We start from the raw sequence: 50564 nt of genomic DNA, 5'->3' as shown, positions 1-50564 counted from the left end.
GTTAATCTCTCGCATTATTTCATTTGCAAACAATAATTACAACGGTAGCGAATACTTTTATATGGAACTCCTTTATAGATTCCGGGTGTTGAATCAACCCAGTCTTCTCTTATTATATAAAGACCTTTCATGGTCGACATAAAAAAAGCTTCTCCTTTTTTATCAACAGATAATTCTCTTTCCCAATTTTCGGGATTTAAAACTCTTAGTTTCGTTTTATTTGCTGCTGGAACACCATTCTGAAAAGCTTTTACATTAACCAACTTATCTATTGAATACACGCTAATATCCAAAAACTGCATTGGTAATTCGAATTTCTTATTAGCTACATCTCCTACATTATACGAAGCTGCCAAATAATCTATCGGAAGTATATTATCCCCTCCAGATTTGGAACGATCTACTACAGGATGTTTATCATTTATTCCTAAAATTCTATAAACACCATCTTTGTCCGGCACAAATATTCCTTCCCAACAATCGGCTTTGGGAGTAATTACAATATCGGTGCGTTTGCCTTTAGCATCAATAACAAAAACTTTGAAATCACCTATAAGTGCATGTTCTGTACCCGATTGACGATGACGCACACCATATTCATCTACATTCCCATAAATTACCTGAATAATAACGGGTTCATTTTTCTTTTCGGATCCCTTTATTTCCATCCAATAAGCACTGGCATGTCCAAATAAAGGAAAACTAAATATAGCTAATAAAACATATAATAATCTGTTATTTAAAAGACGCGTTGATTTCATTTTTCTAAACTGATATTTTCATTAAATAATTTATACAAATATACCTTTTATGATACTTTAAAGCATGGAGAATCTTTACTTGTATTAAGCTTGGAGCAAAAAAATATCCATACACTTTTTACAATGTATGGATATCTAATTTATAATCTAAAAAAATTATGGAGTATTCGATTTTGGTGCAACTGTTGGTGCAACTATATGAATCTCTTTCCATACGATTCCCAATTTCTCACAATTATTTTTTCTTATTTCATTTGCCAGAGGAATATTGTCCGAAAGCTTTTGACCGTACGACGGAATCATTTCCTTAATTTTCTCTTGCCACACTGCTGTCTTAAGTTCATTTTTAAAACATTTTTCTATAACTTTTAGCATAATAGAGACTGATGTAGAAGCTCCTGGAGAAGCACCAAGTAAAGCTGCAACACTACCATCTGAAGCTGTCACAACCTCTGTTCCAAATTGTAGAATTCCTCTTTGTGTCGTATTATCTATTTTTATAACCTGAACCCTCTGCCCGGCAATCTTAAGATCCCAATCTTCCATTTTGGCTTTTGGAAAATACTCCCGTAAAGAAGCCAAACGTTGTTCGGGGGTTAATACCACTTGTTCTACCAAATATTTTGTTAGCGGCACATTATCAAGTCCAGCTTCGAGCATTGGACGGATATTATAGAAATTAAAAGATGCTGGTAAGTCTGCCCAAGTTCCGTTTTTAAGAAACTTCGATGAAAATCCTGCAAAAGGGCCAAATAGCAACTCTTTCTTTCCGTTAATAACTCGCGTATCCAAGTGTGGAACCGACATAGGAGGTGATCCTACCGAAGCCATGCCATATACTTTGGCTTGATGCTGTGCAATTATTTCCGGATTATTACACACCAGCCACTCCCCGCTTACCGGAAAACCTCCATATCCTTTTGCTTCGGGAATATGTGTTTTTTCTAATAACGGAAGTGTTGCTCCACCGGCACCAATAAAAACAAACTTAGCATTTATCGTTTTGGTCTCATCGGTTTTTAAATCTTTTACATAAACCTTCCAAGTACCATCTTTATTCCTTTTAAAATTAGTTACCTCATGGTTTACTTCCAGTCTCATTTTACCGGATTTTACCAGATTTGAAGTTAATTCATTCGTAAGTGCTCCATAATTAACATCTGTTCCAATATCAATTTTGGTTGCAGCCACTTTTTGTGAAGGATCTCTCCCATTTATTACAAGCGGAATCCACTTACCAATTTGCTTCTGATCATCCGAAAATTCCATTCCTGTAAAAAGTGGTTCTTTCTGAAGTGCCAAAAATCTTTTCTTCAAATATTTGACATTATCTTCTCCAATAACAAAACTCATATGAGGCGTTGGATTAATAAATGTTTTGGGAGGACCTATTTTATTTGCACCTACCAGATATGACCAAAACTCTTTGGAAATCTCAAAAGACTCATTTATCTCAACTGCTTTATGAGTATCAATAGTTCCATCTTTTAATTCGGGTGTATAGTTGAGTTCACACAATGCCGAATGCCCCGTTCCGGCATTATTCCAAGCTGCCGAACTTTCCTTTCCAACAGAATCAAGTCTTTCGTATGTAACAATAGATAATTTAGGTTCGAGTTCTTTGAGCATATTTGCCAAAGTCACACTCATAATTCCACCACCAACCATAACTACATCAACCGTTTCGCTTTCGCTACTTTTCTTATCAGTGCATGAACCCAATGTCAGGGCGCATAACAAACAGATTAAGCCCTTTTTCATTTGCTACTGATTTCGATTAAGATGCTTATGATTTTTGAAAAAGCAAACAAAAACAGGAATACTATAAATCCAGCTAAAAAAGTAAAAGCCGGTAAAATCCAACCACCAATTCCTCTTGGAGTTGCAATAAGATATATTGTTCCTATCAAGGTTCCTAGTCCAATAACAAAAGCCAAAAATGAGAATATTGATGCCAGCGTTTTTAGCGTTTTTTGCTGCTTTACAATGTTAGAAGAAATAGATGTAGTCATAATTATTACGTTATAAGTTATTAATAATAAGTTACTTAATTCTACATAAAGATAAAAAAAATATCGTTAATACTAAAAATCAGACATAATAATGATTTTTAGATTTCTTGCTAAATATCTAGTGTTCCGTTTCAGTTTTCAGTATTCGGTTAAAAAAAGGTTACTTAAATCTGTTTAATCTACATGTAAAACACTTCAAGCTTGTCTTTTATACTTCGCTCAGAATGAACAAGCTTCTGTTTAAATCTGAGGTATTTTTTTTCACTTCTTTAAATCTTGTTTCTCAAAGTCTTGCTTCTTTAAGTCTTGCCTTTCCAATCCTTACACTTCTACCTCTAAACTTTCGTTTTCTAATATCGTTTTTAACTCAGGTGCAAAACTCAATCCCCACTTATCAATTGCATCAATTAAAGGTAAAAGAGATTCTCCAGTTCCGGTAAGATAATATTCTACTCGCAGCGGAATTTCTGTATAAACAGTTTTACTCAAAAGTCCATGCATTTCCAGCTCTCTTAATTGGTTTTGTAATACACGTTTACTTATACCACTGATTTCTTTAACCAAATCTTTAGGGCGTTTTATACCTTTAGAAATTTCATCCAATAAACAAAATTTCCACTTAGAACCTACCACTTCCATTGCAACAGCAAGACCGCAATTATAATCTATCGGAATTTTTCGTTGATACATATCTTTAGTTTCATTTGTTAATTTACAAAAGTAAAGATAAAATGAAAGGTTTACCCCAATTTCCTATGATGATTAATTTATCACTACATGATTAATTCGTCCCTTATTGATTAATCCCTCAATGTGTTTGATCTTTGCAGTAGCAAAATTTAAAAAAAGCAACATGAAAACTTTAGTAATTATTATACATCCCGATTTAAAGAATTCGATTATAAACAAACGTTGGATTGAAGAATTAAATAAACACCCCGAAAAGTATCACATACATGGTTTACACAACTTGTATCCAGATGAAAAGATTGATGTTGAGAAAGAAAAACAACTTCTGGAAGCACATGATAAAATTATATTCCAATTCCCTTTTTACTGGTTTAATTGTCCACCATTATTCAAGAAATGGTTGGATGAAGTATTAACATACGGATGGGCATACGGATCAAAAAGTGGGTATAAACTAAGCAATAAGAAAATTGCCTTAGGAATAGCTGCAGGAATTAATAAAGAAGACTACAGTACAGCGGGCAGATACAAATACACACTGGAGCAATTAACGGCTCCATTCGAAATTACTTTTGATTACGTAAAAGCTGATTATAAACCGTTATTCGCCTTTTATGGTGCTGAATATAATGCCACGCCAGAAAGAATAGAAAAAAGCGCACAAGATTATATTTCTTTTATAGAAAATTTATAAAATCATAATTTAACCTCTTGTTAGACGCACTGCAGTGCGTCTCTCCCTTTATATTGTAATTGCACAATATATTACGCAAAAGAAATTATCACAAAAGAAATTATGATTTACTCTCTTTTAATTGCAAGGCTCTTTGCAAAAAACTTTGATTAGCAATTTTGTTTTCGGCTTCATTTATAGCTTTGAGCAAGTTATTTTTATTATCTGTAATCTCGTTGAGTACCTCTGCGATAATATCCCAGACTGGTTTCATCTTTAAAATAAGCTCATGCCCTTTTGCGGTAAGCATTATTAAACGTTTACGCTCATCTTCCTTATCTTTCTTGGAGCGAACAAGTTTTTGTTTCTCTAATTCTTTTAATAAACTAATCGTAGATGGATGTGTATAACCTATCTCATTGGCAATCTCGACTACACTCAGGACTTCTTTATGATAAAGCGTATAAATAACCGGAAACCATTTGGGCTCAAAATCAATATTATATGATTTATATACTAAAGCTCCCTCTTTACGCAATTGTTCGCTAAGGCGTTGTAGTCTTGTGGATAGTGCCAAAATACCCGATTCGTCTATTATATTCTTCATATCTGGCTTAAGGTTAAATGACAAAACACATTATCGGCTCCCATTACAGGGAATTTTTCAGGAAGAGCATCTTTATCTATTTTGACAAAATTATTCCTTTCGTAAAAACGTAAAGCTGCTTCTAATATCGATACTGTTCCCAAATATAAATCAAGTATATCATTTTCTTTGCTAAAAGCAATTAAAGTATCCAAAAGTTGTTGCGCAATAAATAACTCTTTGCCTCTATATTCCTTTTTTACAAACATCTTTCTTATCGCTCCCTCTCTATCATCGTATTTCACCAATGCTATGGTGCCTACTAATTCTCCATCTATAAAAGCGCCCCAAAAACAACCTCCCTTTTCATGATAAAAACTTTTTATTTCAAGAAGATCGGGCTGGTCTTCTAAAGTTATAGGTACATTAAATTCCTTTTGCTGGATATTTAAGATTAAATCAACTACTGCATTCGAATAGTCATTTTCAATAGGTACAATTACAGTTTTCATAGCTTAAAAATTTACAATTCAAAACTACGTAGTTAAATACGTAAAACAAAATTATTTTAAAAAAATATAACATTTATAAAATTACAAGTAGGCATTTGGAATCATAGAATAAAGAAACTAGCAAAGTAACGCCTTCCGTACTATTTGCAATTTTTGTTATGGGACCAAGCGAACCATTGATTCCTTTACTTTACTTTACTTTACTTTTCGGGAACACATCGATCCATAACCGAAACCACTGTGTTGGTTAGTGTTTTTTTTTGCAATATCAACTGTTGCCACCATGTCGCTTATGGTAATCTTAAGTCGTTATGGATATAATCTCATCAAAACAGAAAAACTAGAACGATATTCCAATGCTATAGGAGGTTTTGTAATTACAACTTGTGCTTTTGGAATGGTCTTTTTAGACTGGTAAATCATTATAATCTTCTTATAAATAACTATATTTATAACAAACAAAAAAGCTTTAAACTTCAATAAAAAGAAAAAAATGAATAAAATAATAGAACAAAAATTTCCTCTTGTTAATGAAGTTCTTAAAGGTATTGGACAAATAATGCTTCAGGAAAATATTTATACAGGCATATTTTTTACCATTGGTGTTTTCTTAGGGTCTACACCAATGGGTGTTGCTATACTTCTTGCTTCTTTAACAGGTACGCTTACCGCCAAGGCTTTAAAATATGATAAAGACGAAATTAGTATGGGGTTGTATGGATTCAGTCCTGCCTTAGTAGGTGTTTGTTTGATTTTTTTATTCAAAAACGAAGTCCTTATCTGGCTACTTGTTATTTTGGGAGCTAGTGCTGCTGCAATGCTTCAACATTTTTTTATCAAAAGAAAAATCCCGGTTTATACTTTTCCTTTTATTTTTGTTACCTGGGTATTAGTAACTCTACTTCATCAGTTTACAAATATTCCTCCTTCTGAATCTTTTATGAAGGTTCCAGATTTATCCAATATTGATAGCTTCACTTCTCAAGTCAATGGCTTTGGAGAAGTTATGTTTCAAGCAAATATTTGGGCAGGATTATTATTTTTTATTGGAGTTTATATCAATTCACCCATAGCTGCATTATATGGTTTGCTTGGTTCTGCCATTAGTTCTGCTCTGTCTTTTCATGGAAATGAACCAATTAATGAAATTCACATGGGATTATTTAGTTTTAATGCCGTATTGTGTGCCATAGCTTATGCAGGAAATAAAAAAATAGATGGAGTTTTCGTCCTAATTTCAGTTGTAATTTGCGTCTTCATAAATATCGGACTAGTAAATGCTGAAATTGGAATTCTTCAAAATGCGGGTGGTGCTTTTACTTTACCTTTTGTTTTAGCAACTTGTTTGGTTTTACCTCTTAAAAATTATATTTCCAAAAGCGAATATTTCACTAAACTGAGTGTTTGATTTTCTCTGAATAAAAGCTGACTAATATATCTCTTTTTCATACCACCCAAAAGAGCAAATTGTTCATTATCTTTACATTATAGTTTTCAATTTAAAAACATGTTATACAAAATTTCATTAGCTATAGGAATTCTTTTATCTCTTGTTTCATTATTTATTTTGAAAGAATCGCTCACGTTTATAAAAAAAAGTGAGCGAGCTGAAGGTACAGTAATTGGATTTGAAGAAATATCGGGAGATGGAGGGAGCAGTTATTCTCCGATATTTAAAATTAAAACTAAAGACAATCAAGAAATCACTTATACACATACATCATCAACAAGTCCTCCTAGTTGGGACATAGGAGAAAAAGCAACATTTTTATATAAATCCAATGATCCTGATTCAGCCAGGATTTTAACCTATTTTGGAGTTTTTAGTTGGTCAATTGTATTAATGGGAATAGCAATTCCATTGATAGTAATAGGAAGTAGTTATCATTTTCTGAAGGCTTATTTGCGTAAGCTTTAAGAAATAAATTGTAAATCTCGCTAAACGATATAAAATTATGTTTTACACCATTTGTCTAGTTATTGGGATTATCATTTTAGTCATTACAATTATCATTTTGAAAAGGGAGTTGACATTTGTTAAAAACAATGAACGAGTAATTGGAACAGTAACAAAACTCGAAGAAATAAAAGATGATGATGGAATTACTTATCTACCAATATTTAAATTTAAAACAAGCAAAAATCAAGATTATACTTATCGTCATCGGGTTACAAGTAATCCTGCAAAATGGTCTATTGGAGATGAAGTGAAATTTATATATGATCCCAATGAACCTACCACAGCAAGATTATTGAACTATTCATCAATTTTCAGTTGGACAATAATATTGCTTGCCTTTGGTATAGATTTAATTGTTGTGGGGATTGGTTATTATCTATTTCATGGCTATTTCTGATAACTTTAAAACAATAAATATTTTACTTTTTATCTAATAATTCGGCTATTTCCTTTTCAAGAATATTGCGATTAGCAAGGCTATTCGTTAGTATTACAAAACCCGAATTTAGTTCTGGTAAAAATTGCAACGAACTTCTTGATCCTCCCGATCCTCCACTATGTTCCAGAAGGAGTGTTCCTTTTTTAGTCTCATGAATAAACCAATTAAATCCCATAAAAATATTCATGGTATCATCGAACATATGCATTATCATTTGGGGCAAATTGTTTTGATAAAAAAAATACTTTTGCATAAAGACGACTAAAACGTTGTAGTTTTTTTGCTAAGAAAGGTTCACAAAAAGATTACAATTCATTTAACTTAAAACCCGAATTTTAAGGTATCTTTTTTGTAATTTCGCGCCCTCATATTTTGAATCCTTCCATGAAAAATAAACTAATAAATATCCCTCCATTACCAGCGGTACTATTAGCAATTATAAGTGTGCAATGTGGCGCGGCTATTGCAAAAACTCTTTTCCCTGCTATTGGTGCAGCGGGAACAGCATCCTTACGAATCGGTATTTCTGCATTAATATTATTATTGGTTTACAGACCAAACTTACGCATGATCACTCCCGCACAATGGAAACTTGTAATTCCATATGGTTTGTCTTTGGGAGCAATGAACTTGATCTTTTATCTTGCAATAGAACGAATTCCTGTTGGTCTGGGTGTAACATTAGAATTTATAGGACCTTTATTGGTTGCGGTTTTTGGATCCAAACGCATGGTAGATTACTTATGGGTATTACTTGCCGCAATAGGAATTGCACTTATTGCGCCATGGTCTAATAATGGAATCGACCTTATAGGAGTTTTATTTGCATTACTGGCGGGTGCTTTATGGGCAGCTTACATTGTACTGGGTGGAAAAGTTTCCAGAGTTATGAAAGATGGTGATGCCGTAGCAACAGGTATGTTATTTGCCTCTATACTTATCGTCCCTTTTGGAATTATGGAAAACGGATTAAGCAATCTCACACCTAGTCTTCTAGGAATGGGTGTCGCACTTGCCCTTTTATCTAGCGCAATTCCGTTTACATTAGAGATGAAAGCTCTTGGGCAACTTCCTCCACGCACCTTTAGTATTTTAATGAGTTTAGAACCCGCTGCAGCTTCAATTTGTGCTTTTTTCTTTTTACAAGAACACCTTACTTTTTATGAGATTTTAGCGGTTGGTTTTGTAATAATAGCATCTGTAGGATCTACGGTTACGGCTAAGAAGTAGGAGATTTTAGATTTTAGATTTTAGATTTTAGATTTTAGATTTTAGATTTTAGATTTTAGATTTTAGATTTTAGATTTTAGATAACTTTACGTCCTTCGCAAGCTCAGGAATACAATATTGCGTTTTGTAGTATTTCATACGCAAACCAAGCAACCTTTATCCCTTTGAACCTTTTCTAAAAACCTTTGAACCTTAGCACCTTCCTAAAAATTCTTAAATCCTCGCCCTAATACGACTTAAGGAAACTGGAGATACACCCATAAAAGAAGCTATTTCTTTAAGAGCAACTCGCTGAAATAAGTCTGGTTTATTCTCAAATATGTCTAGATATCTTTCTTCGGGAGTTAAAAGAATATAATCCAAATACCTCTTTTCTAACTTCATGGCTTCTAATTCGGTAATCGTTCTAGACCAATTGCATATTTCTAAATTGGTAGCATATAGCGCTCTCATTTCCAAAATATCAATTTTATACAAGATGCAATCTTCTAACAATTGATAATTCTCGTACCCCTTTTTATTATAAAGATATCCGAAACTAGAATTAATAATATCGCCTTCCTGAGCAAACCAAAATGTAATTTCCTTTTCGGCTTTTCTTATAAACGAACGGATAGTTCCTTTTTTTAAAATATAGGCATTCTTCTCCAGTTTAGTTTCGTCTATCAAAAGGTGTCCTTTATCAAATTTAACTTCCGTTAAAGTAGATTTAATCAATCGCAACGACTCATCAGAAATACCCCCTGATAAAGGAATATCAACAGAATCTATGTACATCATTATTTAGTATAAGTCATTATTAATTCGGTTTCACCGGTATGTTCTTCTATTTTCTCTCCCGAGATAAGAAACCCTTGTTGCTTATAAAAAGAAATAGAATTTAGATTTTTATTATACACACCCAATTCAAGCTTTCCATGCTTCTCTTTTACAAAAGAGATTAATTGCTTTCCGATTCCTTTTCCCTGACAACTTGGTACAATAAATATTGCCGCTATATAATTATCGATTAAAGAAATAAAGCCTAATACATCATTAGATTCTTCGTCTGTATAAACAAACGTCTTACTCGAAGGCAAATAAATAGATCGCATATCCTCAGTTTTCTCTTCCCAGTAAGATTGCTCTATAAAGTCATGTGCAATTACAGAGGCTGTTAACCATATATCGATTATTCTTGGCATATCCCCTTCTTTAAACGCTCTTATCATTTTTATAAATATTTAAAATCTGAGGCAAAAATACTTTTGATTTAATCAAAAACACTTTACTTAAGATAATAAATATTATTTAAGTTTGAGATGGAAAATATAAAGGTCCAAAGGTTGTTCAGTTTACACATAAACCAAACAACCTTTGAACCTTTGTCTCTTAGAACCTTAGTACCTTTCTTAAAAAAACCTTAGTACCTTTCTTTAAAATATTCCGATATAAAATTGATCTGCACCTGCAGTTACTTTTGCCCCCACAGTTCCATTAGGATTTGCAGAATTTACATCAAACATATAGATGTTCCCTTGAATACCAACTGGAGTTAATGCTATATAAAATTTTCCGTTTCTCACAACCGAATGTTGGTATTGAGTTAACCATAATCCTTTAGGCACATTTAAATCTACAATTGTATTGTTATTTAAATCGATTCTTGCCAATCCCCAAGAAGCAGAATAAGATGGCTCACCACTTGGTTTAACACCAATCTGGATTTTTTCATCTCCTATTTTTTCGTAAGGAATATAACCAATTCCGTTACCTGCATAAAACCAACCATTACTAGAAGCTTCTCTACCTAGCAATCCGCTTACACTATATTTATATGATTCATCGTATTTCCCATTTATAATTTTCACAATATTCAGCTCTTTACCATTACTTACCATTTGCATGATTTCACCAGTTTCATTAAAGTGTTGTGTAGGCGTACGGTATCCATTTGTAGCTCCCTTAACTTGCGAAGTACTAATTACGGTAGCATTTGTTAAACCTGGGTAATCTAATACCAATGTAAACGTTTTATCTGTTGGGTCATTAACGCCAGTTGTTGTATTAAATTTGCTTACAGATGTACCATAATACAATTTATTACCTGAGATAACAGGACAATCGATACGATCGATAAAATAACCTTCACTTGCCATAGTTCCTGGAAGAGCTACATCAATATCTTTCTTAAAATTACTGCCAAAATTCATTGCTTCTAAATCAAGAAGACCAATACTTGCAGTTATCTTGTGCTTTAAAAAATCTGTATTATTAGTTCCTCCAAATACTTTAACAGAAGTAATACTATGCACAGATCCAACTTTATCAGTCATTTTTGTAAAACGTACAGCTTTAATTCCTAATGGAATAGAAGCATCAAAAGTTGTTACTGTTTTATAATTATCTCCACCATGATACGTTAATTTATCTATAGTGCCTATTGTATAATTAAGACTATAAACAAGCGAACCATCCGATGATGTAAATACTCTTGCAGTACGAGATGATGTCATCGAAAATCCTTTTCCCGAGTATGATATCTCCCCTTGAGAAAGATCCGAAATACCTTGAAGATAAGTACCAGAAATAAGACCTGAACCACTTGCAAAAGCTAATTGAAAGTCTTTTTTTACTTCTGGTAATGTAGGAGCAACATCTCCATCATTATCATTACTACTACAAGAGCTTAGTAATGCTATTGCAAAAGCACCAGATAGTAATGTACTTTTTAAATTTCTAAATTTAATTTTCATTGCGATTATTTATTTTGAAGTTAATGAATAAGTTAATTTGGCATAAAATGCCCGACCTGGCTTTTGCAAACCGAAATTGTCAAATATTTGTTGATTAAATATGTTCTTTGCATCCACACTAATTGTGAATCTATTAGACGGAAAAGTAAAAGCAATTCCTAAATTATTGGAAAATTGTGTCGGAATATAGTCTAGATTCTTTCCACCAATATTTGCCCAATTCCTAAGAAATTTATCCACATAACTAATATTATAATAGATAGAAGTCTTTGATTTTTTCATAAATAAATTATCCTGATAATAAATAGCATTAACATTAAATTTAAACGAAGGCTCATTTCTTATTTGCATGCGATAAAAAAGATATGGAGCGCCATTGGCATCAAATCTGGTATTAAATAAAGCATCAAACTTGGATATATTAAGGGATAGGTTAAACTTCTTGCCATAATCGTAAATAATCTCAGCATCTATACCACGAGACATTACATTTTCCAGATTTTCAAATTGGGAATACGTAAAACTTCCCGCTCTTATCGATTCTCTAATCATACCTCTTGTATCTCTATAAAATATCGAAGTATTTAACCTAATCGAATGGTTATTGAATTTTAACGCACTCCAGTTTATACCAAAATTAGCATTGTAACTTATTTCAGGATTAAGCTCCCCTGCCGGTGCAAGTAAATTATCATTGATATTACCAAATAATTCATTGGCACTTGGAAGTCGCATCGCTTTTTCTGCAGATCCCAATAAATACAAATCAGAAGTTAATGCATAAGATAATGCAATACCGTACCCACTATAATCAGAGTTTTTAGTAAACACTTTCATTTCATAATTAGGCACGCCCGGAGTAATATCTTGCCTATAAGGCTCATTTGAAGTTGCCTTTTGAAAGTAATGTTTATAAAAAATATTCGTTCTCAGTTTTTGGGAAAAAGCTAAATTCTCATAAGAAAACGAAACAATATTTTTTTCTAAATCTCTAGTATTTTTTAATAATTGCATGCCCAAAGGCTCCAGTTCATCCGATATACCACGCACAAAATTATTATGCATATAATTAGCGTAAACCGTATTATTACTATTAATCGTATATCCTAAATTAGTACGAAGAAATAAAGTTTTGTCGGTATTTATGCCGAGGGTTTTGGCACTTGCAACCTCTGCCCCACTACTATATTTCACGTAAGTCCCATCTGGATACATCAATGGTTTTCCCGACCAATCATACATAATACCTACTGTATCTATTGCTTGTCTTTTTAAATAAGAATAGCTTGCATCAACTTTTAGTGAAAATCCTTTAGTAAATAAATCATTCTTACTATAGGTTAATGTTGCAATACTGGAATTTCGTCTGGTATGGCGGTCACCATATACATTATCCATTGTAATACCATGCTGAACTTCTTTATAATCTCTGGATAAGACACCACCAATCATAAACCTATCAGCCCAATTAACATCTGTAAAACCGGCTTCTATTCTGGTTCCATATGATTTATAGGCATCATGAAAACGTTTTGCCCTTTGGTTAGTCTTCGTTTGGCCAGTATAATCCTTAAACGTGATATTCTTTCCCCAAACCTCATAATTGTTATCACTATAATTATAAAACGCCGAAGCATCTACCGTAAAGCCATTCTCTTTTCGATAATTACTTGCTATATTCCATTGGTGCGTATTAAATGAACCCAAAGAATAAGATGTTATAAGAGAATTTCTAGTTTTCTTTTTTAGAATAATGTTAATTGCTCCACCCAATGCATCTTCTGAAAGGTTTGCCGGAACAACTCCTTTATAAACTTCAATACGTTCAATTAATGCGGGAGGAATACTATTTAAGGAATATGAAGATCCAAAATTTGAAGCAGGAATACCATCAATAAAAACCTTAACAGCATTACCCGAGAGACCATTAATATTATAATCAACCTTAGAGCCTAATCCTCCGTCTTGCCTAATACGAACTCCTGCCGAACGATCAAGCAACTCATTGGTTTGTATAGACTGCAAAGCCATCTTTTGAGTTTCAATCACATTTACAGCAAATCCCTTGGTTTCAACCTCTTTCTTCTCGGTCTTTACATTAATTATTACTTCTTTTAAACCTAAACTTTCCGAAGGTTCAACAATTAAAATAATCCTTTCATTACTACCTTTAAACTGTACGCTAATACTCTTTCGGGTAATTTCTATAGAACTTACTTCAATCTCATACTGCCCATATGTAAGGCCTTTAAATTCAAACTTCCCTTCATCATCGGTAATTATTTGGTGGTTTGTATTCTTAACTGCAACCGCCGCATAGGTAATCGGAGTTCCATTCTCAAGTTTTAAAACTCCCGACAGCGTTCCGCTTTGTGCTAATAAAGTCGATGGCAAAAAAAATATCCAAAGAAAAAAAACACCAAATTTTATAGATTGTGATAAGGAACATTTTCTTCTTAAAGTCTGAGCACTTTCATTTGTTACAAAACAAATTATTTCTTTTAACCCAAATATGAAATTCCATATGTTTGTTATGCAATCAGTTATTATATTTTTGATTGCTATAGAACAATCAGTGTAGTTTTTAAAACGCATTAAGAAGTATAATTGGCATTGTTAATTTGCCTGCAAAATTACCCCTAGTCTCTCTGGACAAGGGTTTCAATTAAGGATTATAACTTACACAAAAAGGATTGTTTTTATTTAGACTCAATACGGATACGATATATAAACGTATCTTTGTAACCAACATAGTAAGGATTAGAATGCAACTTAAAACCACGATAAAAGATATAGATTATAAACTCTGCGACCAGACATTTTTTGGAGAAAAAAAACAAGCTTATGATCTTATTGAAGATATTATCACATTCAATCACTCTGAGTATGGAAGCATAAAAGATAGTCAAACATTAGCCGGGTCATTTTTTATAAATTTTATTGAAGTAGACTTATTACAGCCTATAAAAATTGAGTATTTTACAGATGAGCCTGTCATACAAATGTCCTTTTTCATGAAAGGATGCTCCAATATGATGCACCATCAAATTCATTGCTTACCAGCTGGTACAAAACTGGCAAAACTTCCTTCTACACCTACAGCATTAGAGTATCTCTCGATATTAATACCGCAAGATATTTATATCAGACTTATAGATTCATTAGATTTGGATTATGAATTTATATCATCCTGTTCTAATGAAAATCCTGCAAAACAAGTAAAATATAGCGAAATGATGACCCCAGAAATTCTGGCTGCAGTAAGAGATATCGGGTCATGCGAAAGAACAGGTCATTTTCGCAGAATGTATATGGAAACAAAAGTTTCGGAATTGTTATTATTACAAGTAGAACAATTAACCCAAACACAAAAAGTTATGCATACAATTCCAAAAATTGACATAGAAAGAATGCATCATGCCAGAGAATTGGTCACACAAAACATTATAGCGCCGTGTTCCCTAATTGATCTTGCCCGGAAAGTTGGAACTAATGAATTCAAATTAAAGAAATACTTTAAAGAGATATTTGGTACAACAGTTTTTGGTTATCTGAACGAGCTAAAGATGAATGAAGCCAGACAAAAATTACTAAAAGGCGAGCAAAATATATACCAGATAGCCGAATCATTAGGCTATAAGTCCCCCAATCATTTTAGCACAGCATTCCGTAAATACTTTGGATACCCTCCAAGTCAAATCAAGAATCAAAATAATTATATCGGTTCAAGCCTTATGAAAGTGAAGGAAATAGTAATTAGTATGTTTTGTCCTTTTTTAACAGAACTGTCAGCACTAGATTTACTAATGATTTAATTTTATACAATAATAGAAGCGAAGTAAAAACCTAACAGTTCAATTAGTCACAACATAATTAAACAAGCTGAAATGCTGTTACAAAACAAAAATCCTGCTCAACTAAGCTGAACAGGATTTTTAAATTTTATAGACTATTGTTTTTTATTTTTTAATCAACTTAATTGTATTTACATTATTACCATCTATGACTTTTAGGAAATAAACCCCAGATGCTTTTTCTGAAATGTTTATAATATTGGTTCCTGTAAATGATTTTTTACTCAAAATCTTTTGACCCAAATTATTGTAAACTTCTACATCTAGGTCTTTAGTCAATTCTAAATTAAAAATACCTGTACTAGGATTTGGATGTAATCTTATTCCCTGAATTTTGGTATTCTTATCAACTCCAAGGGTTGTAAAAGCCACACAATCGGAAAAGTCATCGAAACCATTTATAGTAATATGAGCAGCATAATTTCCCGAAACAGTTGGGGTAAAACTTTGAGAAGTTTCATTTACAATTGGTAAATTAGTGTCACAATTATACCATTGATAAGTTGCATTTGCTTGACTTGCAGTAATAATTCCATTACTCACTGTTGAAGTTACATCGATTGGAATAATTGTTAAATCTAATTTTTCTGTAATACAATTAGTAGTTAACCCTGTATAAATACCAGAATCCTCATAAACAAATCCTGTATTTGTCCAAGTATAACCACCAACTGCCGAAACTGTCGTTGTATTACTTGTTATTGTTCCTATTGTTAAATTCAATTTTTCGGTAACACAATTAGTGGTTGTTCCTGTATAAATACCCGATGTAGTATAAAGTAATCCGGTATTCTCCCAAAAATAACTAGTACAAGCTGCAATTGTTACAACATTATCCGGTGATGCCGGTGATGCTATAATAACAAAATTTTGAATTAAAGTACTTCCCGAAGCATCTCTCACTAAACAATCATAAGTTCCAGCAGTTAAACCCGATGCCGTTGCTGCCGTACCACCAGATGGAGACCATGAATAAGAATATGGAGCGTATCCTCCAGAAACTACAACAGTTGCCGAACCATCTGCTCCTCCAGAACAAGTAACATCTATTTGACTAGGAATTATAGACAAAGAAGGCTCTGCAATACATTCACTCCCCGATATTACTGCACCATTAGTAATCCAGTTTGAAGTACTACCACTTAAGCTAAAATTAAATAAATTCCCTGTGTTGTTGTTTCCACTAGAATCCTTTAATGAAGTTACTGCACTATTATTTGTATTAACACTACCTTGATTGAATTTATAATAAGCCAATAAACCTCTTTGATTAGCACCTAATTCACAATTCATAGTATTTTGAATTTCTGCCTGAATTAAAGCACGATTCCAAATGCGAACTTCATCGATATCCCCATTAAAGTTGTAAGCATCTGAAAAACTGCCAATTGTAATATCATTACTCGTTAATACAATGTTTGAATTATTGCCGATGCTATTGCTTAAAATACCATCAACATATATACTTATTATTCCCGAATTTCTAACACCTGCAATATGGTGCCATTGTCCATCATTTACATCTACAGTAGACTCAACACCTGAACCTGATATTGAAAATACAGCTTTATTATCCTCAACTCCAAGCCAAAAATCTCCCGATTGTATACCTCCTACTACAACTTGTGTCTCTGTATTTGTAGTTTTAATCCAGCTTTCTACTGAGAAATCACTTGTACCAAAATTAAATACTGAATTATTAGGTATGCTAACAAGATCATCTACACCATCAAAATTAAGTGCTGCTGCTCGGGTTGTCATTTTGTGGATAAAAATATCTTGCACCCCAACAGAGGTAAGGTTATAAACCCCAGCATTTGGGTCAAAATTCACTGTGTCATAAAAACTTCCTGCCGTATATACATTTCCAGCAGTATCTACACTTATACCATATGCAATATCTGAAGAAGACCCTCCAAATGTTTTTGTCCAAGCAAAATTTCCAGTTTCATCCAGTTTTAAAACAAAAACATCGGCACTGGCAACAGATGTAAAATTAGAAACTCCAGCATTTGGGTCAAAATCGACAGTTCCCTGAAAATAACCTGTGGTAAATACATTCCCATCTAGATCTGTAGTTATACCATACCCAATATCACCTCTAGTACTACCTATTGATTTTGCCCAAACCAGATTACCTGTTACATCTAGTTTTGAAATAAAAATATCGCTACTTCCCATAGATGTGAGGTTTAAAATTCCAGCTCCAGGGTCAAAATCTACTGTTCCAAAAAAAGAACCTGTCGTGTATACATTACCGGCAGTATCTACACTTATGGCATTCCCAGAATCAGCACCAGTACCTCCCATTGTTTTTGCCCAAACCAGATTACCTGACACATCTAATTTTACAACAAAAATATCATTGTCCCCCATAGACGAGAAGTTAGCAACTCCTATACCAGGATCAAGATCTGCTGTTCCATTAAAATAACCTGTGGTATATACATTCCCAGCTGCATCTGTAGTTATGCCTTGTCCAGAATCCAGACCAATTCCACCCAATGCTTTTGCCCAAACAAGATTACCTGCAGCATCTAGTTTTACAACAAAAATATCTAGACTACCTGCTGACGTGAGATAAGAAACCCCAATATTAGGATCAAAATCTGCAGTTCCAAAAAAACTTCCTGTGGCATATACATTACCAGCTGCATCTACACTTATGCTATACCCCGTATCAGCAGCAGCACCACCCATTGCTTTTGCCCAAACCAGATTACCTGCTGTATCTAGTTTTAAAACAAAAATATCGCTACTATTAGACGTGAGATTATAAACCCCTGCATTGGGATCAAAATCTATTGTTCCAAAAAAAGTTCCCGTAACATATACATTGCCAGTAGCATCTACAGCTATAGCATTCCCCATATCATTATTACTCCCGCCAATGGATTTTGCCCAAACAAAATTGCCTGCAGCATCCAGTTTTGTAATAAAAATATTATTAGCTCCTCTAGCTATGAGGTTAAAAACCCCTGCCCCAGGGTCAAAATCTACCGTTCCTGTAAAATAACCTGTCGTATATACATTGCCTGCAGCATCTACAGCAATACCCCTTGCAAGATCTGTAGAGGGACTCCCCATTGTTTTTGCCCAAGCTAAATTGGCATCTTGAGCTTGCATTTTTGTAATGCTTAGTAACACAAAAAATAAGAGTAACAGGGATGTTTTTGTCCAATAATTAATCTTTTTCGGAAAATTAAAGGGCATTGAAAGTAATTTTTGTTTCATTAAAGTCTACATTTAGATTAGTTAAATAAGATTGCACCAATAAAAATGTAGACTTTAATAAAAGAAAAAAGCCTAAATTTTGTTCTCAATTGATACGCAGCAAAATTAGATAACAATAAAAGCATCCAGTAGCCCATTAAGACATATCGATAGCCCGAAACGACCAAAAAATACTCACTAATAATATCCCTATTTTTATAGATAAACGAAGTGCCTTTGTCGCTCTGAACCTTTAGACGTACTGCTGTGCGTCTCTAAAGAAAACCTTTAAATCTTTAATTCTTAGTCTCTTTCTTAGAAAACAAATTCTCTACTACCCAAGCAGGACCAATCATTAAAAACTGAAGATCTTTTAAAAAAGAAGGTTTTTTACCCTCAATATTATGTCCATAAAATTGCCCAATCCATGCTAGAACAAAAACACCAATAGAGAAAATCCATAATGGAAAAACCTTTCCCATGTAATAATTTACCACCAGGCAAATCGCCGATAAAATAGCAATCTTAAAGGCCATTGCAACCGACAATCGGATATAAAAAAGCAGTACAAAAAGCAATACCACCACAGCCCAATTTTCGATTATTGGAGCATTTAATTTTAAAGTATTGGCAATAAAACCACTTGGAATACTCATCAATAAACCCACTATAGAAAAGTAAATAGCCGGTACACATATATAATGTATCGCTTTATTTTTCGGATTCTGATGACTCACTGCATATTCTTCAAACCATTGTTCTAATGTTCTCATTTTTCAGGATTTAGCTATTTAACAAATTTATTAAATATTCCCGAATTAATTATGACTAATAACCCTTATTACAAATACACAATACCCAAAGAAACAACTAAGTCTTAAAAGCAAAAAAACCAATAGAAACCTCCACCCGAAATTGTGAATATCTATTTTATAAATTGTCGATTTTATTTTCTTTAAAATCTATCTTTGACACCCTTAAAAAAAAATAGAAATGAGCACAACTTGGTACGAATGCAAGGTAAAATACAGAAAAACAGATGATATTGGGACACAAAAGGTTACAACAGAACCTTACTTGGTAGATGCATTATCTTATACAGAAGCAGAAAGTAGAATTAATGAAGAAATGTCTGCTTATATCAGTGAAGAATTTAAAATTACGAATATAAAAGTGGCAAATTATGCCGAGATACATCCTTTTGAAAATGCAGACCGTTGGTTTAAATCAAAAGTTTCTTTAATGGCTTATGACGAAGAAAGCGGTAAAGAACGTAGGTCGAATATGTATATCTTAATACAAGCTAATGATGTAAAAGAAGCGTATGACAATACCATTTCTATAATGAAAAACACTATGGGAGACTATACTATTCCTGCTATATCGGAATCTCCAATTATGGATGTTTTCCCATATTTTAGTGGTGAAGAAGGTGAATTGGAACAATTAGAAAGATTCAACGCGCTTAAAGGATCTAAACCAGAATTAGTTGCTGTAGGAGATATGGGTGAATCAATAGAAAATCTTATAGAAGCTGAGTAAAAAAGGTGCTAAGGATCTAAAAAGGTACTGAAGTACAAAGAGACAAAGGTTCAAAGGTTATTTAGTTTGTGGTTACTTTTGTACACAAACTAAATAACCTTTGAACCTTTTTAATTAAAAACGTACAATGTACATCTCTACAAAAACCTTTGAACCTTTGAACCTTTTCTCATAAATTATACTCAAAAACACCATCCCATAATTCATCGATTTTTATAAGTGCTTTATCTAGTGGGATAACTTCCCATTTCCCATTCGTTTCTATACCAAGACCTATACTTTTTAATTTCAGTAAAGCATCATTTACATCAAAATCCAGTTCTGTATCTAACTTTGTTACAAACCATGATTCAATTTGAGAGTCGAGTTCTTCAGCAGTTAATGGATTCTTGCTTCTGTTTAAAAAAGCATAAGCCAAAATCGTTTCCTTAAGCACTTCCTCTTCCGAAGAGTTTAATAAAGAATAAAATGCACCGCTGTTGTTTCCTAAGTTCTTAAAGTAAAGACTATCCGACAGCATTTTGGAATATTTAATCTTCTTATTCACAAAATTACTATACTGGCGAAATAAATAAGCAGACAATACTCCCAACGCAATTAAACCTTGATTTAAGGAAGCTTTACTATTTAACAAATCAATTTTCTCCCCCGATTGGTACGCTCCATACATACCAATTAATGCAGGAATCACCGTAGTACTTAATAACGAAACACCTCCAAAAATACCAGGTACCCAGAGAAATAATTTATCTGTAGTAGACATCATAGGAACTGCATTTGGGAAAATCGTTTCAAGGTCATTTTTAGGAACACGCTTGAAGATTTTTAAAACTACAGATCCCGGATCAATAGGCATTTTCCCTAGTTTAACCTTTTTCTCGCTAAGATAATCGGCATCGTTATAATTAAGATAAATCATAACACGATCATAGTATTCTATCTCTATTTCTTTCTTCCAAAAAATAAATTTAGTCACTTTTTCTTTCGCTTTATGCTGACCCCGAACATATAATTCGTAATCTTTAAATGCATTAAAATCTATCGAAAGATTTAAACCTATTAAATCTGATTTTTTAAAAGCTATATCTAATGTTTCCTGATCAATACGTCTATAATTACCATGCTCCAAAACCGTAAGAAGTGTTTCTTTAAAAATAGAGAAATCACTTTTTCCAACAAAAGCTTCTCGCTCTTTCGGACTTAAATCTGGGTCGAATAAAGCATAATTTTGCTTCAGATTTCGGTTAAGATTAAAGGCTTCATAATGATAATAATGTTCTATGATATCGAATAATTTTTTAAAATCATCAACCTTTTTTGTGTCATCAGAAAATGAGGCTATTTGTTGTTCGAGTAAGAATTCCTTGTTAAAGGGAATATAATGTTCTCGTTTCATATTGTATTCTGGGGCTTTAATTTTGAGTGGTATGTTTTAAGATTCTAAGGTCCAAAGATACAAGGCTTTCTTTAAAGTTAAAAGTTTTTTAGGCTCAAAACGATAGAGAAACAAAGGTTAATAAGATTTTTTATTTTGTAGTTTCATTGTGTTTATTTTTTCGTTTTAAAACCCCACCCTACACAAATATCCCTGACTTTGCATCATTTTAAAACAAGTACAGACACAAACTATTCATAAAAAAAGCATAGTGTAGCATGAGCCATTTCTATTAGCCTACCTTACACAAAAAATAATGGCAATAGAACATAAGGTTCGGCTCGTTGAAGCATTGTTCGATCGTCTTGAAATTGAAATTACTGCTTTCCAATCAGAAACTCATTTGTATTGTAACGCTGGTTGCGGAAAATGTTGTTCTACACCAAATATAGATGCTTCACCTTTAGAATTTCTACCTTGGGCATTTCATTTATTTCTAAACGGCAAAGCCGAAGAAACCTTAACAGAATTAAACAATGTTTCTAGTAAAAACTGTCATTTATACCGTCCACTTTCTGTCTTGGAGTATCATAAAGGAAGTTGCAGTAATTACCGTTATCGCGGATTAATATGTCGCCTTTTTGGTTATGCCGCAAATACCGATAAATATGGAAAACTACGATTGGCAACCTGCAAAATCATAAAAGAAGAACAACAAGAAAACTTCAATGCAGCCGAAGAATTAATTAACAAAGGTAAATATGTACCTATTTTTACCGATTATTATATGCAGCTTGCACAAATAGATCTTAGAATGGGAAGAACTTTACTCCCTATAAATGAAGCTCTAAAAATAGCTATCGAAGAAGTCTTGCATTATTATGCCTACAGGCCATTCCCCGGTGGATTGGAAAGTATTGCTTAATTTATAGGCTCAAAGACACAAAGTTATTTTTAAGGTTTAGGAGACTATAAAGATTTGTAGTTGCAGAAACTGCTGCGCAAAGTCGGAGACATTTACGCAGCTATGCAGCGAGACTTTTATCTGTTTTAGAAATTGTAAAAAAATTCATCAAAGCCAAAGACATTTGCCTGCGATTTCGATGAGAACTTGGTAAACGGCATTTAGCAGGATTGGCTCCTTAATGAAAAAATAAGTTATTCAAAATTTACTTCAAATTATTACTACAGAAATACCATCCTCTCTAAATCAAATATTTACACTTATTTTATTATTTATTTTTTGTAAATTTGAAGTAACCCCTCGCTTGGAAGTTTATGCTTCCAAAATTTTCGTTTGTTTAAATTAATCGTTCTAAAATAGAAATACCCCAAAGCATAAATCAGGTTTCATACAAATATTCTTGTGGGTTCTTTTAAAACAAATTACAAGTAAAACTGAATGCCTTTTTATCAATAAAAACGTCCTTATTTTATTCTAATTAAAAAATAAAACTATGCGAGTTCCTGTCATCCGAAAAAACATAATATTTAGCCCAGATTCCAAAAGAGTTGTTGCCCGGTATTTTATGAATGGTGATGAACGGACCCAACAAATGGTTGGTCGCATAATGATGCTGGATGAGAAACAGGTCGAAGAAACCTTAGAGCAAACACTTCGTGAATTTGCCAGACGTCATCGAAGCATTTCTAGTACTTTTTTTAAACATTGCGAAAAAATAAGGGGAATAATTGAAGGAATGAAAATTGATTATTATGGGCTGTCTCTACAACGAAAAATGCTCATCGGCTCTTACTGTACAATGGAATATGCTATAGAATCGGCAGCTTTTTTTAACCCATCTATAGTCGAAGATTTTGATCAGTCGGATCTCGAAATTGGCGAAAAACGTGTTATCATTTCATTCCGTGCTACTGGCGAAGGTCATATTTCGTCAATTGTTTTTAGAAGAGGAATTCTGGATAAGAATAACAATCTTCAGGTAATGAAAAATGGTAATAACATTGATAAAGCAGAGATTGTACACAAAAGTTTATACAACAAAGAGCGATTTTTATTGAAACTGGGCGAAATGCATACAGAGGACAAATACATCGCTCAAATTATGCAGGATCTGCCAAATGAATTTGAGTATGCTGTATTAAAAAGTTTGGTAAATATAGCATTAAGTGATCCATCAATTCGTCAGGAGAGAAGAACGGCGCTTGAAGAAGTAATTTGGTTGGCAGATTCATTTTATGATATACAATTCAAACACGATTCGGATATCACCGAACGGGTTGTGTTCCCAATATCCGAGTCGGAAAGTAAGGGGATTGAAGACGCTCGTTTTGTACGCTTTGTTGATGATGATGGATCCAGTCGGGTAATGGCAACCTATACGGCTTATAATGGTCATACCATTCTGCCAAAGCTCATTTCTACCGAAGATTTTTATACATTCCGTATAATGCCCTTGCATGGAATTGGAGCTCAAAATAAAAACCTGGCACTATTCCCAAAAAAAATAAAAAATAAGTATGCGATGCTTTCCCGAATAGATGGTGTAAACAATTACATTATGTATTCTGAGAGAGCTACACAATGGAATAATCCCATTCTTCTCCAGGAACCACGTTATACATGGGAGTTTACACAAATTGGTAATTGTGGATCTCCGCTTTGGACCGAAGAAGGCTGGCTTGTTATCACCCACGGTGTAGGCGCTATGAGACGTTATTGTATAGGTGCCTCCCTATTTGATCTTGATGATCCATCAAAAGAAATAGGAAGGCTTAAAGAACCTTTACTTTCTCCATTAGAAGACGAACGAGAAGGTTATGTTCCTAATGTTGTATATTCTTGCGGTTCGATTATTCATAACAACAGTCTTATACTCCCTTACGCTGTATCGGACTATTCCTCGACTTATGCTATAATTGATATGATAGAATTACTAGATGCATTGAAGAAAAGCAAATTATGATTTGAAAAAGTTTTCAAGGATAAACCAACATAATTTACTCACACACCCAATTATTAATCAACACTTTAAACACACAAACCATATAAAAGTCATTAATAAAAAATGGCAAAAGACAAATCTTAATAAAAGGTTTATAAAAAAATTAACAACTGAGACAGCCAATAAAAAGTATCTTTGCCCCTAACTATGACAAAAAAGTTCTACATATTGCTACTTGTTACGCTTGGTTTCTTAATGGGACCAACGCTCACTTATGCGCATGGAACAAAAAAAGAAATGTCATGTTGTAAAAAAGAATCTGCAGTAAAAGACTGTTGCAAGAAAAAAGATTCTAAAAAGAAAGATCACGATTGCGATAAAGGTTGTTTAGGAAACTCTTGTGGTTCTGCAACTGGTGGCTGTGGTTTTTCGCCAATGGCACTTTTTCAAACAGAAAACAATTCCCTTTTTAGTTTTTCTGAAAGAAAACAAAATTACTATTATTCTGAAATCTTTATTTCTTCAGATTTCCGTTCTATCTGGCTTCCACCTAAAATAAGCTAGATTTATTTCCCGACAGCCATAAGTCTGTCTTATCCAAAGTCATTTTAAGACTTTAAAATCAAAAAACATTTTTTAATCCCAATTCTATTCACAGAAATAGCTGTATTTGCTATAGTTTCTGTTGTGTTTTAGGATTAATTCATCCAAAAAAAATTACATACAATGAACTCAATAAAAAAATTATTGATGGTAATGACGCTATTACTATCAGTTACTTACGCCAGTGCGCAAATAAAAAATAAAACTACCGAAACTGTAAAAATCAGTGGAAACTGTAGTATGTGTAAAAAAGTTATCGAAACTGCAGCAAATATCAATAAAGAAGCCAAAGTAAACTGGAATGAAAATACTAAAGTGGCAACCATTACTTACGATAACAAGAAAACCAACCTTGATGCTATACTAAAACGTGTTGCTGATGCAGGATATGACAATGAAAAATTTTCAGCACCAAATACAGTTTACGATGAATTACACGGATGTTGCCAATATGATAGAGAAGTAAGCCCTAAAAAAGCGCAATAATCTTAATCAAAATCATTTAAAGCAAATATCATGTCCAAAATAAAAAATATAATCACATTAATTACCCTTATTGCAACAGTTTCTGTAGCAAGTGCTCAAATAAAAATAGGAGATTCTTTTCCAGATGTTCAGCTTCAAAACAATAAGAATACTACCGTTAAACTAAATTCTTTTAAAGGAAAAACAGTTTTGGTAGACTTTTGGGCTTCATGGTGTGCTCCTTGCAGAATGGCCAATAAAAAATTGGTGAAACTATATGACCAATACAAAGGTCAGAACTTTGAAATTGTTGGAATATCAATAGATATCGACAAAGCAAAATGGTTAAAAGCCATCGAAAAAGATAAACTGAAACACCAGCAATTAATCGACCCTAAAGGTTTTGATGCTAAAACGGCTGTAACTTTTGGAGTAGATGCTTTGCCATCGACTTATCTTTTTGATGCATCAGGAAAACTGATTGCTATAGACCCAACCGAAGCGCAAATAATTGCTCAAATCAAAAAAAACAAATAAAAATGAAAACCTTACATATAAAATTCATAGCCGCTACACTTTTAGTATTATTAACAAGTGTAAATTCTTATTCTCAAATCACTAAAGCCGAAATAATCGCAACAGGATTAACTTGTTCTATGTGCTCTAATGCCATAAACAAGCAATTAAAATCTTTTACAGAAGTAGATAGCATTGCTACAGACTTAAACACAAATACGTTTACAGTTTACTTTAAAAAAGACAATTCATTACAGCCTAAAGTATTGAAAAAAGCGGTTGAAAAAGCTGGTTTCTTTGTAGGTTCACTGGTTTTAACCGCTAAGTTTCACACACCAACAATTGAGGATAATACAACCCTAAAAGTTGATGATGCTACCTATACTTTCATCGATATTAAAAACCCTGTAGCTCATGCTGAAGCAAAATACAGAGTGCTGGATAAAGGTTTTGTAACCCAAAAAGAGTACAAAAAACTAGTTAAATCATATTCTAAGTATCCTGGTTATGCTACAGAAAATGAGGATGATTATTACTTAAAAGCACTATAAAAAATGAAATATCTATCATTAATCTTCATCTTCTTTATTTCATACAATATAGATGCCCAAGAATTATTTGTAGTAACCGAACCCGCTAGTAACGCTCCGGCGGGCTCTATCGGGGTTCGTGTTGGGCAATCGCTTATGGATAACAAACACGAAAGTGGTTCTATGTACAATTTAACACCCGAAGTTACTTGGGGAATAAATAAAAATCTGATGGTTCGTACCTCGGCATTTTTAAGCAACCAAGAAAACGGGTTAGGCCTTAAGGGTGGTGGTTTTTATGCCAAATACCGATTCTTTTCTGTAGATGATTTGCAGAGTCATTTTAGGATGGCTGCCTTTGGGCGATACAGTTATAATAACTCGTTTTTTAATCAGGAAGCTATAGACTTAGCCAACGGAAATTCGGGTTACGAAGCTGGTTTAGTAGCAACACAATTAATTCATAAAGTGGCATTAAGTTCATCTGTAAGTTATGTGCATGCACTTAATAACCCAGATTATAGTTTTCCAGATGCTTTGGGCAAAAATGCTGTAAACTATACGTTTTCGGTAGGTAAATTAATGTATCCTAAAAAATATACGAGTTATAAACAAACCAATATTAATGCAATGTTGGAGTTTACGGGACAAACAATTACCGAAAACGGAAAGTCATATCTAGATGTAGTTCCTTCTATTCAGTTTATCATTAATAGTCAGGCGAGAATAGATCTTGCATACAAAAAAGAATTGTATAGCTCTATGCAACGTGCAGCATCTGATGGTGTTTTCTTAAAACTAGAGTATACTTTTTTTAACGTAACTAAATAATTTTAATTCTATCTAACTCTTTGCGAAAGGAACGCAGATGATACGGATTTACAAAAGTAAAACCGCGGATTAAAAACGGATTTTTTAAAATAATATCTGAAAAATCCGTTTAATCCGTGTTTTCGCCTTAGCGAATCCGTTTAATCCGCGTTCTTTTATACACAATTTAAGTTAAAAAATAGAGATCTCTTTTTAGTAGTGTAAAAGGTCGTTTTACTCAAAAAAATAAGGTCTCATTCCAAGCCTAACAGGTTTCTAAAACTTGTTAGGTTTATTTCTATAAAAGTCTAAAACGCATAACTTTTACATCTAAATTAACACCCGTCTGATAATTAAATTTTATTTTCGTGTTTCTTATGGCAAAAAAATTCTACATACTATTAATTATAACGTTAGGTTTCTTTATGGGACCTACGCTTAATTTTGCACGTGGAATTAAAATAGAAAAGATATGTTTTAAAAACAAAACATACTTAAAAGCCTCTTGTAAAGAAACAGATTTTAAAACAAAAGAACGCAGATGTGCTAAAGGTTGCATAGAAAGTTCTGCCGATTGTCCTGTGGTTTACTGTAGTTATTATTCGCCAATGATTTCTTTTCAAATAGACAATCATTCTTTTTTTAATTTTTCTGAAAGAAAGCAAAACTATTATTATTCAGAAATCTTTATTTCTTCAGATTTCCGTTCTATTTGGCTTCCGCCAAAAATAAGCTAGATTCCTTTTGCGACAGCCATAAATGCGTTTTGTCCAGAACCATTTTAAAGCTGTAAATCATTAAAAAAACCAATTCTATTCAGGATATAACAGCATTTGTTATGTTTCTGTTGTGTCTTGGAATTAACTCTTTCAAAAATTACAAAAACAATGAATTCAATAAAAAATACATTGATAGCAATAACCTTATTATTAGCTATTACATCCGTTAATGCACAAATTAAAAAAGGGAATTCTTTCCCAAATATCCAACTACAAAATGATAAGAATAAAACAGTTAAACTAAATTCTTATACGGGAAAAACAGTTTTAATAGATTTTTGGGCATCTTGGTGTCCGTATTGCCGAATAGCCAACAAAGATTTGGTAAAATTATATGATAAATACAAAGGTCAAAATTTTGAAATTGTTGGAATATCTATAGACATTGATAAAGCAAAATGGTTAAAAGCCATTAAGATAGACAATCTAAAACATCCACAATTAATTGACCCTAATGGATTTGATGCTAAATCGGTAGCCATCTTTGGAGTAAAAGGAATACCTAGCACGTATCTTTTTAATTCTTCAGGAAAATTAGTTGCCATCAACCCAACGGAAGCACAAATAATTGCTCAAATCAAAAAGAAATAAGTGTTGCATTAGAAAACACTATCTAAAATAAAAATTATCACCAGAACAATCCGTTCTGATTAAACTTATAAAATGAAGAAAATCTTATATTTATTATTGCTGGTTTTTGCTTTTGCCAAAGTCCAGGCACAGATTATAAATCCTGTGAAATGGGAAGCTTCAATTGAGAAAAAATCCACCTCAGAATTCGTTCTTTCTTTTAAAGGAGCTATCGAATCAGGTTGGCATGTGTATTCTCAATTCACTCCCGAAGATGGTCCGCTACCTGCCGAATTCCTTTTTCATGATAACAAGAACAATTACGAACTTGTTGGAAAAGCAACCGAAAGCGAAACGAAACGAGCCTTTAATGAAATCTTTGGTGTAGATGAAATCTTCTTTTCAGACAAAGTAGTTTTTACTCAATTAATCAAACAAATTAATCCTGAGAAAGAAACCATACAAGTAGAACTTTCTTACCAAGTTTGTAAAGAAAATTGCATTAGCGAAACAAAATATTTTGAGTTTAATCTTAAAACGCTTGAAGCAAAAGAAATCCAGGCTGCAGCAATTGTAAACGAAAAAACGACCAAAACAGACGCAACAGTTACGGTAGAAAAAAAAGCAGAACCTAAAGAATCAGATTCTAGTTTATACATGATTTTCTTTATTGCTTTTTTATCTGGATTTGCAGCATTACTTACGCCTTGCGTGTTCCCGATGATCCCAATGACAGTAAGTTTCTTCACAAAACAAAGTAAAACCAAAGCCAAAGGAATCAAGAATGCCATCATATATGGCGTTTCTATCATCTTAATTTATGTGTTTCTAGGAAGTGTAATTACCTTAATATTTGGTGCCGATGCCTTAAATGCATTGTCTACCAATGTTTGGTTTAATATTATTTTCTTTGTGTTATTGGTTGTATTTGCTTTATCCTTTTTAGGTGCTTTCGAAATTATGTTGCCTAATTCTTGGGCAAATAAAGTTGACCGTCAAGCTGATAAAGGAGGCATATTAGGAATCGTATTCATGGCATTAGCACTTGCCATTGTTTCTTTTTCTTGTACTGGTCCAATTATAGGAACTTTACTTGTAGAAGCTGCTTCTAAAGGTGGTATTGCTCCAATTGTAGGGATGTTAGGTTTTTCATCTGCATTAGCATTACCATTTATGCTATTTGCTATGTTCCCAGGTTGGTTAAATACATTACCAAAATCTGGCGGATGGTTAAATACAGTAAAAGTATTTTTAGGTTTCCTAGAACTGGCTTTAGCATTTAAGTTTTTATCTAATGCCGATTTGGTATTGCAATTACATTGGTTTGAAAGAGAAATTTTCTTAGCCATTTGGATAGCAATATTCGGTACGTTGGCATTCTACTTATTCGGAAAAATAACCTTGCCACATGATTCTTCTTCGTCATCTATTTCGGTAGGGCGATTGTCTATGGGATTGGTTGTATTGGTATTTACCATATATATGATTCCGGGATTATGGGGTGCGCCTTTAAAACTAATAAGTGGCTTCCCTCCACCTATGACATATAGCGAATCTCCTTATGGTGTAGGTGGCTCAAGCAAACAAACAGCATCGGCAATAGCATTACCAGACGGAGCGCACAAAGGTCCGCATGATATTATGGCTTTTACCGATTATGAAAAAGGATTGGCTTACGCCAAAAGTGTAAACAAACCTATTCTCTTAGATTTTACAGGATTTGCTTGTGTAAATTGCCGAAAAATGGAAGATTATGTTTGGTCTGATCCACGTATTTTATCAATATTAAATAATGAAGTAGTTTTGATTTCTCTATATGTTGATGATAAAAGAGAATTACCTATCGAGGAACAATATACCTCGAAAGAAACAGGTAAAAAGATAAAATCAATAGGGAACAAATGGAGTGATTTTCAGATTACCCACTATAAAGCAAATGCACAACCGTATTATATTATACTAGATGCTAATGAGCAAAGCCTAAATAAACCTACTGGATATACGCCAGATATTACGGAATATGAGCAATGGTTGAAATCTGGAATCGAGGGATTTAAAAAGTAGCTTCTATGTAATTAACCGCAAAGTTCGCAAAGGGTTACGCAAAGCTCGCAATCCCGAAGCCTCGGGATAAAATCTTTGGCTAAAAAAATGGAACGCGGATAACGCGGATTCGCTATCGCGAAAACACGGATAAAAACGGATTTTTAAAAATTTAAATCCTTTTAATCTGTGGCTAAAAATTAACCGCAAAGTTCACAAAGGGTTACGCAAAGCCCGCAATCCCGAAGCCTCGGGATAAGATCTGTGGCTAAAGAAGTATTCAGTACAAGTATACAGTCTCAGTGCCTTTGTTCCTTTGAACCTTTGAACCTTTGTACCCCAAAAAACTCAGAACCTCAGAACCTTTGCAACTAAATAAAAAGTCTGCTCAAAATAATTTTGAGCAGGCTTTTTTATGATAATTTCAGCCTTAAAATCCTCATACATGAAAACTATCTTATTTTCTATATTTAGAGGTTAATCTACAAAATGAAATAGTAACTTTATGGCGATGAAAATTTTAATAATAGAAGACGACCAAAGAGTAGCCGAATTAATCCAAAGGGGACTAGATGAGCATGGTTTTACGCCTACACTTGCCTATGATGGTATCTCTGGTAAAAAGTTAGCCCTTAATAATCAGTATGATCTGATTATTACCGACATAATTTTGCCAAAACTTGATGGTCTTGATTTGTGTAGAGAAATACGCCAGATTAAACCCGATTTACCAATCATAATGTTAACTGCATTGGGTACTACAGATGATAAAGTGGAAGGTTTTGACGCTGGAGCGGATGATTATCTCACAAAACCTTTTGAAATGAGAGAACTTTTGGTTCGTATAAGGGCTTTATTAAAACGAAGTAATGGCAGTATAAATAATACAGGCTTCATTTTGAAATATGACGATCTTGAAATGAATTTGCAAACCAAAAACGTAAAAAGAAACGACACCGAAATTAATCTTACTCCTAAGGAATTTAAACTATTAGAATATATGCTTCAAAACTCGGAGCGTGTTTTATCTCGAACAGAAATCGCAGAAAAAGTATGGGATACTCACTTTGATACTGGTACAAACTTTATCGACGTATATATTAATTACCTGAGAAAAAAAGTTGACAAAGATTTTGATAAAAAACTTATTCATACCCGATCCGGAATGGGATTTATTTTGAAAGCAGAATGAAAATCAGAACTCGATTAACCATATTATTTACTCTCATAACAGCTACTATTTTATTAGTATTTGCTGCTATTATCCTTATTTCTGCAAAGGAAAACAGGGAAAAAGAGTTTTATACATTATTAAAAAAAGAAGCCATCACCAAAGCTAACTTATTTTTTAATGCCAAAGTAAACAAGAAAATATTACAAGATATTTATAGAAACAATCGCACTACATTAAATGAAGTCGAGGTTGCCATTTATACAACTTCATTCCAATTATTATATCATGATGCTGTTGATATTGATGTTGTAAAAGAAACAAAACCAATGATTGATAAAATCATTCAAAAAAACGAAATACAATTTTATCAAAATGATTGGCAAGTTATTGGGATAACATATAAATTTCAAGGGAAAGAATATATCGTTACCGCTGCAGCATATGATGGATCCGGGTATATCAAATTCCATAATTTGCTTGAAACCTGCATTATTGTCTTTATTATATCTATTTTATTCCTTTATATAGCTGGTCGGTTTTTTTCAAAAAAAGCATTTGAGCCTATTGTAAAAATGACTTCCAAAGCAAAAAACATTTCGGCTACAAATCTTGATTTACGATTGGATACAAACGAAAGTAAAGATGAAGTTTCTGAACTCGCGACTACTTTTAATAAGATGCTCAATCGGTTAGAAAATTCTTTTGATTCACAAAAACAATTTGTTTCTAATATATCTCACGAATTACGCACACCTCTTTCGGCTATTATTACTGAGCTAGAATTATCTACCAACAAGGAACGTAATAATGAAGAATATAAAGTTGCTATTCTTAATACCCTTCAAGATGCCAAAAAACTAGCTAAACTATCTAATGGTTTACTAGACTTTGCCAAAGCAAATTATGATCCTTCGGAGATTGCGTTCAAACAAGTGCGTGTTGATGAAATTTTATTAGATGCCAGACAACAGGTTCAGAAATCAAATTCAAATTATAATATCTCAATTCACTTTGAAAATGATTTTGAAGATGATAATCAAATCACAATTAATGGAAATGAATATCTATTAAAAGTTGCCTTCGTAAACTTATTTGAAAATGGCTGTAAATTCTCAGAAAACAACCAAAGTAAAGTTGTCGTATCACTTAAAAAAGAAGAGATCATTCTACAATTTATCGATAATGGTATTGGTATTTTAGAGGAAGACTTAAAGCATATCTTCAAGCCATTTTACCGAGGATTAAATAAAATATATGCCGATGGAAATGGTATTGGATTGTCTTTGACCCAAAAAATAATTATGCTTCATAAAGGGACTATCTCTGTTTCATCCGATAAAAAATCAGGTACTATATTTACCGTTGAACTTTACCACGGTATAAAGAATACTATAGATTAAACCTCTTCTTTTAATCATCTTGAAATATATCTGTACGTAAAAAGGAACGCGGATGACACAGATTCGCTAAGGCGAAAACGCGGATAAAAACGGATTTTATTTCTATTGTTTTTTTTAAAATCCGTTTTTATCCGCGTCTTTACTTTTGTAAATCCGGGTCATCCACGTTCTTTTATAGACAATTTAAATTAGTGGAGATTAATGCAATTTGTGACTAACTCCTTTTAAAATTTAAATCTGTGACTAAAAATAATTATACCCACAAGGTTTCAAAGACCTTCCAGGATAACTAAAATCCTCTTTCTAATAAAATTCTAATTTTTTTCTAAAACATCTCTAACGGCTTTTTCTGCAAGGCGAAACTAGTTTTGCACCACGGTTAAGGATTGATTGTTTATCAATGAATTCAAACTGTTGGATATTAAAAATTGTTTTGCTCCCAAAAGAGATAATGATCGTGAAGTCATTATCCAAAGAGACAAAGTCAATTAAAAAGAAAAGGAGGATTATTATGATTACAACTTATGAATTTACAACACGTATTGTACTTGCAGCAACGCTGGGAGCAGCAATAGGAATCGAGCGACAATGGCGTCAAAAAAATGCCGGATTACGTACAAATACATTAGTTTCATTAGGATCTACAGCATTTATATTACTGTCTGTTTCATTGGGTAATGGTGCAGACCCTAGTAGAGTCGCTGCTCAAATTGTTTCTGGAATTGGTTTTTTGGGCGCTGGAGTTATCATGAAAGATGGGCTAAGCGTACAGGGATTAAATACAGCAGCGACCATATGGTGTTCGGCAGCAGTGGGTTCACTTGTAGGTATCGGTTTATTTACAGAAGCCATAATAGTAAGTTCAGCCGTAATGATAACCCACTTGCTGCTTCGACCCGTAGGTTTAAGACTCAACCGATTACAATCTATAAAATCACTCCATACTCCTACTGATTATCTCTTTACTATAAAATGTAAAACTGAAGTCGAAAACCATCTTCGGGTAATGCTAATGCAAAATTTAGGAAGTGAAGATACATTATTACTAAAATCCCTAACAAGTGATGATAACCATGATCCTTCTATAGCTATTATCACAGCCGAAATAAAAGCAATTACACCACAAGATGGTCTAATGGAAAAAATGGCAAGCCGATTAACCATTGAGGAAAAAGTAATAAAAGTGAGTTGGGAGATTTTGGGAACACAAACAGATATATAGAGTATGATGTTAGCAATTCACATCGCTGTTATCTTAATCACATTAGGAATTACAGCAGATAATCTGGTACTATCCAAAATGAGTCTCAATACAATCCTATTCATGAAATCCAGAAAAGCCATACTACTTCTGATAGTTTTATTTACCATACAGTTACAGGTTTTAAAATATGGAGACTGGTGTGCAAGACTCTTAACAAGTGGTACAAAGAATCAGGATAAATGGATTGCCTTGATTATGCTATTTTCTGTAGCCATAAAAATGCTTCAGGAATTCAAACTTAAAATTATCAGAAACAACAAAATTCACCTTGAGTTAGATGATTTTTTAAACATATCCTTTGCCACATCAATGTATGTTTTTGTGTTGGGTTTTGCTTTTCGCCTATTAGATATTGATGAACCGATTATTTACAAAACTGTAATTCCATGCTTACTGTTTCCCTTATTAATGGGATGGTTTATAAAAAGATTTAATACCGATAAAGCGATTTGGTTAACCAAAGCTCTAGCAATACTTATGATTTTCACAGGAGTCTCCATTTTTTTAATCAATACTATTTAAAATCACAAAAAATGAGTGTAAAAGATAAAATAAAGCATCCTTTTTATTCCTTGACCAATAGCAATGGAATGAATGAAGGAACTACAACAAAATTGCGCAATGCTTCCAGAAGCGATCATAATTTTGTTTACGCTATGCTCGAAAGTTCAGAACTTGGACTTACAAAACTAACCTCTGATGAACGCCTTAAAAAATTCGGGTTAAATGAAGTTCAGCATGACAAAGCACCTTCGTGGTTAAGTCAATTAATTAAAGCATTTATAAATCCGTTTATTTTTATCCTGCTAATTATTGCAATCATCTCCTTTATAGTTGATATCTGGATGGCTCCCGCAGGAGAAGCTGATTATAAGACAGTAATCATGGTTGCTGTAATGGTTATTTTTAGTGCTTTTCTCCGATTCTTTCAGGAATTTCGAAGTAATCAAGCCGCTGATAAATTGAAAAGTATGGTAAAAACTACAGCTACCGTATTAAGAAAATTTATTGGTAAAAGAGAGATTGCAATGACACAACTTGTTCCGGGAGACATTCTCTATTTATCGGCTGGTGATATGATTCCTGCAGACTGCCGCATTATGCAAAGCAAAGATTTATTTGTTAGTGAATCTATGCTTACGGGAGAAGCACTGCCTGTAGAAAAAAATTCTCTCCCAATACGTGATGCCGACACAAAGCAACCTATAGAACTAAACAATCTTTGTTTTATGGGAACTAATGTTGTTAGTGGTACTGCAAAAGCGATAGTAGTTGTTACTGGAAACCTCACCTATTTTGGAAGCATCAGCAAAACTATTTTAGGAAACAGACCCGAAACTGCTTTTGATATAGGCATAAACAAAGTGAGTTATCTCCTTATTCGTTTTATGCTCGTAATGGTTCCTATAATCTTTTTAGTAAATGGTTTTCTAAAAGGAGATTGGATGCAAGCACTTTTGTTTGCGATAGCTGTTGCTGTGGGTTTAACTCCCGAAATGCTACCTATGATTGTAACAGCCAATCTTGCCAAAGGTGCAATGAATATGAGCAAACATAAAGTAATTGTAAAACGATTAAACGCTATCCAGAATATTGGCGCCATGGATATTCTTTGTACCGATAAAACGGGTACGCTTACATTGGATAAAATTGTATTGGAAAAACATTTAAATGTTCTTGGTGTCGAAGATGATGAAGTTCTAAAATGGGCATACCTCAACAGTTTTCATCAAACGGGATTAAAAAACATACTCGATAAAGCTGTTTTGGAGCATGTTGAACTTCATGACTACTTAAAAGTAGATGAATACTTCATGAAGGTAGATGAAATTCCTTTTGATTTCCAACGCCGGCGCATGTCGGTTATACTTAAAATGCGAAACGGAAACCATTTACTAATTTGTAAAGGAGCTGTCGAAGAAATTTTGGATTTGTGTTCCCACAGCTTCGATCCCGGTGAAGATAAAGAGCTACATCTTGAGAATGACAAAGTAATACCAATGGATGAGAAAATGCGTAATACCGTTTTACAGACTTCCAAAAAAATGAACGAAGAAGGATTGAGAGTTTTATTGGTAGCCATTCGGGAATTTGACGGAAAACATCCGCTTACCTATTCTATAGATGATGAAAAAGAACTTACACTAACAGGTTTTATAGGTTTTCTAGATCCTGCAAAACCATCGGCAAAACCTAGTATCGCAGCACTTCAGGAATTAGGAGTAACCTTAAAAGTGCTTACTGGTGATAATGAAATTGTAACCAAGAAAATATGTAACGATGTTGGAATTCCTGTAAAAAACATTGTATTGGGCACGGAGCTAGAAGCTATGACAGATGAGGAATTAACCCAACGCATTGATGATATTTCAATTTTTGCCAAGCTAAGTCCGTTACAAAAAGTAAGAGTTGTAAAAGCACTAAGAGCAAAAGGACATACTGTTGGTTTTATGGGAGATGGCATCAATGATGCTGCTGCACTTAAAGAATCAGATGTAGGTATTAGTGTAGATACTGCTGTAGATATTGCCAAAGAAAGTGCCGACATTATCCTATTAGAAAAAGATTTAATGGTGCTACGCAAAGGAGTCATTTATGGCCGAAGAACTTTTGGAAACATCATTAAATATATAAAAATGACCGCCAGCAGCAACTTCGGAAATATGTTTAGTATGCTTGGAGCGAGTGCCTTCCTGCCTTTTTTACCAATGCTACCTGTGCAATTATTAACGCAAAATTTATTATACGATATATCCCAAACAACTATTCCGTGGGATAAAATGGATGAAGATTTCCTGAAAGAACCAAAAAAATGGGATGCTTCAAGTATCCAAAGATTCATGTTTTTTATTGGTCCTATTAGTTCAATTTTTGACTTTGCAACATTTGCTTTGATGTTCTATTATTTCAAAGCAAATAGTCCGGAGCTTCAATCATTTTTCCAAAGCGGTTGGTTTATAGAAGGACTGCTTTCGCAAACGCTAATCATACACATGATACGCACTAAAAAAGTTCCTTTTATACAAAGTTGGGCTGCAGCACCAGTACTGGCATTAACCACAATAATAATGCTTATAGGAATCGCTATTCCGTTTTCACCATTGGCACCAATGCTAAAAATGCAACCGCTCCCTTTAAGTTATTTTCCTTGGCTATTTGGGATACTTACTTGTTACTGCTTGCTAACACAATTTGTTAAAACGTGGTTTATTAAAAAATTTAATCAATGGTTATAATATAAAAAAGCATGATACTAAATACTAAAAACAGCTACAGATTTCAAATATCAAAAATCTGCAATCAAAAAATCGAATATCGAAACCTTTTATTAACGCTCATTACAGCAACCGCTCTTACAGCTTGTGGTAACAAAGAGGAAACAAAAGAAAAGGATTATTATTCCTTACAAAATGATACAATCATTATTCCTGCAACATCTACAATTGCACCCAAACTAAAACTAGAAACAGTTAAAAACGTATCCTATCAATTAGAATTAATAACGGCAGGAACTGTAAAAGCTATTCCGAATTTTTATGCAGAAATTGCACCTCCGTTTTCTGGCAGGGTTACCAAAGTACATTTAAAACTGGGGATGAAAACTCAACCTGGCACACCCCTTTTTGAGATGGTTTCGCCTGATTTTATTGATGCTCAAAAGAACTTCTTTCAGACAAAATCGGCTTTTCAAATAGCAAAACTCTCCTTAAAACGTCAGCAGGATTTAAAAAATAATGGTGTTGGTTCACAAAAAGATTTGGAAGAAGCTGAAACCAATTTTGAAGTCAATGAAAAAGAATATCAAAATGCTATTGCGAGTTTAAAAATATTTGGGGTAAATGTGGATAAACTTATTTTTGGTCAGCCACTTGTAATCACCTCTCCTATTCCCGGAGAAATAATAACAAACGAAGTCGTAATGGGACAATACATAAAAGCTGAAGATGCTCCCAAAGCCAAAGTTGCCGATTTAAAAAAGGTTTGGGTAGCTGGTCAAGTTAAAGAAAAAGATATTCGTTTTATTCATGAACTAGATGGTGCCGAAATTCAGGTTGCTTCCTATCCCGACAAGATAATTGTAGGGAGAATTTACCATGTCGATGAAATGGTCGATGAATCTACCCGAAGTGTACAAGTACTAATCGAATGCCTTAATGATGACCATGTATTGAAACCTGGAATGTATGTAAATGTAAAATTTATTGATACTCCCGAAAATACTTTGTTTGTTCCTGCAAAGGCCGTTCTACAATTTAACGACAAAAGCTTTGTACTTGTACAGATTGGCAAAGGAAAATACATTAGACGTTATGTCGAAACCGGAATTTCTAATAAAGGAAAAATAGCAATCCTATCCGGATTAAAACCAAATGAAACAATTATAAGCGAAGGGGCTTTTTATCTGCTTGAAGCAAAATAAAACATAACTAAAAATTAACCGCAAAGTTCGCAAAGGTTTACGCAAAGCTAGCAAAGGTTTTCTCCAATATTGTCATTCTGAGCGGAGTCGAAGAATCATGAGAAACTCCATAATCATTGTCGAGCTACTGGTGGAGATTCTTCCTACGTCAGAAAGACAAGTTTGTGGTAAAAAAACTAACCATTAAGATATTAAGAGAAATTAAGCTTTGTTCTTAATAGAACTTAATTCCTTAATGGTAAAAAAATCTTTTTAATCTTTTTAATCTGTGGCGAAAAATTAACCGCAAAGGTCACTTTAGAACCTTTAAACCTTAAAAAAAATGAAACAAAATATATTTGAAACAACAATAGCAAAACGCTGGCTGATTCTGGCGTTGTTTATACTCCTTTCTTTATTTGGCTATTATTCCTGGACAAAACTCTCGGTAGAAGCCTATCCAGATATTGGCGATGTAACCTCCCAAGTCGTAACGCAGGTTCCGGGTTTGGCTGCCGAAGAGATAGAACAACAAATCACGATTCCGATAGAACGTGCTATAAATGGTTTACCTGGAATGCATGTTATGCGAAGCAAAAGCACTTTTGGCTTGTCTATGGTAACCATTGTTTTTGATGATGGTGTCGAAGATTACTTTGCCCGAACAAGAATTCAGGAACGCTTAAACGATGTTCAATTACCTTATGGAGCAACTCCAGGTTTAGACCCGCTTACCTCTCCTACAGGAGAAATTTACCGCTATATTATAGAGAGTAAAAGTCATGATTTACGAGAATTAAGCGACTTACAAGAATACACAATTATTCCTCGTATCAAACAAGTTTCAGGAGTTGCCGATGTAACAAATTTTGGTGGAATCACTACTCAATACCAAGTGGAACTTGACCCTCGCAAAATAGAACAATATGGTTTATCCCTAAGTGAAGTAACCGAAACTATCGAAAAGAATAACGCCAATGTAGGCGGAAGTGTTATCGATCGCGGTGACCAATCCTATGTAGTACGTGGAATTGGTTTGGTGAAAAATCTAGACGATATTGGACGTATAGTAGTGAAATCTCTAAATGGTGTTCCTATCTATTTAAATGATATTGGGAAATTAAAATATGGAAATCTAGAACGCAAAGGCGCATTGGGATATACAGACAAACGTGGCGTTGATTATTCGGATAATATCGAAGGGATTGTGCTTTTGCTAAAAAACCAAAACCCATCGGTAGTATTAAAAGGTGTAAACGAAGCTGTTGATGATTTAAACAAAAATTACCTTCCCGAAGGTGTTCAGATTCATGCATTTTTAGACAGAACCGATTTGGTAAATACAACACTTACTACCGTTTCACATACTTTACTCGAAGGAATGGCACTGGTTATTATTATATTAATTGTTTTTCTGGGTAGTTGGAGAGGTGCATTATTGGTCGCTATTACAATTCCTATTTCGCTTTTAATTGCTTTTATCTTAATGAAATTAACCAATATTCCTGCCAATTTACTTTCATTGGGAGCAATCGATTTTGGAATTATTGTAGATGGAGCAATTGTAATGATGGAAACGATTCTGAAAAAACGAGAGGATAATGAAGACGCAGAACTCACAGAAAGAAGCGTTGCCGAGAGAGTAAAAAGTGTAGCTCGTCCTATCTTTTTTGCCACCTTAATTATTATTACAGCTTACTTACCCTTATTTGCTTTTGAACGAGTAGAGAAAAAACTATTCACACCAATGGCTTTTACAGTTGGCTATGCTCTTTTTGGAGCATTATTGGTTGCCTTATTTCTTATTCCGGGATTGGCTTATTTTATCTACCGCAAACCACAAAAAATGTATCATAATAAATGGCTGGACAAACTCACCAATTCTTATCATAATAGGATTCTAAAAATAATGAAGACTCCAAAAAGGGTATTTGCTCCTTTAATTGGTGTGTTATCTCTTGCTTTTATTCTTACTGTAATGGTCGGAAAAGATTTTTTACCACCATTAGATGAAGGTTCTATCTGGTTACAAGTTTCATTACCGCCAGGGATTACTTTAGAGAAATCGAAAGAAATGAGTGATACGCTTCGCCATCGAACATTAAAGCATGATGAAATAACTTATATGATGGTACAAGCAGGACGCAATGATGATGGAACCGATGCCTGGACACCTTCACATTACGAATGCAGTATTGGTTTAAAACCATATAGCCAATGGAAATCGGGTAAAACCAAAGCCGATTTAATCAAAGAACTTGCTGCCGAATATGCCACCATGCCGGGCTATAATGTTGGATTTTCACAACCAATGATAGATGGCGTAATGGATAAAATCTCTGGAGCACACAGTGAATTGGTCGTTAAAATATATGGTGAAGATTATAAAGAAACCCGCCGAATTGCCGAAGATATTATTAAAACTCTTGAGAATGTAAAAGGTGCTGTAGACTTGGCAATTGACCAAGAACCGCCCTTACCACAAATACAAGTTATAGCCGACCGCCAGAAAATCGCTCAGTACGGGCTAAATGTCGATGATGTATCCGAATTGATAGAAGTTGCTATGGGCGGAAAAGCAGTTTCTCAAATTTTTGTAGGCAATAAAGTCTATGATATCACTACACGTTACAATGAAGAAAGTCGCAATAATCCTGAAAAAATCGGGAACCTAATGTTGACAAATTCCGAAGGCATAAAAATTCCTTTATCTCAAGTATGCGACATCAAACTCAATACCGGAGAAAGTACAATTGCCAGAGAAATGAACAAACGCCATCTTACTGTTCGATTAAACTTAAGAGGAACTGATTTAGGCTCTTTCCTAACCGAAGCACAATCTAAAATTGAAGAAAAAGTAAAATATGACCATGAACAATTTAAAATAAAATGGGGCGGACAATTTGAAAATCAAGAGCGAGCCTATAGTCATTTGGCAATAATAGTTCCTCTGGCCCTGGCGCTAATGTTTGTATTGTTATATGGTGCATTTGGAAAATTCCGTCAGGCAGGATTATTAATGAGTATAGTTCCGCTGGCATTGTTTGGAGGAATGCTAGCGTTAAATGTTCGTGGCATGACGCTTAATGTATCCTCTGCAGTAGGTTTTATTGCTTTGTTTGGGGTTGCGATACAAAACGGTGTCATAATGATTTCGCACATTAATCAGCTTCGAAAAAATGGAATGGATTTACTCAACGCAGTAACAAATGGCGCAAAACAACGGTTTCGACCTGTATTAATGACTGCAACTGTTGCCGTATTGGGATTATTGCCTGCATCATTGGCAACAGGTATAGGCAGCGATGTACAGCGACCTCTGGCAACAGTAATTGTATATGGACTTATGTTCTCTACAATCCTAACACTATTTGTTTTACCATCACTTTATTACCTCATCGAGAAAAAATTTGGTCAGGAAAACGAAGTACTACAGCATGAAATCGATAATTAATAAAATGATACATTATGATTAAAAATATAAAATATAAATGGGTAATTCTTTTGTTACTGCTGAATATTTCGGCAGTATCAAATGCTCAGATCGATACCACATTTACACGAGTAAAAATGAATTATCCTGATTTCTTATTATTAGTAAACAAAAATAATTTAGGATATGCAGCCGAAAAATTTAATGTAAATATTGCTGAAGCAAATATCGAAGCCTCAAAAGTATTTCCCGACCCTGAACTAGCAATAGGAAGTCATGATAATGGCCAACGAAGAATGCAAATGGGCTATGGTTTTTCGACTGAGTTAAGTTGGACATTGGAACTTGGCGGAAAACGAAAAGCACGAATAAACGTTGCAAAAAGCACAAACGAACTAACCAAAGCTTTACTAGAAGATTATTTTCGCAATCTACGTGCCGATGCAACCTTAAATTATTTAACCAGCTTAAAGCAAAAGGAAATTTTCAAGGTACAATTAAACTCATACACGATTCTTAAAAATATAGCTGTTGCAGATAGTATTCGTTATAAGTTAGGGAGCATCACCGAAATTGATGCACGCCAAAGTAAACTAGAAGCGAATTCTATGCTAAATGAGGTGTACCAAAGTGAAGCCGATTGGAAAACAGCTTTATTGGAACTAGGCACTATGGTAGGGAATCAAAAAGCAGATACGTTGTATTCGCCTTCGGGTGATTTAGCAAAGTTCGATCGTTTATTTGATTTGAATGAACTCATAATTTCTGCCGAAAATAATCGAGCTGATTTATTGGCTGCGCTTAAAAACAAAAATGTATCACACGATATTTTAAAATTAGCCAAAGCAAATAGAGTTCTGGATCTAGGCGTAAATATGGGCGTAGAAAACGCCTCGGTAGTAACTAATAGTGTTGCTCCTACTCCATCTTCGGCAGCCGTTTCTGGAGGTATTTCCATTCCGCTTAAATTTTCTAATCGAAATAAAGGAGAATTAAAAGCAGCTGAATTTAGTGTGCAACAAGCCGATGTTTTATACAAACAAACGGAATTACAAATCCAGATAGAAGTACGAAAAGCATGGTTTAATTATCTCACAACTCAAAAGCAAGTTCGTCAATTTAATACTGGTTTATTAGCCGATGCACAACGTTTGCTCGATGGAAAGGTTTATAGTTACAAACGTGGGGAAACAAGTTTACTTGAAGTATTAAATGCACAACGAACCTATAATGAGACGCAACTTAATTATTATGAAACCCTATACAATTATGCTGCATCACTGGTTGAACTAGAAAAAGCAGCCGGAATTTGGGATATTAATTTTTAAAATAATATAGATAACAATGAAAAATACATATACAATTTGCATTATGCTTTTTTTTATACTCAAAATTAGCGCGCAACAAGATGGTCTTACTTTTGGGATAAGTGGTGGCATAAACTGGACGTCTTTAATGGGTAAAAATATTGACAGTTTATCTAATGATGGCTCTCAAAAAAGTTCCATAGGACAAACAATCGGAATTACACTTAACAATAAAACATCTAAATATTTTGGACTAAAACATGAACTATTTTATAGCCAGCGAATACTATCTATCAAAATTGATGACGGAATAAATCCAGAATTCTCAAGTAAGTTTAAACGTCAATATATTGATATATTTCCCGCTAGTCCAAGTTTTTATTACAAAGGCTTTCAAGTTTATGCAGGTCCTTATTTAGGCGTTTTATTAAATGCATCGATTCAACGTAAAGATGTTGATGGAAACCTATATACTGATAAATCCATTTATGGTACGGGTCAGGCTCCAAGTAATTATAGTCAAAAAATGGATGCTGGATTTGTTGCTGGTATAAATTATGAATTACCAAATGGAATTAATATTGGCGCAAGATTTATTCGGGGTTTTGTACCAATAATAGAAAATGCGAACACAAAACAACAATGGAAGATTTACAATGAGAGCTTTTTTGCTACAATAGGATATAGTTTTTACTAAGGTTCTGAGATTCTGAGATACTAAGGTTCAGAGACTAAATACTTTTTTTTTGCCACAGATTAAAAGAATTAAAAAGATTTTTTACCATTAAGGGATTAAGAAAAATAAAGTTTTGTTCTTAATGAAACTTAATGCCTTAATGGTTAAAATCGTTATTTTAAAACTTAGCGAACTTTGCGTAAACCTTTGCTCTCTTTGCGGTTAAATTTCCATAATAAATTACAAGTTTCCCATAAATAAGAAAGCCACTAAGAAATTAAGTTACGACTCCTAATTTTCTTAATGGCTTAATGGTGAGAAATTTTATTTAAACTAAAAAGACATTTCTTCTTCTAGTTTTTTAGGAACATTTACAGCTTTGGAAGCTACTTTGGGGGTAGTAGCTCCTTTTTTGCTGAACTTTTGCTTTCCCCACCAAATTAAAAATCCTGTAATTGGTAAAGTAGCAGAAATTAAACTGGCAAAAAAAGCTAAAATCTTTCCTGTAAGTCCCAATACTGCACCTACGTGAATATCATAATTCATTCGGCGAATTTTATCAGGAAGACTGGCTTCGGTATATTTCCCTGAAAAAGGGCTTTTGATTGAAACTTCTTTGAGTGATTGCTGATCGAAACTATAACGATCCATATTATAAAAAGTATTACTTTGTTTGTAAACAAAAGCACCAATAACATCTGCCGGCTTTTCGGGTATGATTACCAAAATCGCAGCAGCTTGTGGGTTCTCTTTTTTAAGGTTTAGCAACACTTTATCAACTGTAGATATCTGGAATGTTTTAACATGTGTAGTATCCGATTTAGGCGATTCCCTATTTTCTACTAATGGTTTTCCTCCAGAAGTTACCCAATACAATGATTTACTAAACCAGCCAAAACTCCATACTAAACCAGTAAGAGAAATAAATAGCAAAAATATCATACTATAAAAACCCAGTACATTATGCATATCATAATTTACACGTTTAAAACTAGCCGACCATTTAATTTTGAAACTTTTATCACGAATAGATTTGATCCATTTGGCGGGCCACCAAAGAACCATACCAGTAAGCAATATTACTACGAAAATTAAAATTGCGACACCTACAATTGGTCGGCCAATATCATAAGGTAGCCATAGCGCACGGTGTCCATTAAGCATGAATCTAAAAAAATCAACATCATCTCTGGAAATTGTTTTCACATTAAGAACTTCTCCTGTATATGGATTCATATATACATTAACGGTTACACCACTTCGTCTTTTTTTACGCTTTGGTTCTTTATCTTTAGGCTTATTATTGGAAGTTAGATTCTTGACATTAGCAGGTTTTCTTTCTTTTTGAGCTTCCTCTTTTTTGCCTTTGTTCTCTTCTTTTTTTTCTTTTTTAGGAATGAAATACCCAACAATTGCTGCTTCATCTTTCTCTCCAAACGTAATACTAGTAGCGTGCTTGCCTTTCATTTCCTTATCGGCAATACTTATAAGTTGCGATGGTAATAAATAAGCTTTTTCCTGAGGAGTAACAAAACGCCAATCCTCGATAAAATCTTTAATTTCATTTTCAAAAACATACATACAGCCAGTAAAACTCACAATAACTACAATGATACCAGAACCTAATCCCAGCCATAAATGCAACCATGCGGTAGTGCGTTTGAAAAGCGATTTTTTACTTTTTCTCTTTTTTTGGGTAGAAGTAGACATATTTTTCAAATTCATAAAAAATTAAATAAAAAAACCGCAAGCCCCTAAAGACCTACGGTTCAAAAAAAACAATTTAGTATTTTAATTTAGCGATAGCGGTAATTTCACCACCTTCTACTTTCATACCTTTAGTAGCAACACCAGTTGTACCATTGATAGTATAAATCCAGTTACCATCTGGTGTATTGATACCAAGTACAAGAGAGCTAGCATCTTCTGTAGTTATATTATATCTGGTAGTAGTTGAGTTAATTACCGATGGAGCATTAGTTACCCAAGCAAAAGTTTGAGTGTAAACATCGGCCACAGCTAGTTTAGCAACACCTTTGTTTGTTCCAACATTACCATACATTTGTAACAACACTTTACCCTTACCTATATAACTGCTTGAAGATATTTTATATCCACCAGATTTTTCTTGTACATTGAAGAAATAAGTCTGATCAAATTCTGTCGTTCCTTTTTTAATTTTTACAACCGCAGATGGTTTAGTAGAAGTTACAACTGCATTGCTTGTTGCTGCAGCACTAGAGAAACCATATGCGTCTCCATTTTCATCCTGAATTAATCCATTTGTAAAATAAGCACCTAAATAGCTTGTACGGTTATCTTTGATTACTTTTTCTAATTTTAATTCTGGGTAATTGTATACTGCAACCCATGTACTATCTGGGTATTTAGTTCCAAAATTATCTACACCATCACCTTTAATACTCATATAAGGCATATACACTTTATCTCCTACTTGTGTAGCCCAAGTATAAAATGCTCTTTCTCCGTTTTTAGCCAAAATTCTTGTATCCTGTTGTACTTCACCTGTAATAAGTGATGTAGTAGCATCTATTTTATACATTGAAGCAATAGAAGCATCTCCACTTCTAGGCACTTTTATCGTTAAGATATCTTTGTTTACTGCTGCAAAAACTTGTACCGTCTCTGCTTGAAAATTAGATGTTTTGACCAATTTACCTTCAGTAGACAATGCGTAAGAAGTTACAGCTCCAGGATTTCCTTGTCCGTAAAGTAAACTAAAGAACTTGTTCTCATTTGTAATATAATAACGGTAAGAACCGTCTTGCTCTAATCCATTACCTTTGGTTGTGATAGATCCTGTAGTAACGTCATCTGCAGTTAATAAATAATCTGCAACTCCTACAGCACCTGTAGTAACTGTTACAATATATTTTGTTTTTTCTGTACCTTCACTTGGTGCTCCATTTGGTGAACTAGAATCACTGCTACAAGAGAATGATGTAAAAGCTATTAAAGCTGCGAATATCGCTAATGTGCTACTTTTTTTCATAATAGTTATTGTTTGATTTATTTAAATTATTTATTTGATCTGGTAAAAAAATACCTGAATTTTATATTAAAAGAACGACTTGGTTTTTGCAATGAAAAGTTATCGTAAAGCTTATTATCTAATACATTCTTGCACTCTAAGGCAATATTATATTTCCCATCTGCAAAAGTGTAAACAGCATTTAAATCATGATTAATCTGCATCGGAATATCAAATTTACCTTCTGAACCACCGTTACTTGGCCAATACAAATAATAAGCGTGAACGTATAATAAGTTATAACCAACAGATAGATTATTACCTTTCTTTATGAAGTCATTAAAGAACATAGTAGCATCGGCGTTACCGAAAAAGAAAGGAATATTAGGCACTCGGTCTTTATAGAAATAAGAAACAAAATTTTGACTTGGCTCGTATTCTGTCATATTACGAAGATTTTGATAGGTCATGTTTACACCAGTAGTAAACCTATTTTTATAAGAATATCTTACTTCACCATCTATCCCATAATTAGTAACTCGCCCTTGGTTAACATTAGTGGTCATAGTTTGATTTCTATTAAGCTCTGGTCGAATAAAACCGGTTGCATCACGGTACATAAGATTTACATCAAATGTCATTGCATTTACTTTATTAAAACTAGTTTGGTAACTTAATCCAGCATTGAAATTGTTACTCGTTTCTGGTTTTAAATCAGGATTTCCTTCTAGATTATTATTTACATTTCCGAATATTTCCTCAGGGCTAGGCAGCCTGTAACTTTTTTCAAAAGAGCCTTTAATTTGTAAATTATGTTTTAAGTAATAACTACTCGCAGCACCATATCCTAGTGAGGATGTATTATCAACATGTCTGCGATAAGCAACATCTCCATTATTTCCCGAAGGATTATAACTTTCGGAATAGGTACTTTTTAAAGAGTAATTTTTAAGAAATACCGAAGTACTCCATTTTTCGTTATAATCGAATTTATAACCTGCACCTAAAACATTTTTTTGTGATTTCTTTGGTTGTTGATATACCAGCGATTCTGGAACCAGCTCATCACTTTCTTTACGATCGAAAGTGTTAAAAGTATTATTCAACATAAACGAATGTCTTTCGTTTAATTTATAAGTAAAATTTGCTGTGGCAATTCCATTATTGTTTTTGAATTTACGTAACGAACGGCTACGCTCACCTCCCAAACCTGATATCACTTTATAATCTCCAAACCAGTTATATCTTCTATAAACAGTATCAATATTTTGCTCTTCACCAAAATTAAAATTACCAGTAACATTAATATCCAACCCTTTGGTAAAGAAATCTTTTACCTGATATTTAACACTTGGCATTAAAATATTTCCTTTACGATACATTTGCCCAAATACACTCACCATACGAGCTCCTGTTTGGATATCTGCCTTATTCTCTCCTGCTGTAAACCCAAATAATAATTTATCGGCATATTTTTTACCAGTCACACCAATATTAAAAATTACGGTTTCATTACGATACTTATCGTGAAATCTTCTCACACGCTGATTAGGATAATAAGCTCCTGTATTTAAATCAGCAGCTTCTACGTTTACCCAATAATTATTGTCTGAATAATTTTGGAAAGCATTAATTTCGGTTGTAAAGCCACTCTTTGCAGTATAACCCGCATTTACTGTACTACGATGTGTATTAAATGATCCAAAAGAGTAGGAAGCATCCAAATACGTACGGGGTTTCGAATTTGTAACAATATTTACTGCTCCACCAAGAGCATCTCCACCTAACCAAATAGGTACAACGCCTTTATAAACTTCTATTCTATCGGCTAGATTTATAGGAATATTATTCAGTTGAAACGAAGATCCAAAATTATCCATAGGTACTCCATCAATAAAAAACTTTACCTGATTACCAGAAAAACCATTAATAGAAAGCTCCGATTGAGATCCAACACCTCCAGTTTCACGAACACGAACACCAGAAACCCTGTCTAACGCATGTGATAAATCAAGCGTAGAATTGTGAAGCTTTTTAGCATCGATAGCTGTTACACTATACGATTGCTTATTTACTTTTTCGGTTTGAGTACGTCCTAGTACTGTTATGTTATCTAATTCGTTTAATTCACTTTCTAATCGAACTGATAAAATTATTTCGCTTGTTCCCTTAACTTCGATGTGTTTTTTTGAAGTTGAAAAACCTATCGCTGAAACTTTTAAAATATAATTTCCTGCTGCAACATTTTTAAAATTATACTTTCCATTTTCGTCAGACATAATGATCAAATTTGTCTTTTCGATGCTTACTGTTGCAAATGGAATACTCTGTCCTGAACTTTCCGTAATCTGTCCTGAAACTGCTGGACCCTTATTTTGTTGGGCAAAAGAGATGAACGACACTAAAAAAAATATACTTAAAAATAAAAATTTGTGAGTTGACATATGTTTAATTAGACTAATTATAAATAACTTTGCCGCAAAAGTAGCTCCTACTGCTCGATTAGATATAGGGAAAAACGGATTATTATTTTGTAAAAACGGATTATTATTTTGAAAATTAAATCGAAACTTATTGCTCACGAAAAACCAATAATAGCTATTGAAGTACGTGACGGTTATGACCCGAAAAGTCTCATGACTGAGGAAAATATTTTTATAAAAAATGAAACTTTTGAAGACATAAAAAGTAGTCATTTAATAACTGAAGGACTCGTAATCGTCGATACACAAATGCATTTTTCTGAACCACAAACAATTTTATTTGAGATTACGTGTGAATCTATTATAATGAATTTTATATGTTGCAATAACGTCGAAACACATATCGATCAACTGGAAACCGAAAAATATTCACAAGAAAATACACATAATATTTTCTATACTTCAAATTATAAAGCAACTTTTAAAATTCCTCCTTTTGAGCTAATAAATTACTTTTCGATTATTTTGTCCAAAGACTTTTATTATAATATAATTAATGAAGATTGGGAACTCCACCAAAAATTCTCTAAAAATATCCTACAGAAGAAATCCAGTTATTTAACTTCAAAATATATTGGCATTACGCCTTCAATACAATGGGTAATTCATGAAATTAAAAATTGTAATCGTCA

The 50564-nt window shown here is 33.5% G+C and carries 45 protein-coding genes (1 of these 45 cut by a window edge); 28 read left to right on the top strand and 17 right to left on the bottom strand.

What is annotated here, in order from left to right; all coding sequences use genetic code 11:
* Positions 1-14 precede the first annotated feature (14 nt).
* The 4 genes from OIU83_RS13470 to OIU83_RS13455 all read right to left on the bottom strand — a co-directional run bounded on the left by OIU83_RS13470 (position 15) and on the right by OIU83_RS13455 (position 3463).
* Positions 15-761: a hypothetical protein gene (locus OIU83_RS13470; protein ID WP_264206785.1), complete on the bottom strand. Its 747-nt coding sequence runs from the start codon at positions 759-761 to the stop codon at positions 15-17.
* 156 nt (positions 762-917) lie between these two features.
* Positions 918-2522 carry a malate dehydrogenase (quinone) gene (gene mqo, locus OIU83_RS13465; protein ID WP_264206784.1) on the bottom strand — a complete coding sequence of 535 codons (1605 nt, stop codon included), beginning with the start codon at positions 2520-2522 and terminating at the stop codon, positions 918-920.
* Positions 2519-2773 (bottom strand): hypothetical protein, encoded by a 255-nt coding sequence (locus OIU83_RS13460; RefSeq protein ID WP_264206783.1) that lies wholly within the window; start codon positions 2771-2773, stop codon positions 2519-2521. Before OIU83_RS13460 ends, mqo begins: the two co-directional genes overlap by 4 nt.
* A 321-nt stretch (positions 2774-3094) precedes the next feature.
* Positions 3095-3463, bottom strand: coding sequence for a winged helix-turn-helix transcriptional regulator (locus OIU83_RS13455; RefSeq protein WP_264206782.1), 369 nt, complete (start codon positions 3461-3463; stop codon positions 3095-3097).
* 163 nt (positions 3464-3626) lie between these two features.
* Here OIU83_RS13455 and OIU83_RS13450 point away from each other — a divergent pair, with 163 nt between their 5' ends.
* Positions 3627-4157, top strand: a complete 531-nt coding sequence (locus OIU83_RS13450) for an NAD(P)H-dependent oxidoreductase (protein WP_264206781.1) — start codon at positions 3627-3629, stop codon at positions 4155-4157.
* A 100-nt stretch (positions 4158-4257) separates the two neighbouring features.
* On the opposite strand, the gene OIU83_RS13445 is transcribed toward OIU83_RS13450, so the two are convergent.
* Both OIU83_RS13445 and OIU83_RS13440 read right to left on the bottom strand, forming a co-directional pair.
* Entirely contained in the window at positions 4258-4743 is a 486-nt protein-coding gene (locus OIU83_RS13445) for a MarR family winged helix-turn-helix transcriptional regulator (protein ID WP_264206780.1), read from the bottom strand.
* Positions 4740-5234: a GNAT family N-acetyltransferase gene (locus OIU83_RS13440; RefSeq protein WP_264206779.1), complete on the bottom strand. Its 495-nt coding sequence runs from the start codon at positions 5232-5234 to the stop codon at positions 4740-4742. The genes OIU83_RS13445 and OIU83_RS13440 overlap by 4 nt, the downstream gene beginning before the upstream one ends.
* Before the next feature lie 283 nt (positions 5235-5517).
* On the opposite strand from OIU83_RS13440, the gene OIU83_RS13435 reads away from it, so the two are divergent.
* The 4 genes from OIU83_RS13435 (at position 5518) to OIU83_RS13420 (ending at position 7591) form a co-directional block, all read left to right on the top strand.
* Complete coding sequence (locus OIU83_RS13435) at positions 5518-5652, top strand: hypothetical protein (protein ID WP_264206778.1); 135 nt, start codon at positions 5518-5520, stop codon at positions 5650-5652.
* A 75-nt stretch (positions 5653-5727) separates the two neighbouring features.
* Complete coding sequence (locus OIU83_RS13430; protein ID WP_264206777.1) at positions 5728-6642, top strand: urea transporter; 915 nt, start codon at positions 5728-5730, stop codon at positions 6640-6642.
* A gap of 99 nt (positions 6643-6741) precedes the next feature.
* Entirely contained in the window at positions 6742-7152 is a 411-nt protein-coding gene (locus OIU83_RS13425) for a DUF3592 domain-containing protein (protein ID WP_264206776.1), read from the top strand.
* A gap of 97 nt (positions 7153-7249) precedes the next feature.
* Positions 7250-7591, top strand: a complete 342-nt coding sequence (locus tag OIU83_RS13420; protein ID WP_449757788.1) for a DUF3592 domain-containing protein — start codon at positions 7250-7252, stop codon at positions 7589-7591.
* A gap of 22 nt (positions 7592-7613) precedes the next feature.
* Here OIU83_RS13420 and OIU83_RS13415 read toward each other — a convergent pair whose 3' ends face one another.
* Entirely contained in the window at positions 7614-7847 is a 234-nt protein-coding gene (locus OIU83_RS13415; RefSeq protein WP_264206774.1) for a serine hydrolase, read from the bottom strand.
* Between the two features lie 170 nt (positions 7848-8017).
* On the opposite strand from OIU83_RS13415, the gene OIU83_RS13410 reads away from it, so the two are divergent.
* Positions 8018-8863 carry an EamA family transporter gene (locus OIU83_RS13410; protein ID WP_264206773.1) on the top strand — a complete coding sequence of 282 codons (846 nt, stop codon included), beginning with the start codon at positions 8018-8020 and terminating at the stop codon, positions 8861-8863.
* A 213-nt stretch (positions 8864-9076) separates the two neighbouring features.
* Here OIU83_RS13410 and OIU83_RS13405 read toward each other — a convergent pair whose 3' ends face one another.
* The 4 genes from OIU83_RS13405 to OIU83_RS13390 form a co-directional block, all read right to left on the bottom strand.
* Positions 9077-9643 carry a Crp/Fnr family transcriptional regulator gene (locus OIU83_RS13405; protein WP_264206772.1) on the bottom strand — a complete coding sequence of 189 codons (567 nt, stop codon included), beginning with the start codon at positions 9641-9643 and terminating at the stop codon, positions 9077-9079.
* Positions 9643-10074: an N-acetyltransferase gene (locus tag OIU83_RS13400; protein WP_264206771.1), complete on the bottom strand. Its 432-nt coding sequence runs from the start codon at positions 10072-10074 to the stop codon at positions 9643-9645. Before OIU83_RS13400 ends, OIU83_RS13405 begins: the two co-directional genes overlap by 1 nt.
* Before the next feature lie 204 nt (positions 10075-10278).
* Positions 10279-11598, bottom strand: coding sequence for a hypothetical protein (locus OIU83_RS13395; RefSeq protein ID WP_264206770.1), 1320 nt, complete (start codon positions 11596-11598; stop codon positions 10279-10281).
* Between the two features lie 9 nt (positions 11599-11607).
* Positions 11608-13992, bottom strand: coding sequence for a TonB-dependent receptor (locus tag OIU83_RS13390; protein WP_264206769.1), 2385 nt, complete (start codon positions 13990-13992; stop codon positions 11608-11610).
* A gap of 371 nt (positions 13993-14363) precedes the next feature.
* Here OIU83_RS13390 and OIU83_RS13385 point away from each other — a divergent pair, with 371 nt between their 5' ends.
* Entirely contained in the window at positions 14364-15413 is a 1050-nt protein-coding gene (locus OIU83_RS13385; RefSeq protein ID WP_264206768.1) for a helix-turn-helix domain-containing protein, read from the top strand.
* Positions 15414-15557: 144 nt separating this feature from the next.
* Here OIU83_RS13385 and OIU83_RS13380 read toward each other — a convergent pair whose 3' ends face one another.
* Complete coding sequence (locus OIU83_RS13380) at positions 15558-18686, bottom strand: SBBP repeat-containing protein (protein ID WP_264206767.1); 3129 nt, start codon at positions 18684-18686, stop codon at positions 15558-15560.
* A gap of 275 nt (positions 18687-18961) precedes the next feature.
* A complete protein-coding gene (locus tag OIU83_RS13375) occupies positions 18962-19438 on the bottom strand; it encodes an Mpo1 family 2-hydroxy fatty acid dioxygenase (protein ID WP_264206766.1) in 477 nt (158 codons plus the stop codon).
* A 220-nt stretch (positions 19439-19658) separates the two neighbouring features.
* On the opposite strand from OIU83_RS13375, the gene OIU83_RS13370 reads away from it, so the two are divergent.
* On the top strand, positions 19659-20207 hold the full coding sequence (locus OIU83_RS13370; protein ID WP_264206765.1) for a DUF4494 domain-containing protein: 549 nt from the start codon (positions 19659-19661) through the stop codon (positions 20205-20207).
* 169 nt (positions 20208-20376) lie between these two features.
* Here OIU83_RS13370 and OIU83_RS13365 read toward each other — a convergent pair whose 3' ends face one another.
* On the bottom strand, positions 20377-21603 hold the full coding sequence (locus OIU83_RS13365; protein ID WP_264206764.1) for a TMEM143 family protein: 1227 nt from the start codon (positions 21601-21603) through the stop codon (positions 20377-20379).
* A gap of 295 nt (positions 21604-21898) precedes the next feature.
* On the opposite strand from OIU83_RS13365, the gene OIU83_RS13360 reads away from it, so the two are divergent.
* The 19 genes from OIU83_RS13360 to OIU83_RS13270 all read left to right on the top strand — a co-directional run bounded on the left by OIU83_RS13360 (position 21899) and on the right by OIU83_RS13270 (position 44478).
* Positions 21899-22507, top strand: coding sequence for a YkgJ family cysteine cluster protein (locus tag OIU83_RS13360; protein WP_264206763.1), 609 nt, complete (start codon positions 21899-21901; stop codon positions 22505-22507).
* A 532-nt stretch (positions 22508-23039) separates the two neighbouring features.
* Positions 23040-24509 (top strand): glycoside hydrolase family 130 protein, encoded by a 1470-nt coding sequence (locus OIU83_RS13355; protein WP_264206762.1) that lies wholly within the window; start codon positions 23040-23042, stop codon positions 24507-24509.
* Between the two features lie 186 nt (positions 24510-24695).
* Positions 24696-25052, top strand: a complete 357-nt coding sequence (locus OIU83_RS13350) for a hypothetical protein (protein WP_264206761.1) — start codon at positions 24696-24698, stop codon at positions 25050-25052.
* Between the two features lie 162 nt (positions 25053-25214).
* Entirely contained in the window at positions 25215-25577 is a 363-nt protein-coding gene (locus OIU83_RS13345) for a heavy-metal-associated domain-containing protein (protein ID WP_264206760.1), read from the top strand.
* Positions 25578-25607: 30 nt separating this feature from the next.
* Positions 25608-26093 (top strand): TlpA family protein disulfide reductase, encoded by a 486-nt coding sequence (locus tag OIU83_RS13340; protein ID WP_264206759.1) that lies wholly within the window; start codon positions 25608-25610, stop codon positions 26091-26093.
* 2 nt (positions 26094-26095) lie between these two features.
* Positions 26096-26623 (top strand): heavy-metal-associated domain-containing protein, encoded by a 528-nt coding sequence (locus OIU83_RS13335; protein ID WP_264206758.1) that lies wholly within the window; start codon positions 26096-26098, stop codon positions 26621-26623.
* A gap of 3 nt (positions 26624-26626) precedes the next feature.
* A complete protein-coding gene (locus tag OIU83_RS13330) occupies positions 26627-27433 on the top strand; it encodes a hypothetical protein (RefSeq protein WP_264206757.1) in 807 nt (268 codons plus the stop codon).
* Positions 27434-27789: 356 nt separating this feature from the next.
* Positions 27790-28149, top strand: a complete 360-nt coding sequence (locus tag OIU83_RS13325) for a hypothetical protein (RefSeq protein ID WP_264206756.1) — start codon at positions 27790-27792, stop codon at positions 28147-28149.
* A gap of 150 nt (positions 28150-28299) precedes the next feature.
* A complete protein-coding gene (locus OIU83_RS13320; protein WP_264206755.1) occupies positions 28300-28782 on the top strand; it encodes a TlpA family protein disulfide reductase in 483 nt (160 codons plus the stop codon).
* Between the two features lie 72 nt (positions 28783-28854).
* Positions 28855-30825, top strand: coding sequence for a protein-disulfide reductase DsbD family protein (locus tag OIU83_RS13315; protein WP_264206754.1), 1971 nt, complete (start codon positions 28855-28857; stop codon positions 30823-30825).
* A gap of 490 nt (positions 30826-31315) precedes the next feature.
* Entirely contained in the window at positions 31316-31996 is a 681-nt protein-coding gene (locus OIU83_RS13310; RefSeq protein ID WP_264206753.1) for a response regulator transcription factor, read from the top strand.
* Positions 31993-33378 (top strand): HAMP domain-containing sensor histidine kinase, encoded by a 1386-nt coding sequence (locus OIU83_RS13305; protein WP_264206752.1) that lies wholly within the window; start codon positions 31993-31995, stop codon positions 33376-33378. The genes OIU83_RS13310 and OIU83_RS13305 overlap by 4 nt, the downstream gene beginning before the upstream one ends.
* Before the next feature lie 511 nt (positions 33379-33889).
* The gene (locus tag OIU83_RS13300) at positions 33890-34600 is read left to right on the top strand and encodes an MgtC/SapB family protein (protein ID WP_264206751.1); all 711 of its coding nucleotides are present in this window, start codon (positions 33890-33892) and stop codon (positions 34598-34600) included.
* Positions 34601-34603: 3 nt separating this feature from the next.
* Positions 34604-35164 carry a manganese efflux pump gene (locus OIU83_RS13295; RefSeq protein ID WP_264206750.1) on the top strand — a complete coding sequence of 187 codons (561 nt, stop codon included), beginning with the start codon at positions 34604-34606 and terminating at the stop codon, positions 35162-35164.
* A gap of 11 nt (positions 35165-35175) precedes the next feature.
* Positions 35176-37878, top strand: a complete 2703-nt coding sequence (gene mgtA / locus OIU83_RS13290; RefSeq protein ID WP_264206749.1) for a magnesium-translocating P-type ATPase — start codon at positions 35176-35178, stop codon at positions 37876-37878.
* Positions 37879-37889: 11 nt separating this feature from the next.
* Positions 37890-39062, top strand: a complete 1173-nt coding sequence (locus OIU83_RS13285) for an efflux RND transporter periplasmic adaptor subunit (RefSeq protein WP_264206748.1) — start codon at positions 37890-37892, stop codon at positions 39060-39062.
* A 322-nt stretch (positions 39063-39384) separates the two neighbouring features.
* Positions 39385-42495, top strand: a complete 3111-nt coding sequence (locus OIU83_RS13280) for an efflux RND transporter permease subunit (RefSeq protein ID WP_264206747.1) — start codon at positions 39385-39387, stop codon at positions 42493-42495.
* Positions 42496-42509: 14 nt separating this feature from the next.
* Positions 42510-43802, top strand: coding sequence for a TolC family protein (locus OIU83_RS13275; protein ID WP_264206746.1), 1293 nt, complete (start codon positions 42510-42512; stop codon positions 43800-43802).
* 16 nt (positions 43803-43818) lie between these two features.
* On the top strand, positions 43819-44478 hold the full coding sequence (locus OIU83_RS13270) for a PorT family protein (RefSeq protein ID WP_264206745.1): 660 nt from the start codon (positions 43819-43821) through the stop codon (positions 44476-44478).
* 312 nt (positions 44479-44790) lie between these two features.
* Here OIU83_RS13270 and OIU83_RS13265 read toward each other — a convergent pair whose 3' ends face one another.
* The 3 genes from OIU83_RS13265 to OIU83_RS13255 form a co-directional block, all read right to left on the bottom strand.
* Positions 44791-46167, bottom strand: coding sequence for a PepSY-associated TM helix domain-containing protein (locus OIU83_RS13265; protein WP_264206744.1), 1377 nt, complete (start codon positions 46165-46167; stop codon positions 44791-44793).
* Between the two features lie 73 nt (positions 46168-46240).
* Positions 46241-47470 carry a DUF4374 domain-containing protein gene (locus tag OIU83_RS13260; RefSeq protein WP_264206743.1) on the bottom strand — a complete coding sequence of 410 codons (1230 nt, stop codon included), beginning with the start codon at positions 47468-47470 and terminating at the stop codon, positions 46241-46243.
* Between the two features lie 26 nt (positions 47471-47496).
* Complete coding sequence (locus OIU83_RS13255; protein WP_264206742.1) at positions 47497-49893, bottom strand: TonB-dependent receptor; 2397 nt, start codon at positions 49891-49893, stop codon at positions 47497-47499.
* A 108-nt stretch (positions 49894-50001) separates the two neighbouring features.
* On the opposite strand from OIU83_RS13255, the gene OIU83_RS13250 reads away from it, so the two are divergent.
* Positions 50002-50564, top strand: partial view of a helix-turn-helix domain-containing protein gene (locus OIU83_RS13250; protein WP_264206741.1) — the 5' portion only. Its footprint extends 469 nt past the window's final position; only the first 563 of its 1032 coding nucleotides appear in the window; the start codon lies at positions 50002-50004; its stop codon lies off the right edge, out of view.

The organism is Flavobacterium shii, from assembly GCF_025847235.1.
Classification (GTDB): domain Bacteria; phylum Bacteroidota; class Bacteroidia; order Flavobacteriales; family Flavobacteriaceae; genus Flavobacterium; species Flavobacterium shii.
Note: the sequence above shows the minus strand (reverse complement) of the source record. Positions and strands in the feature narration are given on the sequence as shown.

Bases quoted from the DNA above. Each gene is read 5' to 3' on its own strand.
- OIU83_RS13325 (WP_264206756.1), top strand. From the start codon at position 27,790: ATGGCAAAAAAATTCTACATACTATTAATTATAACGTTAGGTTTCTTT.
- OIU83_RS13400 (WP_264206771.1), bottom strand. From the start codon at position 10,074: ATGATAAGAGCGTTTAAAGAAGGGGATATGCCAAGAATAATCGATATA.
- OIU83_RS13310 (WP_264206753.1), top strand. From the start codon at position 31,316: ATGAAAATTTTAATAATAGAAGACGACCAAAGAGTAGCCGAATTAATC.
- OIU83_RS13305 (WP_264206752.1), top strand. From the start codon at position 31,993: ATGAAAATCAGAACTCGATTAACCATATTATTTACTCTCATAACAGCT.
- OIU83_RS13430 (WP_264206777.1), top strand. From the start codon at position 5,728: ATGAATAAAATAATAGAACAAAAATTTCCTCTTGTTAATGAAGTTCTT.
- OIU83_RS13445 (WP_264206780.1), bottom strand. From the start codon at position 4,743: ATGAAGAATATAATAGACGAATCGGGTATTTTGGCACTATCCACAAGA.
- OIU83_RS13360 (WP_264206763.1), top strand. From the start codon at position 21,899: ATGGCAATAGAACATAAGGTTCGGCTCGTTGAAGCATTGTTCGATCGT.
- OIU83_RS13470 (WP_264206785.1), bottom strand. From the start codon at position 761: ATGAAATCAACGCGTCTTTTAAATAACAGATTATTATATGTTTTATTA.
- OIU83_RS13340 (WP_264206759.1), top strand. From the start codon at position 25,608: ATGTCCAAAATAAAAAATATAATCACATTAATTACCCTTATTGCAACA.
- OIU83_RS13330 (WP_264206757.1), top strand. From the start codon at position 26,627: ATGAAATATCTATCATTAATCTTCATCTTCTTTATTTCATACAATATA.
- OIU83_RS13270 (WP_264206745.1), top strand. From the start codon at position 43,819: ATGAAAAATACATATACAATTTGCATTATGCTTTTTTTTATACTCAAA.
- OIU83_RS13265 (WP_264206744.1), bottom strand. From the start codon at position 46,167: ATGTCTACTTCTACCCAAAAAAAGAGAAAAAGTAAAAAATCGCTTTTC.
- OIU83_RS13380 (WP_264206767.1), bottom strand. From the start codon at position 18,686: ATGAAACAAAAATTACTTTCAATGCCCTTTAATTTTCCGAAAAAGATT.
- OIU83_RS13425 (WP_264206776.1), top strand. From the start codon at position 6,742: ATGTTATACAAAATTTCATTAGCTATAGGAATTCTTTTATCTCTTGTT.
- OIU83_RS13255 (WP_264206742.1), bottom strand. From the start codon at position 49,893: ATGTCAACTCACAAATTTTTATTTTTAAGTATATTTTTTTTAGTGTCG.
- OIU83_RS13315 (WP_264206754.1), top strand. From the start codon at position 28,855: ATGAAGAAAATCTTATATTTATTATTGCTGGTTTTTGCTTTTGCCAAA.
- OIU83_RS13295 (WP_264206750.1), top strand. From the start codon at position 34,604: ATGATGTTAGCAATTCACATCGCTGTTATCTTAATCACATTAGGAATT.
- OIU83_RS13460 (WP_264206783.1), bottom strand. From the start codon at position 2,773: ATGACTACATCTATTTCTTCTAACATTGTAAAGCAGCAAAAAACGCTA.
- OIU83_RS13280 (WP_264206747.1), top strand. From the start codon at position 39,385: ATGAAACAAAATATATTTGAAACAACAATAGCAAAACGCTGGCTGATT.
- OIU83_RS13370 (WP_264206765.1), top strand. From the start codon at position 19,659: ATGAGCACAACTTGGTACGAATGCAAGGTAAAATACAGAAAAACAGAT.
- OIU83_RS13350 (WP_264206761.1), top strand. From the start codon at position 24,696: ATGACAAAAAAGTTCTACATATTGCTACTTGTTACGCTTGGTTTCTTA.
- OIU83_RS13440 (WP_264206779.1), bottom strand. From the start codon at position 5,234: ATGAAAACTGTAATTGTACCTATTGAAAATGACTATTCGAATGCAGTA.
- OIU83_RS13285 (WP_264206748.1), top strand. From the start codon at position 37,890: ATGATACTAAATACTAAAAACAGCTACAGATTTCAAATATCAAAAATC.
- mgtA (WP_264206749.1), top strand. From the start codon at position 35,176: ATGAGTGTAAAAGATAAAATAAAGCATCCTTTTTATTCCTTGACCAAT.
- OIU83_RS13300 (WP_264206751.1), top strand. From the start codon at position 33,890: ATGATTACAACTTATGAATTTACAACACGTATTGTACTTGCAGCAACG.
- OIU83_RS13410 (WP_264206773.1), top strand. From the start codon at position 8,018: ATGAAAAATAAACTAATAAATATCCCTCCATTACCAGCGGTACTATTA.
- OIU83_RS13365 (WP_264206764.1), bottom strand. From the start codon at position 21,603: ATGAAACGAGAACATTATATTCCCTTTAACAAGGAATTCTTACTCGAA.
- OIU83_RS13275 (WP_264206746.1), top strand. From the start codon at position 42,510: ATGATTAAAAATATAAAATATAAATGGGTAATTCTTTTGTTACTGCTG.
- OIU83_RS13455 (WP_264206782.1), bottom strand. From the start codon at position 3,463: ATGTATCAACGAAAAATTCCGATAGATTATAATTGCGGTCTTGCTGTT.
- OIU83_RS13435 (WP_264206778.1), top strand. From the start codon at position 5,518: ATGTCGCTTATGGTAATCTTAAGTCGTTATGGATATAATCTCATCAAA.
- OIU83_RS13405 (WP_264206772.1), bottom strand. From the start codon at position 9,643: ATGATGTACATAGATTCTGTTGATATTCCTTTATCAGGGGGTATTTCT.
- OIU83_RS13260 (WP_264206743.1), bottom strand. From the start codon at position 47,470: ATGAAAAAAAGTAGCACATTAGCGATATTCGCAGCTTTAATAGCTTTT.
- OIU83_RS13335 (WP_264206758.1), top strand. From the start codon at position 26,096: ATGAAAACCTTACATATAAAATTCATAGCCGCTACACTTTTAGTATTA.
- OIU83_RS13375 (WP_264206766.1), bottom strand. From the start codon at position 19,438: ATGAGAACATTAGAACAATGGTTTGAAGAATATGCAGTGAGTCATCAG.
- OIU83_RS13385 (WP_264206768.1), top strand. From the start codon at position 14,364: ATGCAACTTAAAACCACGATAAAAGATATAGATTATAAACTCTGCGAC.
- OIU83_RS13320 (WP_264206755.1), top strand. From the start codon at position 28,300: ATGAATTCAATAAAAAATACATTGATAGCAATAACCTTATTATTAGCT.
- OIU83_RS13355 (WP_264206762.1), top strand. From the start codon at position 23,040: ATGCGAGTTCCTGTCATCCGAAAAAACATAATATTTAGCCCAGATTCC.
- OIU83_RS13345 (WP_264206760.1), top strand. From the start codon at position 25,215: ATGAACTCAATAAAAAAATTATTGATGGTAATGACGCTATTACTATCA.
- OIU83_RS13395 (WP_264206770.1), bottom strand. From the start codon at position 11,598: ATGAAAATTAAATTTAGAAATTTAAAAAGTACATTACTATCTGGTGCT.
- OIU83_RS13450 (WP_264206781.1), top strand. From the start codon at position 3,627: ATGAAAACTTTAGTAATTATTATACATCCCGATTTAAAGAATTCGATT.
- OIU83_RS13415 (WP_264206774.1), bottom strand. From the start codon at position 7,847: ATGATAATGCATATGTTCGATGATACCATGAATATTTTTATGGGATTT.
- mqo (WP_264206784.1), bottom strand. From the start codon at position 2,522: ATGAAAAAGGGCTTAATCTGTTTGTTATGCGCCCTGACATTGGGTTCA.